Origin of the sequence: Deinococcus detaillensis, assembly GCF_007280555.1 — a bacterium.
GTDB lineage: Bacteria > Deinococcota > Deinococci > Deinococcales > Deinococcaceae > Deinococcus > Deinococcus detaillensis.
In genome coordinates, this window is record NZ_VKDB01000004.1 from 114,194 (window position 1) to 171,864 (window position 57,671).

General features: G+C 59.4%; 50 protein-coding genes and 1 riboswitch (3 of these 51 only partly in view). Of the genes, 13 read left to right on the plus strand and 37 right to left on the minus strand.

Annotation, left to right across the window (positions count from 1 at the left end):
* Positions 1-3: the final stretch of a YciI family protein gene (locus FNU79_RS06105; RefSeq protein WP_143719994.1), read on the plus strand. 282 nt of this gene lie to the left of the window's left edge; the window shows 3 of its 285 coding nt (coding positions 283-285); its start codon lies beyond the left edge, outside the window; it ends in the stop codon at positions 1-3.
* Here FNU79_RS06105 and FNU79_RS06110 read toward each other — a convergent pair.
* The 5 genes from FNU79_RS06110 to ftsH form a co-directional block, all read right to left on the minus strand.
* On the minus strand, positions 1-947 hold the 5' portion of the coding sequence (locus FNU79_RS06110; RefSeq protein WP_143719995.1) for an aldo/keto reductase family protein. The gene continues 1 nt to the left of window position 1, outside the view; 947 of the gene's 948 nt are visible here — the first part of the coding sequence; it begins with the start codon at positions 945-947; its stop codon straddles the left edge of the window (only 2 of its three bases are visible, at positions 1-2). The two genes, FNU79_RS06105 and FNU79_RS06110, sit on opposite strands and share 4 nt — an antisense overlap.
* A 61-nt stretch (positions 948-1,008) precedes the next feature.
* Positions 1,009-1,770, minus strand: a complete 762-nt coding sequence (locus FNU79_RS06115; RefSeq protein ID WP_143719996.1) for a DUF429 domain-containing protein — start codon at positions 1,768-1,770, stop codon at positions 1,009-1,011.
* Positions 1,771-1,940: 170 nt separating this feature from the next.
* Positions 1,941-2,192, minus strand: a complete 252-nt coding sequence (minE, locus tag FNU79_RS06120; protein WP_225429913.1) for a cell division topological specificity factor MinE — start codon at positions 2,190-2,192, stop codon at positions 1,941-1,943.
* Between the two features lies 1 nt (position 2,193).
* Positions 2,194-2,994 carry a septum site-determining protein MinD gene (gene minD / locus FNU79_RS06125; protein WP_143719997.1) on the minus strand — a complete coding sequence of 267 codons (801 nt, stop codon included), beginning with the start codon at positions 2,992-2,994 and terminating at the stop codon, positions 2,194-2,196.
* 152 nt (positions 2,995-3,146) lie between these two features.
* Complete coding sequence (gene ftsH / locus FNU79_RS06130) at positions 3,147-5,015, minus strand: ATP-dependent zinc metalloprotease FtsH (protein WP_143719998.1); 1,869 nt, start codon at positions 5,013-5,015, stop codon at positions 3,147-3,149.
* Positions 5,016-5,295: 280 nt separating this feature from the next.
* Here ftsH and FNU79_RS06135 point away from each other — a divergent pair, with 280 nt between their 5' ends.
* Together FNU79_RS06135 and FNU79_RS06140 are read left to right on the plus strand one after the other, a co-directional pair.
* Positions 5,296-6,699, plus strand: coding sequence for a tetratricopeptide repeat protein (locus FNU79_RS06135; protein ID WP_143719999.1), 1,404 nt, complete (start codon positions 5,296-5,298; stop codon positions 6,697-6,699).
* Between the two features lie 101 nt (positions 6,700-6,800).
* Positions 6,801-7,007 (plus strand): hypothetical protein, encoded by a 207-nt coding sequence (locus tag FNU79_RS06140; protein WP_143720000.1) that lies wholly within the window; start codon positions 6,801-6,803, stop codon positions 7,005-7,007.
* Here the strand turns inward: FNU79_RS06140 and FNU79_RS06145 are convergent.
* From FNU79_RS06145 to groES, 5 genes are all read right to left on the minus strand, one after another.
* Positions 7,000-7,533 (minus strand): DinB family protein, encoded by a 534-nt coding sequence (locus FNU79_RS06145; RefSeq protein ID WP_143720001.1) that lies wholly within the window; start codon positions 7,531-7,533, stop codon positions 7,000-7,002. The two genes, FNU79_RS06140 and FNU79_RS06145, sit on opposite strands and share 8 nt — an antisense overlap.
* 4 nt (positions 7,534-7,537) lie before the next feature.
* Positions 7,538-8,524: a carbon-nitrogen hydrolase family protein gene (locus tag FNU79_RS06150; protein WP_225429914.1), complete on the minus strand. Its 987-nt coding sequence runs from the start codon at positions 8,522-8,524 to the stop codon at positions 7,538-7,540.
* A 342-nt stretch (positions 8,525-8,866) separates the two neighbouring features.
* Positions 8,867-9,877: a potassium channel beta subunit family protein gene (locus FNU79_RS06155; protein WP_143720003.1), complete on the minus strand. Its 1,011-nt coding sequence runs from the start codon at positions 9,875-9,877 to the stop codon at positions 8,867-8,869.
* Between the two features lie 230 nt (positions 9,878-10,107).
* Positions 10,108-11,754: a chaperonin GroEL gene (gene groL, locus FNU79_RS06160; protein WP_143720004.1), complete on the minus strand. Its 1,647-nt coding sequence runs from the start codon at positions 11,752-11,754 to the stop codon at positions 10,108-10,110.
* A gap of 77 nt (positions 11,755-11,831) precedes the next feature.
* On the minus strand, positions 11,832-12,119 hold the full coding sequence (gene groES, locus FNU79_RS06165; protein WP_124867274.1) for a co-chaperone GroES: 288 nt from the start codon (positions 12,117-12,119) through the stop codon (positions 11,832-11,834).
* A 329-nt stretch (positions 12,120-12,448) separates the two neighbouring features.
* Between groES and FNU79_RS06170 the strand changes: the two genes are divergently transcribed.
* Genes FNU79_RS06170 through FNU79_RS06185 form a run of 4 tightly spaced genes read left to right on the plus strand, consistent with a single transcriptional unit; the run spans position 12,449 to position 14,905 of the window.
* Positions 12,449-13,054 carry a GGDEF domain-containing protein gene (locus FNU79_RS06170; RefSeq protein ID WP_143720005.1) on the plus strand — a complete coding sequence of 202 codons (606 nt, stop codon included), beginning with the start codon at positions 12,449-12,451 and terminating at the stop codon, positions 13,052-13,054.
* Positions 13,051-13,671 carry a nucleoside deaminase gene (locus FNU79_RS06175; protein WP_143720006.1) on the plus strand — a complete coding sequence of 207 codons (621 nt, stop codon included), beginning with the start codon at positions 13,051-13,053 and terminating at the stop codon, positions 13,669-13,671. Before FNU79_RS06170 ends, FNU79_RS06175 begins: the two co-directional genes overlap by 4 nt.
* Positions 13,668-14,297 carry a deaminase gene (locus tag FNU79_RS06180; protein ID WP_185974624.1) on the plus strand — a complete coding sequence of 210 codons (630 nt, stop codon included), beginning with the start codon at positions 13,668-13,670 and terminating at the stop codon, positions 14,295-14,297. Before FNU79_RS06175 ends, FNU79_RS06180 begins: the two co-directional genes overlap by 4 nt.
* On the plus strand, positions 14,294-14,905 hold the full coding sequence (locus FNU79_RS06185) for a histidine phosphatase family protein (protein WP_143720008.1): 612 nt from the start codon (positions 14,294-14,296) through the stop codon (positions 14,903-14,905). Before FNU79_RS06180 ends, FNU79_RS06185 begins: the two co-directional genes overlap by 4 nt.
* Here the strand turns inward: FNU79_RS06185 and FNU79_RS06190 are convergent.
* Together FNU79_RS06190 and FNU79_RS06195 are read right to left on the minus strand one after the other, a co-directional pair.
* The gene (locus FNU79_RS06190; protein WP_143720009.1) at positions 14,902-15,369 is read right to left on the minus strand and encodes a nuclear transport factor 2 family protein; all 468 of its coding nucleotides are present in this window, start codon (positions 15,367-15,369) and stop codon (positions 14,902-14,904) included. The genes FNU79_RS06185 and FNU79_RS06190 overlap by 4 nt on opposite strands.
* Before the next feature lie 53 nt (positions 15,370-15,422).
* Positions 15,423-15,857 carry a hypothetical protein gene (locus FNU79_RS06195; protein WP_143720010.1) on the minus strand — a complete coding sequence of 145 codons (435 nt, stop codon included), beginning with the start codon at positions 15,855-15,857 and terminating at the stop codon, positions 15,423-15,425.
* 78 nt (positions 15,858-15,935) lie between these two features.
* On the opposite strand from FNU79_RS06195, the gene FNU79_RS06200 reads away from it, so the two are divergent.
* On the plus strand, positions 15,936-17,270 hold the full coding sequence (locus FNU79_RS06200) for a deoxyribodipyrimidine photo-lyase (RefSeq protein WP_143720011.1): 1,335 nt from the start codon (positions 15,936-15,938) through the stop codon (positions 17,268-17,270).
* A gap of 145 nt (positions 17,271-17,415) precedes the next feature.
* On the opposite strand, the gene FNU79_RS06205 is transcribed toward FNU79_RS06200, so the two are convergent.
* From FNU79_RS06205 to FNU79_RS06220, 4 genes are all read right to left on the minus strand, one after another.
* On the minus strand, positions 17,416-19,845 hold the full coding sequence (locus tag FNU79_RS06205; protein WP_143720012.1) for a cbb3-type cytochrome c oxidase subunit I: 2,430 nt from the start codon (positions 19,843-19,845) through the stop codon (positions 17,416-17,418).
* A 2-nt stretch (positions 19,846-19,847) separates the two neighbouring features.
* Positions 19,848-21,095 (minus strand): cytochrome c oxidase subunit II, encoded by a 1,248-nt coding sequence (coxB, locus tag FNU79_RS06210; protein ID WP_143720013.1) that lies wholly within the window; start codon positions 21,093-21,095, stop codon positions 19,848-19,850.
* Positions 21,096-21,281: 186 nt separating this feature from the next.
* Positions 21,282-22,187, minus strand: coding sequence for a heme o synthase (locus tag FNU79_RS06215; RefSeq protein WP_143720105.1), 906 nt, complete (start codon positions 22,185-22,187; stop codon positions 21,282-21,284).
* Entirely contained in the window at positions 22,184-23,167 is a 984-nt protein-coding gene (locus FNU79_RS06220) for a COX15/CtaA family protein (protein ID WP_143720014.1), read from the minus strand. The genes FNU79_RS06215 and FNU79_RS06220 overlap by 4 nt, the downstream gene beginning before the upstream one ends.
* A 319-nt stretch (positions 23,168-23,486) precedes the next feature.
* Here FNU79_RS06220 and FNU79_RS06225 point away from each other — a divergent pair, with 319 nt between their 5' ends.
* The gene (locus FNU79_RS06225; protein ID WP_124867262.1) at positions 23,487-23,969 is read left to right on the plus strand and encodes a DUF420 domain-containing protein; all 483 of its coding nucleotides are present in this window, start codon (positions 23,487-23,489) and stop codon (positions 23,967-23,969) included.
* Positions 23,970-24,013: 44 nt separating this feature from the next.
* On the plus strand, positions 24,014-24,829 hold the full coding sequence (gene panB, locus FNU79_RS06230) for a 3-methyl-2-oxobutanoate hydroxymethyltransferase (RefSeq protein ID WP_143720015.1): 816 nt from the start codon (positions 24,014-24,016) through the stop codon (positions 24,827-24,829).
* 66 nt (positions 24,830-24,895) lie between these two features.
* Here panB and FNU79_RS06235 read toward each other — a convergent pair whose 3' ends face one another.
* The 15 genes from FNU79_RS06235 to FNU79_RS06305 form a co-directional block, all read right to left on the minus strand.
* Positions 24,896-28,888, minus strand: coding sequence for an SdrD B-like domain-containing protein (locus tag FNU79_RS06235; protein ID WP_143720016.1), 3,993 nt, complete (start codon positions 28,886-28,888; stop codon positions 24,896-24,898).
* Positions 28,885-33,792, minus strand: coding sequence for a TonB-dependent receptor (locus FNU79_RS06240; protein WP_143720017.1), 4,908 nt, complete (start codon positions 33,790-33,792; stop codon positions 28,885-28,887). The genes FNU79_RS06235 and FNU79_RS06240 overlap by 4 nt, the downstream gene beginning before the upstream one ends.
* The gene (locus FNU79_RS06245; RefSeq protein WP_143720018.1) at positions 33,793-36,585 is read right to left on the minus strand and encodes an isopeptide-forming domain-containing fimbrial protein; all 2,793 of its coding nucleotides are present in this window, start codon (positions 36,583-36,585) and stop codon (positions 33,793-33,795) included. It lies immediately after the preceding gene.
* A gap of 247 nt (positions 36,586-36,832) precedes the next feature.
* Entirely contained in the window at positions 36,833-38,812 is a 1,980-nt protein-coding gene (locus FNU79_RS06250) for a DUF11 domain-containing protein (protein WP_143720019.1), read from the minus strand.
* An 86-nt stretch (positions 38,813-38,898) separates the two neighbouring features.
* A complete protein-coding gene (locus FNU79_RS06255; RefSeq protein ID WP_143720020.1) occupies positions 38,899-39,402 on the minus strand; it encodes a hypothetical protein in 504 nt (167 codons plus the stop codon).
* Between the two features lie 50 nt (positions 39,403-39,452).
* A riboswitch (cyclic di-GMP riboswitch) is annotated at positions 39,453-39,537 on the minus strand.
* A gap of 432 nt (positions 39,538-39,969) precedes the next feature.
* Positions 39,970-41,154 (minus strand): glutamine-hydrolyzing carbamoyl-phosphate synthase small subunit, encoded by a 1,185-nt coding sequence (gene carA / locus FNU79_RS06260; protein ID WP_143720021.1) that lies wholly within the window; start codon positions 41,152-41,154, stop codon positions 39,970-39,972.
* A gap of 272 nt (positions 41,155-41,426) precedes the next feature.
* Positions 41,427-43,097 (minus strand): hypothetical protein, encoded by a 1,671-nt coding sequence (locus tag FNU79_RS06265; protein ID WP_143720022.1) that lies wholly within the window; start codon positions 43,095-43,097, stop codon positions 41,427-41,429.
* An 84-nt stretch (positions 43,098-43,181) separates the two neighbouring features.
* The gene (locus FNU79_RS06270) at positions 43,182-43,709 is read right to left on the minus strand and encodes an N-acetyltransferase (RefSeq protein WP_143720023.1); all 528 of its coding nucleotides are present in this window, start codon (positions 43,707-43,709) and stop codon (positions 43,182-43,184) included.
* Between the two features lie 34 nt (positions 43,710-43,743).
* Positions 43,744-44,220, minus strand: a complete 477-nt coding sequence (locus tag FNU79_RS06275) for a GNAT family N-acetyltransferase (protein ID WP_124867252.1) — start codon at positions 44,218-44,220, stop codon at positions 43,744-43,746.
* A 156-nt stretch (positions 44,221-44,376) separates the two neighbouring features.
* Positions 44,377-44,871, minus strand: coding sequence for a GNAT family N-acetyltransferase (locus tag FNU79_RS06280; RefSeq protein ID WP_143720024.1), 495 nt, complete (start codon positions 44,869-44,871; stop codon positions 44,377-44,379).
* A gap of 45 nt (positions 44,872-44,916) precedes the next feature.
* Positions 44,917-45,387, minus strand: coding sequence for an HIT family protein (locus FNU79_RS06285; RefSeq protein WP_185974625.1), 471 nt, complete (start codon positions 45,385-45,387; stop codon positions 44,917-44,919).
* A complete protein-coding gene (gene argH / locus FNU79_RS06290; protein ID WP_185974626.1) occupies positions 45,384-46,787 on the minus strand; it encodes an argininosuccinate lyase in 1,404 nt (467 codons plus the stop codon). Before argH ends, FNU79_RS06285 begins: the two co-directional genes overlap by 4 nt.
* A gap of 2 nt (positions 46,788-46,789) precedes the next feature.
* Positions 46,790-47,065, minus strand: a complete 276-nt coding sequence (locus FNU79_RS06295) for a hypothetical protein (protein ID WP_143720026.1) — start codon at positions 47,063-47,065, stop codon at positions 46,790-46,792.
* Between the two features lie 75 nt (positions 47,066-47,140).
* The gene (locus FNU79_RS06300) at positions 47,141-47,617 is read right to left on the minus strand and encodes a GNAT family N-acetyltransferase (protein WP_143720027.1); all 477 of its coding nucleotides are present in this window, start codon (positions 47,615-47,617) and stop codon (positions 47,141-47,143) included.
* Complete coding sequence (locus FNU79_RS06305) at positions 47,618-48,883, minus strand: argininosuccinate synthase (RefSeq protein ID WP_143720028.1); 1,266 nt, start codon at positions 48,881-48,883, stop codon at positions 47,618-47,620.
* 233 nt (positions 48,884-49,116) lie between these two features.
* Between FNU79_RS06305 and FNU79_RS06310 the strand changes: the two genes are divergently transcribed.
* Positions 49,117-49,734, plus strand: a complete 618-nt coding sequence (locus FNU79_RS06310) for a hypothetical protein (protein WP_143720029.1) — start codon at positions 49,117-49,119, stop codon at positions 49,732-49,734.
* A 66-nt stretch (positions 49,735-49,800) separates the two neighbouring features.
* The gene (locus FNU79_RS06315; RefSeq protein ID WP_143720030.1) at positions 49,801-50,421 is read left to right on the plus strand and encodes a DUF4097 family beta strand repeat-containing protein; all 621 of its coding nucleotides are present in this window, start codon (positions 49,801-49,803) and stop codon (positions 50,419-50,421) included.
* Positions 50,422-50,437: 16 nt separating this feature from the next.
* On the opposite strand, the gene FNU79_RS06320 is transcribed toward FNU79_RS06315, so the two are convergent.
* The 3 genes from FNU79_RS06320 to FNU79_RS06330 form a co-directional block, all read right to left on the minus strand.
* Positions 50,438-51,556 (minus strand): pyridoxal phosphate-dependent aminotransferase, encoded by a 1,119-nt coding sequence (locus FNU79_RS06320; protein ID WP_143720031.1) that lies wholly within the window; start codon positions 51,554-51,556, stop codon positions 50,438-50,440.
* 117 nt (positions 51,557-51,673) lie between these two features.
* On the minus strand, positions 51,674-52,171 hold the full coding sequence (locus FNU79_RS06325) for a hypothetical protein (RefSeq protein ID WP_143720032.1): 498 nt from the start codon (positions 52,169-52,171) through the stop codon (positions 51,674-51,676).
* A 94-nt stretch (positions 52,172-52,265) separates the two neighbouring features.
* Complete coding sequence (locus FNU79_RS06330; RefSeq protein WP_143720033.1) at positions 52,266-52,661, minus strand: HAD-IA family hydrolase; 396 nt, start codon at positions 52,659-52,661, stop codon at positions 52,266-52,268.
* Between the two features lie 283 nt (positions 52,662-52,944).
* On the opposite strand from FNU79_RS06330, the gene FNU79_RS06335 reads away from it, so the two are divergent.
* Positions 52,945-54,561 (plus strand): carboxylesterase/lipase family protein, encoded by a 1,617-nt coding sequence (locus FNU79_RS06335; RefSeq protein ID WP_185974627.1) that lies wholly within the window; start codon positions 52,945-52,947, stop codon positions 54,559-54,561.
* 76 nt (positions 54,562-54,637) lie between these two features.
* Here the strand turns inward: FNU79_RS06335 and FNU79_RS06340 are convergent, their stop codons facing one another.
* The 3 genes from FNU79_RS06340 to nuoL all read right to left on the minus strand — a co-directional run.
* Positions 54,638-56,050 (minus strand): NADH-quinone oxidoreductase subunit N, encoded by a 1,413-nt coding sequence (locus tag FNU79_RS06340; protein ID WP_143720107.1) that lies wholly within the window; start codon positions 56,048-56,050, stop codon positions 54,638-54,640.
* A 38-nt stretch (positions 56,051-56,088) separates the two neighbouring features.
* The gene (locus tag FNU79_RS06345; RefSeq protein WP_143720035.1) at positions 56,089-57,516 is read right to left on the minus strand and encodes an NADH-quinone oxidoreductase subunit M; all 1,428 of its coding nucleotides are present in this window, start codon (positions 57,514-57,516) and stop codon (positions 56,089-56,091) included.
* 91 nt (positions 57,517-57,607) lie between these two features.
* A protein-coding gene (nuoL, locus tag FNU79_RS06350) for an NADH-quinone oxidoreductase subunit L (RefSeq protein ID WP_143720036.1) crosses the window boundary here: on the minus strand, positions 57,608-57,671 show its 3' portion. The gene runs 1,850 nt beyond the window's last position; the window shows 64 of its 1,914 coding nt (coding positions 1,851-1,914); its start codon lies off the right edge, out of view; it ends in the stop codon at positions 57,608-57,610.

A 57,671-nucleotide genomic window follows, 5' to 3' on the forward strand; every position in this document is an offset into this window, starting at 1 on the left:
TAGCGCGGCGACAAGATGTCTTCAATCTGGCTGACCACTTCTTCGCTGAGGTTGACGCCCGCCGCCTTAACGGTGTCTTCAATCTGGCTGACTTTGGTGGCTCCGGTAATGACGCTGCTGACGCCCTTCTGGCGCAAAATCCAAGCCAGCGCCAGTTGGGCGCGGGTCAGGCCCAGCTCATCAGCGATAGGCTTGAGATCGCGGACTTTTTGCACGTTCTCGTCGGTCAGGATCGACTTGCCCCAGTTCTCTTTCTCGGTGAGGCGTGCCCCGGCCGGTTTGCCGTCGTCGTATTTGCCGGTCAGCAGACCCATCGCCAAAGGACTCCAGACGACCAAGCCCACGCCCGCCGACTCGGTGTAGGGCAAGATCTCGCCTTCTACCCGCTCGCGGCGAATCATGCTGTACTCGGGCTGCTCCACCACTGGCGCGTGCAGGCCGTTGGCTTTGGCAAACTCGACGGCCTGAGCGATGCGGGCAGCGGGCCACATGCTGGTGCCCCAGTACAGGGCCTGACCATTGCGAATCACCTGGTCAAAGGACATCACAATTTCTTCCATCGGCACTTCGGGGTCGTAGCGGTGGGCGAAGTAGATGTCGAGGTAATCTGTGCCGAGGCGCTTTAAGGTGCCGCGAATGCTTTCCATGACGTGCTTGCGCGACAGACCCCTGTCGTTGACGTTATCGCTCATCGGCCAAAAGACTTTGGAAGCGATTACCAAGTTTTGGCGCGGCAACTCGTTGAGTACCTTGCCCATCATTTCTTCAGACTTGCCACGGGCGTAGATGTCGGCTTCATCAAAATAATTGACGCCTTCTTCGTAGGCCTTCATGACAATGTCGCGCACCATCTGGTTTTCATTGACATTGACGCCGTAGGTTTCCCAACCACCCAACGCCACTTCGGAGACTTTCAAGCCGCTTTTCCCTAAATTGCGATATTCCATATCTTCTACTTTAACTCTTAAAGCACTGGGCAGGTTTGAGGGAATAAGACAAGGTTAAGGCTCAGGCTAGTTTCCAGCGCTCTGGGAGCGTCGGCGTCAGGATGTAGCCCTCGGCGACGCTGCCAAAAACCTCGCACCGTCCTGGAAAGCGGTGAGCGTAGAGGGCAATGTAAGCGCACATCACCGCGTCGGCTTCGTCCTCATGGTTTTTGAGCGCCGCACCTTTAAGGCCGCCTGGACTGACGGCCAGCAATGTATCTAGGCCCGTCAGCGGCGGCTTGGCCCCAGTCAGGGCACTCAGGTGGCGGTGATACTCGTCCCAGGCGTCCAGCATCACTTCCCGGCCCTGTTTCTTGCGCTTGTACTTGAGGGTACGCTCCAACCTGAACAGCGCCACCATCGCCGCGTGCGGATAAACTTCTAAACAGACCCGAGCCTGTGGGTCGGCCACATCCGCTGGCTCATCCCGAATGCCCCGCTCGGCCAGGGCGTCCCGCAGCCACTCGCCGCGCAACACCCCACCGTTGTAGCGGCCCAGCAAAGTGCGGTTGGCCGGGTGTGCGCCCGCTTGATACTTGCCAAACACGGCGGCCAGTTGCGCCTCGGCAAGGCGCTGACCCGTCAGGTTGGGCACGCTCAGCGGCGCGTCGACGGCAATCAAACAGGGGCCGGAGGCGTGGGCATCCAGAAAAGCCAGAACCTCCGCGTCGTCGCCCAGTACACCGGAAGCCGTCAACGCCGCGCCGTTTTCGCTTCCCTCCAGCACCGCCGCGCCGCTGGGGTTGCGGGCTGACCACGCCAAATCTAGGCCGATGAACTTCACGCCCTGAGTTTCCACCAGTCGGCTGATAAACGCTGAAGCCGCTCGTACTGTCTCTCTCAGTGCGGCTGCCTGCTATCCACGCTTTTATCGGCAGCCACGCCCCGCCCACCGAAAGCAAAAAGCCGCCCCCGAAGAAGCGGCCTCATGATGGTGAGGAAGGTCAGCCGATTTTAGCGAGGTTCTTTTTCCAGCGGGATGCTGGCCACCAGCATGATGCTGTCACCGCGCTGCTCGACTTCAATGTTGCTGCCCTCAGTCGGAAAGTATTTTTTGACGACTGCCAGCAAATCTTCACGCAGGGCGTCTACCTTGCCCGGCGCAATTTTGGCGCGGTCGTAGGCCAGCACCAACTCTAGGCGGTTCTTGAGTGTTTCTTTGGATTTTTTACGGCCAAAGCCCATACGTTCAAAAAAGGACTCCATATCACTTCACTCCAAATAAGCGGCGCAACGCGGCCATGAATCCCCGGTCTTCCTCCAGTTTGGGGAAAGGCAGGTCTTCGCCGCGCAGCCGCCGGGCAGTGGCCATAAAAGCCAGGCCCGCCTGAGTCGTTCCCAACACCGCCGGTTCCCCAATGTTGGTGGACACCAAAATGCCTTCGTCTTCGGGAATGATGCCAATCGGCTTGACGCCCAAAATCTCCAAGACGTCGGCTTCGCTCAGCATGTTGCCGCTGGCGACCATTTTGGGGCGCAGGCGGTTGATGACCAAGTTGATCTCGGTGATCTGCTGGGCTTCGAGAAGACCGATGATGCGGTCAGCGTCGCGCACGCTGGAGACTTCAGGATTGACGACCACCAAAGCGCCCTGCGCCGGAGCTGCCGCCGTTTTGAAACCGGATTCGATGCCGGCAGGCGAGTCGATGATCACCCGGTCAAACTGCTCTTCTTCAATCAGTTGCTTGACAGCAGCCTTAAAGATTTCAGGATCGAGCGAGTCTTTGTCACGGGTTTGCGAGGCGGGCAGCAAATACAAATTCTCCACCCGCTTGTCGCGGATCAGGGCCTGCTGAAGGCGGCACTTGCCCTCGATCACGTCAATCAAGTCAAAGACCACCCGGCTCTCTAGGCCCATGACCACGTCGAGGTTTCTCAGGCCCACGTCCACGTCAATGACAACCACTTTTTCGCCGAGCTTGGCCAGCCCGACACCGACATTTGCAGTGGTGGTCGTTTTTCCGACTCCACCTTTTCCACTTGTGACTACGATGACCTTAGCATTCATTGCCGCACAGTCTAACGCCTGAGGGCCCTCCGCGTAACCAATCAAACAAAATGACGGCCCAGTTCCCTCTGGAAAGCAAAAAGGCTGGCTCCTCACGTGGAGAAGCCGGCCTTGACAACGCTTTAAATTATTTGGACTTTAGAGGGTTCGGCTTAGTTTTTGCCGAGCGAGACGGGCGAACGCAGATCGGGGTTGACGCGGGCCACCGCTTCGCGCACCACGTCGCCGGTGATCAGTTCTTTGCTGAGCAGTTCGCTGGCTACATCGTGCATCGCCTGAGCGTACTCGCTAACCAGCTGGCGGCTGCGCTCGTAGGCGGCCTGCAAGATGCGCTTGATGTCCTCGTCAACGAGCTGCGAGGTGTGCTCGGAGAAGGCCTTGGGCTTGGCCATATCCTCGCCCAGAAACACCGGGCCGGAATCGGTGATGAGCGCCATGTTCTTAAAGTTCTCGCCCATGCCCCATTCCAGCACCATCCGGCGGGCGATATTGGTGCTCTTGCGGAAGTCGTCAGCGGCTCCCGAAGTCACGCTGCCCATAAAGACTTCCTCGGCGGCGCGGCCACCCAGCGCCACGACCAGTTGGTTTTCGAGTCGCTCCTTGCTCATCAGCACCTGCTCTTCCGGCAGATAAAACGCTGCGCCGAGTGCGCGTCCACGCGGAATGATGCTGACTTTCTGGAGCTTGTCGCTGCCGGGAATGACGGCGGCGGTCACGGCGTGGCCCGCTTCGTGGTAAGCAATCGCCTTTTTCTCGGCGTCGCTGATGGTGAGGGAGGAGTTCTCCAAGCCCAGTGTGATCTTGTCGAGCGCCCGGTAAAAGTCGCTCATGTCGATCTGGGTTTTGGCGATGCGGGCGGCCTCCAAAGCGGCTTCGTTGACCACGTTCTTGAGGTCTGCGCCCGAGAAGTACGGGGTGCTCTTGGCAATTTCTTGCACGTCCACGCCGCTGGTGAGGGGCTTGTTGCGCATATGGACTTTGAGGATCGCCTCGCGCTCTTTGAGGTTAGGCAGATCGATGGTGACTTGGCGGTCAAAGCGGCCCGGACGCAGCAAGGCCGAGTCGAGGACGTCAGGGCGGTTGGTGGCGGCCAGCACGATCACCGAGGCGTTCTTCTCGAAGCCGTCCATCTCGGAGAGAATCTGGTTGAGGGTCTGCTCGCGCTCATCGTGGCCGCCGCCGATACCTGCACCGCGCTTGCGGCCAATCGAGTCGATTTCGTCGATGAAGATGATGGCGGGCGCACTCTTGCGGGCGTCCTCGAACAGCGTCCGCACGCGGCTCGCGCCGACGCCGACGAACATTTCCATGAACTCGGAGGCGCTCACCGAGAAAAACGGTACATCGGCTTCGCCGGACACAGCGCGGGCCATCAGGGTTTTGCCGGTTCCGGGAGGGCCGACCAACAGCACGCCTTTGGGGATTTCTGCGCCGATCTGGTGGTACTTGGCGGGGTTCTTGAGGAAGTCGACCACTTCGATTAGCTCACGCTTGGCTTCTTCGTGCCCAGCCACGTCAGTGAACTTGGTGCTGACCTTGTTTTCTTTGCCGTAGCGCTTGGCCTTGGACTGCCCAAACTGCATCACGCCGTTTTGGCCACCCTGAGCACGCATGAAGAAGAAATACATCATGCCGAATAGCAGCAAGATCGGCAGGAACGTCGCCAGCAAGCTCAACCACTGGCTCGGCGCGGCGTAGCTGTAGCTCACGCCCTGCTGCTGAAGCTGGGCCGTCAGGTTGCTGTCGGGGGTTGCCGAGCTGTTGGGCAAGCGGACTTGGAATTCTTTGAGGGGCTTGTTCTGGGTGGTGTTGCCGGCATTGACCGCCACCGGCATTTCGGTTTTGAGGGTCACGTTGGCCACGTCGCCTGTCGAAACGACTTGGGCGACTTGGCCCTGACTCAACAGGGTCTTAAAGGTGCTGTAATCAACGGTGGAACGCCCACCGATCGGGGCGTTGGTGAACATCAGATACAGGGCCACAACGAACAATAAAATCAGCCACGGATTCAAACGCTTCAAGGGACTTCCTCCAGAAAAGGCAAAACAGGAAAGGGGTGTGTGGGACGACGAAATTTGGGTGAAATGTTTGCAGCATCTACGAGAGAGACACCCAGTGAATCTGAGTGTATCAGACTCAAGGTAAGGGTGTGTACGACATGTCCCGCTTGGCGCTCAGCCCTTCTTTAGCTGCGCCGAAAAAACCTCACATGCTTTGGATTTGCAGCCGGAACGAACCTCGCCGGAGCACTGAACATTCGTTTCTGCACGCCTGGCCCGCCAAGCCTCTATGCTGAGGGCAATGATTGATCCCGCCTTCACTTGGCAGCAAGCCTGCGAAGCCCTGTCACAAGACGACTACGACGCGGCCTACCAGATTCTCGAAGCGGCCTACGCCGAGGCGGCCCGTCCCGAACGCGCCCGGGTGGCGCTGTATTTGGTGAGCCTGAGCAGCTTATACGGCGACTCCGGCAGCGAGGACATGCGGCGCGGCCTCTCGGAAGCCCGCACCCTCGCGCCCGCCCTGCGCGAAGACCCGCTGTATCTGGCCCTGAGCGCCGAACTCGACGCCCGCACGCGCGGCCCCGACGCCCAGCCGCCCAAGGTGGAAGCCCGGCACGCGCTCGACGCCCTGCCCCGTTTTCACGCGGCCTGCGCCCTGAGTTTGATGGAGCGGCCTGAAGAAGCGCTTGAAGTCTCGCCGCCCGCGCCCGAATTGCCCATTCACCTACGCTGGCGGCTCAGGAGCTGGCAAGCCGACGCCGAGGAGCAACTCGGCCACACCGACGACGCCACCGCGCTTTACGGCGAGGCGGCGCACTTGGCCCTCGGCATCAACAAAGCAGTGATGTGGCAAGAGCAGGCCGCGCTGCTGCTCCAGCAGGGTCTCAACGCCGAAGCAGGCGCGGCGCTCTCGCAGGCCCGGCCGCTTTACCGCACGCCGCTGCCGGAAGAAGAAAACTTGCACCTTGCCAGTTGGCATTACTTGCAGGCCCAAGTCGAGATGCAGGCCGGCGACCTCGACGACGCGCTGAGCAGCATTCAGAAAGCCGCCGAACTCGAAGCGCAGCAGAGCACACCCAGTTACGGCGTGGCGCTGGTGTGGGGGCAAATTCTGACCAGTCACGGCCAGCCCGAAGAAGCCCTGCCGCTGTTTGAGCAGGCCTTCACACTGGCCGAGGACGACGAAAAGCCGTATGCCCTGCACGAACTCGGCGTGGCCCTGCTGGATTTAGACCGCCCGGTGGACGCCCGCGAAAAGCTGGAACAGGTGCTGAGCGTGCCGGACTACCCCTTTCTGGCCGAGGTGCTGGCCGACGTGGCCGAGTGCGATTACCGCCTTGGCCGCCTCAGCGCTGCCCAGCAGGAAGCCGAGCAGGCCTTGGCGCAGGGCGCGACCATTCCGGCGAGCTTGGTGCTGGGCAGCGTGGCGCTGGATTATTACCACCTCGACGACGCCTTGGAGCACTACCAGCGCGTGACCCGCGAGGCCGCTCCAGCCAGCCGCGACTGGATTTTGGGGCACCAGATGGCCGCCGACGTGATGGCCCAGCAAGGCTTCCCCGATCCGGCGGCGGCCTACGCCCACGCTCAGCAGGCCTTGGAGCACACCGAGGTCAGCGACGATTGGCACGGCACCTTGCAAGACCACTTGGCTAAGGCGGAGGCGTTGATGAGTGCGGGGAAAGGGCGCACCCTGAACTAGGAAAGTGGGGTGTGGTGAGTAGAGGCAAGCTCAGAACGCTCATCGTGTGCCCAGCGCCGTTCCCATACTCCACACCCCAAAAGCGATTCTCAGTGATGAGCGTGAGACAGCAACTCAAAAAACTGCAAAGCCAGCAAGAACACGCCGCCGATGAAAAACACCCAGTTTCTGAAATGTTGAAGCCCTGCCTTTCGCTGTTGTTTGGCCGTGAAGGGCGGCTTGGCCGAAAAGCGGGACAGTACGCGCAGGCCCAAGCCTATAAACAGCAGGGGCGCTATCCAATGCCAAATCAAATACCCATTAAGTGAGGGCCAGCCGCGCCTGTGCCAAGTGGTGCCGCAGATGCCAGTCGTGTTTATTCACGAGTTGCCATAAATCTTGCAGCCCTTCTTGAGGATGCACAATTGAGCGGGCAAACTCGGTGCTCGACACACCGCGCAAGAGGGCAACCCAGCGCAGATTGACCGCTTCCAGCAGTTCCAGCGCCGCGCTGACTGGTAGATCGGCGTCCGGCAGCGTCAGCGCGGCGTTTTGGTCAAAGGGGACGATCACGTAATTTTCTTGGGTCAGGCCCGACTTCAAGCGGCTCAGGCCGTGCAGGTGCGCTTCAGCCACGTGGTGGGCAAGCTGGCGGACATTCCAGCTGTCTTCGCGGTAAGTGCGGGCCAGGTCAGTGGCGTTGCGTGCGCCGACGAGGCCGCGCCACTGGGCCACACTGCTCTCCAGCGAGGCGGCGAAACGCTCCAAGCTGGCGGGCACGCGCTCCAAATCAGGAAGCTGGGGCAAAGGGCCAACCGGATAACGGGAAGCGTCAGGCTGAGGGGGCAGAGTCATACCTTTAGTGTATGGGGTCTTCGTCAAACTGGACGGTGGCCTGACGGACGCGGTTGACCCGCAAGTGGGTGATATCGGGGCGGCCATAATGTCCGGCCACATCAAAATTCTGGCGCTCCTCGCGCACGTGGGTATGATCAAGAGTCACCACGAACAAGCCTTCTCGCTCAGCCACCGGCTCCAGCAGCCAAGAGCCGTCCGGCGCAGCGACGGCGCTGCCGCCATTGCCGAAGAAGGGACGCTGTGTGGCCAGCAGTTCTTCCCGAAACGGCGTACCCGCTGGAATGTCTTCGGGGCGCAGCAAGCCGCTGACCGACACCACATACGAGCGGCTCTCTAAGGCAATAAAGCGGGTGATGTCGGGCGTGTTGTGCATTCCGCCGGGCCAGACCGCCACGTGCAGATCAGACCCCTGAGCGTAAAGCGCGGTTCGCAGCAGCGGCACCCAATTTTCGTAGCAGTTGAGACCGCCCACTTGAAAGGCTCCCAGCGGATGCACCCGCAGGCCGTGACCGTCGCCCGCTGCCCACACTAAGCGTTCTTCATACGTCGGCTGGGTTTTGCGGTGAACCGAAGAGACCTCGCCGCGCTCATTGATGTAAACTAGCGAGCAATACAGGCTGTGGCCTCCCCTATCGGGCGCACGCTCCATGACGCCCAGATACACGGCGATTCGGTGCTGAGCGGCCAACTGGCACACCCCGGCGAGGTCGCCGCGTTCTACCACCACACCTTGACTCAGGTAATGGGCATACATCTGCTTCTGAGCCGGATCGTTGAACTTCGCGCCGCCTGTAAGTTCCACCCAAAATGGATAACCCGGCACCAGCGCTTCTCCGAACACCACCAACTGACAGCCGCTCAAAGCCGCCTCAGTAATGAAGCCTTCCACCTTTCGCAACGTGGCTTCGCGGTCAAGCCAGACGGGAGCCATTTGCACCAAGCCGACGGTGAGTTGATCGGGCGATTGGAGAAGGTTTGGGAAAGTCATTGGCTCCATTTTAGCGGACGGCGGCTTGGCGTGAGAAATGAAACGAAGCCTTAACTCGCCCGCCCAGCAGATCGCTTTTCTTGAGCGCTAACGATAAGCACACCCATCGAAAAACCTCAGCCGAGCGCTTGGGCACTTGCTGAGGCCTAAATAAATCGTATCTGATGAGCGGAGTGTCTTGGATCAACAGCGCAGTGACATCAGCATGTCAACAGGATCCTGACCACGTAGGCAGGCGATTTCCACAGTCGACTTGATGCGCATGTACACGGCGGCTCTCCCCTTCAACGCGAAGCCAGAAGCCTCTTACTCCCGACACAACGGCGCTCATCGGATACGGTTTTACTCGCTCGAGCCGTACAAACGGGTTTCCTTGTTGCCTAGCGACGTATCGATGGCCGCCATCACCTCGTCGGTGAGCTGGGGGAGCAACTCAAGCGCGGAAAAATTCTCCACCACTTGCGTGACTTTGGAAGCGCCGGTAATCACTGAGCTTACATTCGGATTCTTGAGGCACCAGGCCAGGGCGAGCTTCGGCAAGGTCGTGCCCAGGTCGTCGGCAATCTTGGCCAGGCCCCGGACTTTGACCAACTTGGCTTGGCCTTCTTCACTCTCGATACTGGCTTTCAACCATTCGTAACCGGGCAGGTTGACACGGGTGTCATTCGGAACCACATCGTTGTACTTGCCGGTCAGAAGACCGCTCGCCAGCGGCGACCAGACCGTGGTGCCCAACCCGAGCGTGTCCGGGCGGTACAAGCGGTTGTATTCGACCTCGACCCGGTAGCGGGTGAGCATGTTGTATTGCGGCTGCTCCATGGTCGGGGGAATCAGGTTGTACTGGCGGGCGACGGCGTAAGCTTCCATCAATTCCTGCGCCGACCACTCACTCGTTCCCCAGTACAACACGTCACCGCGCTGGATCAATTCGGTCATGGCCCGCACGGTTTCTTCGATGGGGGCGCTCCGGTCTGGACGGTGACAATAGTACAAATCCAGGTACTCGCACTGCAGGCGTTCGATGGCCTGGTAGCACGCCTCGTAAATGTGCTTGCGTGAAAGTCCCCGCTGAGTCGGAGCTGGGTTTTCAACCGCGCCGCCGAACACTTTGCTTGAAACGATGTAGCTGTCGCGTCGCCAGCCTGCCTTAGCTAGGGCCTGACCCATAATGGTTTCAGCTCGGCCCCGGGCGTACACCTCGGCGTTGTCAAAGAAGTTACACCCGCGCTCATAGGCGGCGGACATCAGTTCCAAAGCGCCGTTCGCATCTAACTGCGTGCCAAACGTTACCCAAGCACCAAAGGAAAGTTCACTGACCTGCAAACCAGACTGGCCCAATCGACGATATTCCATAGTTGCACCTCGTTTTACACCCTAAGCCAAAACAGCACATCTGTTCTTAAGCTCAGGTTTAATATTCCCCCGCGCTTCAGGCCCGCTCGGAGCGCTCCGCCACGCCCTTATGCCACCGAGCAGCTGACCGGTCTACCCTCCCTCGGGGGCGCTCATCACCTGCTTTCACACAAGGCGCATATGAAAAAGCCGGAGCATCACGCCCCGGCTTCCTCTTGAACGTACTGGGTTTAGAAGTCCATGCCGCCCATGCCGCCCATGTCGCCGCCGCCGCCCTGGCCCTGAGCTTGAGGCTTCTCGGGTTTGTCGGAAACGATGGCTTCGGTGGTCAGAATCAGTGCGCCGATCGAAGCAGCGTTCTGAAGCGCGGTGCGGGTGACTTTGGCCGGGTCGACGATGCCGGCGGCCACCATATCGTCCACGTACTCGCCCGTCGCGGCGTTGAAGCCGAAGCGGGGCTTGTCGCTGTTGATGACGGCGTTGACGATAACGCTGCCTTCTTCGCCGGCGTTGATGGCGATCTGGCGGGCGGGTTCTTCCAGGGCGCGGATCAAGATGCGAGCGCCGGTGGCTTCGTCGCCGATCAAGCTCTCGGCGGCCTTGCGAACCGCAGGAATGACGCGCAGCAAGGTGGTGCCGCCGCCGGCCACGATGCCTTCTTCCACAGCCGAGCGGGCAGTGGAGAGGGCGTCTTCGTAGCGGTGCTTCTTTTCCTTGAGTTCGGTTTCGGTGGCTGCACCGACGCGGATAACGGCCACGCCGCCGGCCAGCTTGGCGAGGCGCTCTTGCAGCTTCTCGCGGGCATAATCGCTGTCGGTGTTGTCGAGCTCACCCTTGATGGCGTTGACGCGGGCTTCGATTTCGCTCTGGTCGCCTGCACCGTCAATGATGGTGGTTTCGTCTTTGGTGATGCGGACGCGCTTGGCGCTGCCCAGCATTTCCAAAGTGGTGTTCTCCAACTTGTAGCCGAGGTCTTCGGTCACGAGCTGGCCGCCGGTCACGGCAGCGATGTCGCGCAGCATTTCTTTGCGGCGGTCACCAAAGCCTGGGGCCTTGACGGCGGCGATGTTCAGGGTGCCGCGCAGTTTGTTGACCACCAAAGTGGCCAGCGCTTCGCCTTCCACGTCTTCAGCGATGATGAGCAGCGGGCGGCCACTTTGCACCACTTTTTCCAAGATCGGCAGCAGGTCTTTGAGGTTGCTGATCTTCTTTTCGTTGATCAGGATGTAAGGGTCTTCCAAGACCGCTTCCATCTTCTCGGCGTTGGTGACGAAGTAGGGGTTGATGAAGCCCTTATCGAACTGCATGCCTTCCACGACGTCCACTTCGGTGTCAAAGCCCTTGGACTCTTCGATGGTGATGACGCCTTCTTTGCCCACTTTATCCATCGCGTTGGCAATTTCTTGGCCAACGGTTTCGTCGTTGGCGCTGATGCCCGCGACTTTCTTGATGGCGTCGGAATCTTCGACTGGCACGGCCAGCTTCTTGATTTCTTCGATGGCGACCGCGACAGCTTTGTCGATGCCGCGCTTGAGGGCCAGCGGGTTTGCGCCGGCGGCCACGTTACGCAGGCCTTCTTTGACAATGGCCTGACCCAGCACGGTGGCGGTGGTGGTGCCGTCGCCGGTGATGTCGTTGGTCTTGCTGGCGACTTCTTTCAGAAGCTGAGCGCCGATGTTCTCCAGCTTGTCTTCCAGCTCGATTTCCTTGGCAACGGTCACGCCGTCTTTGGTAATCGTCGGGCTACCGAACTTCTTTTCGATGACGACGTTACGGCCACGGGGCCCGAGCGTGACTTTGACGGCGTTGGCGACAGCGTTGACGCCACGTTCAAGGGCACGGCGGGCGGATTCATCAAATACGAGTTGTTTAGCCATGGGATTGCTCCTTCAAAAAGCGGTAGAGAGATTTACGGAGTTGAGATTGGCAGTGGTAATTGGGCAGGAGAAGCTGCTCAGCCTTCGATGGCGAGCAAATCGCGCTCACTGAAAAGGCTGTACTCTTTGCCGTCCAGCGTCACTTCGGTGCCGCCGTACTTGGCAAAGTGGACGGTGTCGCCCACGGAGACTTCCACGGCAACTTTGGTGCCGTTGTCGAGCGTTTTACCGCTGCCGACGGCGATGACTTTGCCGCGCTGGCTCTTTTGCTTGGCGGTATCCGGCACGAACAGCCCACCGGCAGTCTTTTGCTCAGTTTCTTCAATAACTTCCACGAGAACACGGTCACCTAAAGGTTTCAACATAGAGTTCCTCCAAAAATTGATGTGATGTGCAGCGCCGAAACTTGGGCGCAAAGTTGCTCTCCGCTCAAAAGCTGACCAAGCGGCTTTTATGAAGCACTCTTCACCAAAATTTTAAGTGGGATACACGACTTTTGCCGTCCCAGCGCTCATCCGACGTAAGTGACGTTACCACCAGACTCAGCCAAGTGTCAACCTCGGCAGTGCGGGAATCTGAGTGAGAAACGCTCAAGTTGCGGCTGGCGGGCCTTAAAAGCTCTGTACATAGGTGATTGACAACAACGTTAAACATATATATGTTATAGAGACATATGTAAAACGGAGGTACCTTTATGGCCCGCCCACCGATCCTCAACCGCAGCGAATTTGAAAAGACCATGCAGCAGCTTTCCGGCGTACCGCTGACGCTCGGCCTACTCGACATCGACCACTTCAAACAACTCAACGATTCGCTGGGTCATGCTGAAGGCGACAGGGTGCTGCGGCAAGTCGAGCGCTTGCTGTCGGGCAGCATTCCGGCAGGCAGTTCGGTGGCGCGGCTGGGCGGCGACGAGTACGCCATCATCTTGCCGGAAAGCGCCAGTGAAACCGCCCTGATTTTATTTGACGAGATCATCAAGCACTTTCAGATCAACCGCGAAAGCGAGTGGCCGCGCAGTCTCAGCTTGTCCGTCGGCATTGCTTCGCGCCCGGCGCACGCCGAGAGCAGCTCCGACTTGCAGCGGGCCGCCGACGAAGCGCTGCTGCGGGCCAAGCGCGAGGGGCGCGGGCGGGCCTGCATTTACGTGGACTCCAAGATGGTTCTCAAAAGCAACTACTATCCCAAAAGCCAACTGGAACGCCTCGCCAAGCTGGCGTCCGCCCACAGCCGCACCGAGGCGAGCTTGCTGCGTGAAGCGCTCGATGATTTGATCGAGAAGAACCGGGGAGCGCTGTGACGCTGCGGGCGCAACACTGGCAAACCGTTATGCAGGAAGCCTGGGAGGCTTATCTGCACGGCTCGTACCCGATTGGCGCGTGTGTAGTGGACGAAAACGGCACGGTGATAGCACGCGGACGCAACCGCTTGGGCGAAGAATGGCGGGTGGACGGCCTCATTTCCGGGCATCGCCTCGCCCACGCCGAGATCAACGCGCTGCTCAGTCTACCGGAGATGAGCAGCCAAGCCTCGCGCCGCCTGATGCTCATTTCCAGCGTGGAGCCTTGCCCGATGTGCTTGGGGGCCATGCGAATGCAGCGCATCAACACACTGGCTTACGCCGCTGCCGACGCCTACGCCGGACACACCGACGCACTGAGCAGCACCTTTTATTTCAGCCAAAAGGCCACCGAAGTTCACCGCGCTCCGCCTGAAGTCGAACAGTTCTGCGCCGTGCTGCTGCTGACTTTCTTTTTGGAGGGCGAGATGCCCAGAGAGCACGGTTTCTTCAAAGTCAACCAAGAAAAACAGCCGGAGCATTTTGGACGGGCGCTGAAGCTGCATCAGGACGGCACGTTAGAGCGGTTATGGCAACAGCAATCCGACTTGGCAACAGCTCTGGAAGCGCTGGCGTGAGCGCTTACAGCGATTTGTCCCCCGGCTGGCAAGCGGCTTGGACGCAGGGCTGGGAAGCCTACCAAACCGGCAACAAGGCCATCGGTGCGGCCATTATCAACTCGGCGGGCGAGGTGCTGGCGGTGGGCCGCAACCGCACACGGGCAGCGCGGCAGGTCAACGGCTTGATTTCAGGCTTTGATCTGGCCCACGCCGAGGTCAACGCCCTGCTCAGTCTGCCCAAAGTCAGCCGCGAGGAAGGCCTCACCCTGACGCTGCTGACCACCATAGAGCCTTGCCCGCAGTGCGCCGGAACACTCGTGATGAGCCAGGTCAGGCGGCTGAGTTACGCGGCGGCTGATCCTTGGGCGGGCTGCGTTTCGCTGTTGAGCGAGAATACCTATATGGCCAGCAAGCGCGTCGCCGTGTCGCGTGGGCCGAGCGACCTTACGCGGGCAGCACAGGTTCTCAATGTGCTGGAAGAACTGGCCGCCGGAACCTTCAGCGGCCCTTTTCGGGAGCGTTTTGAATTGGCGGTGCCGGACGCGGTGCGGGTGGCCGAGCGACTTCATACGGCGGAAACCGTTTCAAAACTGTGGAGTCCCGAAACGGCTTACCTTCAACTTTTGCAGGGGCTTCAACCATGACCAGCCACCTTCAGTTGACCCTCCTGCGACATGGCCGCAGCCGCGCAGACGACGAAAATGTACATGAAGGCCGCTACGACTCACCACTGATCGGAGCGGGGCGGGCGCAGGCGCACAAGCTGGCCGCCTACTGGCAAGCCAACCCGCCGCAGTTTGAAGCAGCAGTCTGTTCCAGCCTCAGCCGCGCCCATGAAACGGCTCAGATCGTGTGCGGGCCGCTGGGTCTGACGCCGCGAGTCAGTGACCTCTGGCGCGAATGGGACAACGGGCCACTGGCCGGAATGAAGCATGAGGAAGCCGAGCAACGCTATCCCGTTCCCGCTTTTCGTCACGACCTCTTCCCTTTTACCGCTGACGGCGGTGAGTCGCAGGCCCAAATCCGGGCAAGGGCGCTGACGGCGCTGCATGAGCTGTGGGCCATGCCATTGTCAAACATATTGATCGTCTCGCATGGCGGCTTTCTCAATTCGGTGCTGCGCGAGCTGGTTGGCTCAAATCACGCTTGGTTCGAGTTTGGCGACACCGGATTTTCCCGCCTGCGCCTCTCGCGGGAAAGCCACACGGTGAGAGTGCTGAGTGTCAACGAACAGCCGCACATCGCACATTAGCGGCGGTTGAGCTGACTCTTTGCCCGTTGCCGCTGCAAGGCGTTGACCAGACGGGTGATGACCAGCACTGCGCCCGCTATGCCGTGTGGCCCGTACGGTTCATAAGCTTGCAGGCGGGTGATTTTGCCGGCGTGCGTCTCCACCGCGAACATTTGCGGAAAGCGCAGGTGCATCCCCACTTTTAAAATATGGTGGGTGGCGACCTCCACGGCGGCGCTGTGGCCGTCTTGGGCGAAGTAGATCTGCTCAATAGGAAAGCCAAATTGCCGCATACTCCCGAACCCCCAGCGCAGCCCCGCTTCGATTTCGGCTTTGCCGCGCATGGTTGGGTTGGGATAGTGCGGATCGGCCATCACAGCGTCATCTGCAAACATTGTTAAGATCGCTTGCAAGTCTTTACGCTCAACTGCACCAAACATCTGCCGAATTGAGCGCTCTAGCTCAGGAGAGCTGGAAAGAGTCATTCTTAATTCTACAGCTGAAAATGCTACGGCCCATCCCTGCTGTTAAGAGCCGCTCAGCTCAAGCGGCAAGTCATCAGCACTTCGTAGTTGTTCACGCCCGCCTTCTGCCGCCCCACGAACTGCTGACCACTCAATACGCCCGATAAAGTGCTTTGCGAGTTGGAGAAATAGCCCAGCCGCGCTTTCTTAAAAATCAAATCCACGCCCCCATAACTCTCGGTGTGGTCGCTGACATTTAGAATCAGGTTGAAGTTGGGGCCGTCCGCGATCCGCCGCCCGTAGACCCAGAACGATTTATCACCCGCTTCCGTCAGCACGCCCGCGATTTCGCTCGTTTGCGGATCAACATTGGCCGAAAATTTGAACGTCACCTGAGTCAGAGTGCCGGAGCGCATGCCAATGCAGTTGATGGCCGCCGGGCCGCTGCTCAGGCGAGGAGCGCAGGACGCGAGGGTGAGGATCAGAGCCACCGAGAGCAACCGTTTCATTGAACGGATTCTAAATCAGAACCTGAGATCAGAGCGCTGGCCTACGTTTGCCGCCTGAGCGGCCCGCTAGAAAGAAGCATGATTCATCAGCAGCGCCTTCAAACCCTCAAAGCAGGTGCGCCCGGCGGCGGCCAGTATGTTCTGTACTGGATGCAGGCCTCGGTGCGGACGACGTTTAATCACGCACTGGAATACGCCATCGAGCAGGCCAACGAACTGGAGCAGCCGCTGATCGTGGCTTTCGGTCTGACGCCCAGTTATCCGGAAGCCAACCAGCGCAGCTATTTGTTCTTGCTGGAAGGACTGCGCGACGTGCAGCGCAACTTGGAGCAGCGCAAAATCGGCTTTGTGATGAAATTCGGCCATCCGCCCGAAGAGATACTCAAGCTGGCTCAGCAGGCCAGTTTGGTCATTACCGACCGGGCGTACCTGCGCCCCTCCCGCGACTGGCGCACCTGGCTGGCTGATCAATTGAAAGTGCCGCTGATTCAGGTAGAGAGCGACGCGGTGGTGCCGATTGAAACCACCTCTGGCAAGCAGGAATGGGCCGCCCGCACCATCCGCCCCAAGCTCCACAAATTGATGGACAATTTTCTGGTGCCGCTGGAACCGCGCACCATCAAAGTGCCGTCGCTGGGCCTGCTCAGCAGTGTGGACGTGAGCGACCCGCAACAGGTTTTGGCTGGGCTGAACATTGACCGCAGCGTGCTGCCCGGCGAGGAAAGCGGCGGTGAGGACGCGGCCCAAGCGCGGCTGACACAGTTCATCACAGGCGGCTTGCAACACTACGACGAGCGCCGCAACAACCCCTTGGTAGACGGCGCGTCCAGACTCTCGGCTTACTTGCACTTCGGCCACCTCTCCCCCATCGACGCGGTGCTGCGGGCCCGTGAGCAGGGTGGCGCGGGCTTGGACGCCTTCGTGGAGGAGTTGGTGGTGAGGCGCGAGCTGAGTTTCAATCTGTGCTTTTACAACCCGCAGTATGACCAGTACGCCGGATTGCCCGATTGGTGCCGCAAAACGCTGGCCGAACAAGAAGGCGACGAGCGCGAGTACCTTTACACCCGCGACGAGCTGGAGACCGCCGAAACCCACGACCCGTATTGGAACGCCGCACAGCATCAGATGGTGCGCACGGGCCGGATGCACAACTACCTGCGGATGTACTGGGGCAAGAAGGTGCTGGAGTGGTCAGAGACGCCGCAACAAGCCTATGAAGTGCTGGTCTACCTCAACAACAAATACGAAACCGATGGCCGCAACGCCAACAGCTACGCAGGAATCAACTGGGTTTTCGGCACCCATGACCGCCCCTGGGCACGCCGCCCCATTTTTGGCACGGTGCGCTATATGGCCGCCAGCGGCCTCAAGCGCAAATTCGACGCCGACGCTTATGCGAAGAAGTGGGCGTGAATGGCAGCAAACTTAGATCTTGGGTAATCTAACCATTTTTGGCTTATTTCTAAGCGTCTGTCGTGGTGAAATGAGCAAATCTATTTCAGCCTATCCAACAAAAAAGCGGCCCACTCAGGAGCCGCTTCTTTTTGTTTCGTTTTCTCTACCAAGCGTAGAAGATCGCCATGATGAACAGCCAGACCACGTCCACCAAGTGCCAGTACATGCTGGCGGGCACGAGGGAGCCGTGATTGGTTTTGTCAATCTTGCCGGTCATGTATTGGTAGTACGGCAGGGCCACGCCCACGCCGCCGATGATGATGTGAAGGCCGTGCAACCCGACGATGATAAAGAAGCAGGTCTGCCAGAGGTTTTGCATCCAGTTGCTCTCTGAGCCGAACAGCGAGAACTCGTAGACTTGGAAAATCATAAAGAACGCGCCCAGAATCAGGGTAATCAGCAGACCCAGGCGGCCCCGGCTGACGCGGTGGTGGTGCAGGTCTTGCTCGGCTTTGTGAATCACGAACGAGCTGCTCACCAAAATTAAGGTGTTGAGCGCCGCCAGCCAGATGCTCGGACGGGTTATGGGCGGTACCGCGTTGCCCACGACGCGCAAGTACACGTAGCCAGCGATCAGTACGCCGAACAAGCCGACTTCCGAGATGATGAACCAAGCCATACCCATAAAGCCGTTGCTGTACTTGGTCAGGGTGTGGTGCTCCACCGGCACGTCGTATTCGGGCGTCCCAGCCCACTTGAACAGCGAGTAGAGGAAGAAAGGAATGCTCAGGTACAAGATGATGCTGGCGAGTTGGTTGGGCGTTTGCGCCGGCGAAGGACTCCAGCTGGTAAACCACCCGAACGAGAGGCCGTAGCCCATCAGCGCAAAGGCGAGGGCAGTCATAAACGGCCAAACGGTGCTCTGCGGCAAGTGAATGCTGCTCGGATCAACCGGAATCAGCTTGTCGCCGTTCTTTTCCCAGTCGTAGAGCGGGCGCTCGGTGGGAAAAGTGGTGGGGAAGTCGTGGGCGAAATCGTAGGACTTGGGCGGGCTGTCTGCCGTCCATTCCAAGGTGAAACCGCCCCAGGGGTTGGCCGAAGCCGTCGCCGGACGACGCCAGCTCTGGTACATGTTCCAGACCCACACAACGCCGCCGATCAGCAACACCAGTGCGCCGAGCGTCGAGATGAAGTTGAGTTCATTCCAAGCAAAGTTGCCTGCCGGATACGTGTAATACCGGCGGGGCATGCCGAGCAGTCCCAAGATGTACTGCGGCATAAAGGTCATCCACGAGCCGACCATAAAGAGCCAGAAGTGCCACATCCCCAACTTCTCGTCAAGGAAGCGCCCGGTCATTTTGGGCCACCAGTAATACAGGCCGCCCATCGCCAGGAAAGCCGTGCCGAACATCATCACGTTGTGGAAGTGGGCCACCACGTAATAACTCATGGTGACTTGATAATCGAACGGAATCAGGCCCAGTGAAACGCCCGTGATGCCGCCGATCAGGAAGTTAAAGATGAAGCCGATCAACCAGTAGGTGGGCGTCTTCATAATGATTCGCCCGCCCCAGAGGGTGCCGATCAAGTTAAAGAGTTTGACGCCAGTAGGCACAGCGACCACCATCGTCGCCACCATAAAGGCAATCTGCCACGTTTCGGGAACACCGATGGCGAACATGTGGTGCAGCCACACCAGCAGCGACACCATGGTGATGCCCAGCAGCGAGTACACCATCACGCGGTAACCGAACATCGGCTTGCGGGCCATCGTCGAGGCAATTTCCGCGCCGATCCCGAGGTAAGGCAGCAGCATCACGTACACGGCGGGGTGAGAGTAGAACCAGAAAAACTGCTGCATCAGCACCGGCACGCCGTTGATGCCGGGGTTAAACATGCTCAGACCGACCTTGAGGTCAAGGTAAGTTACCAGCGCGGCAGCCGTCAGGCCGCCCAATGAAACGAGCTGCAAAATTGAAGTGGAAAAGATGGACCACACGAAAATCGGCATTTTCCACAGGCTCATGCCAGGAGCACGCATGTTGACGATGGTGGCCGCAAAGTTGGCCGATCCGAGGAGCGAGGCGATGCCGTTCAGGATCAGGGCGACCATCAGCACGGTCACGCCGGTTTGGTTGGCGTCTACCGACAGCGGGTAATAAAATGTCCAGCCGACGCCGGGAACGCCGCCGTGAAACAGGCCGGTCAGAATCAGGATCATGCTGAACATGAACAGCCACACTGCAAAGTTGTTGAGCCTCGGCAGCGCCACGTCGCGCACGCCGAGTTGCAGCGGCACGAACCAGTTGCCGAATCCGAACAGCCCAATCGGAATCAGAAAGAAAAAGATCATGATGGCCGCGTGGGTGGTCAGGACTTGGTTATAGACGTTACCGACCAGCAGTGTGTTGTTGGGCACCGCCAGTTGCAAGCGGATCAGCACCGCCAAGATGCCCGCAACGGCGAAACCGATGATGGACGTGCCGATATACAGCGTGCCGATTTTTTTGTGGTCGGTGGTGGTCATGTAATCCCAGATGACCGCGCCGATGCCGGGTTTCTCTGCCGAATGAGCGGGCGCTTGAACTGCCATGCTTATTTGCCTCCATTCATGGCCGTGCTGGCCGAAGTGATCGCGTTCACGCTGGACGGAGTGGGATTTTGCGCGGCGGGAACTGGTGCATCCGGCACCAGCGCCGAAATTTTCATCCAGTAATTGCCTTCAGCCGGAAGCTGCAAGGTCTTGAGATACGCTTCCAAGTCGGTCAACTCCTGATCGGTGAGGGTGGGGTAGCCTTGGGTCGAGCCGTCGTAATGCGGCATGACGCTGCCGGGTTTGATGCTGCTTGACGCCTTGATCCACTGGTGAAGGTGGGTATCCACGTCCGCGCCTTCCCAAACGCCCGCGCCGAGGGTGCGCCGCGAACCGAAAAAGCTCAAGTCGGGGCCGGACTGCCCGGCGGCGGCGGTGCCCTGAACACGGTGGCAGGCCGCGCACGCGCCGGCACCTTCTTTGCCCTGCATAAAGATGGTGTAGCCTGCTGCCGCCGACGTGCCTGCCGCCGCCACTGGGGCCTTGTAAGCCTGAGCGGCGCTGACAAACTGCTGATACTCGGCTTCCGGCAAAGCGATCACTTTAAAGCGCATGTTGGCGTGTGAAGCGCCGCACAACACGGTGCAGTTGCCCTGATAAACACCAGCTTTGTCATTGTCGATTTGCCAGGTTTTCTTGACGCTGGGAATGGCGTCGCGCTGACCGCCGAGGTTGGGAACCCAGAAACCGTGAATCACGTCGCGTGAAGTGGCGGTCACAGCGATTTTGGTTTTGGACGGCACGATCAGTTCGTTGCCGTTGGTGACCAAGCCCGTGCCCGCCGCCGCGTCGACTTTGACGTTGGGGTACTCAAAATTCCAGTAAAACTGCGCCGCCACTGCCGTGACCGGATAAGCGCCGGCGGGCGTGGGATTGAGCCGTGCCATCGCTCGCACCGTGAGCAGCGCCAGCACAATCACGATCACCACAGGAACGGCCACCAGCGTCACTTCGAGGCGGTTGTTGCCGTGAAACTGCGCGGGGGCCGCGTCGTTTTTGTCTTCGCGGAACTTTTGGACGGTGTAAAACAGTGCCCACGACACGCCGACGAAAATAATAACCGAAATGACGATGGCCCAAAGAGCCAGCCAGAACATCTCGCGGTTGTAGCCCGAGGACAAATCGCCAATCGAGAGCGATTGGTTAACCTGCTGCCCCAAGGCCGAGCTGGAAAGCAGGGCCAAACCAAGAGCAGTCTTGGCTGCGCGGCTGGGCCGCCAAGCGGCACGGCAAAATAAGCTATTCAACATCACTCCTTGTCATAGATGCAGTTTAGGGGGTTTTGAACGTGAGCGGTAAGCCTTGGCCCGTGAGCCGGGGGCGAAGTGGGGTAAAGCCTGCCGAACCTGAACTGCCGAACTCAAAGCTGCTTCCGGCTTCCAGCATAAAACTTTTTGGGGCAGTGCCCACGGGAATGTTTTGCAAAAGGCGTTGCCTCACACAAAGATCACCCGGTCCAGAGCGGCGGCCAAAAACAGCAGCGCCAAATACAGCATCGAGAACAAGTAGAGCGGCAAGGTGTTTTTGCGCTCGATCTTGTTGCCCTTGACCACATGAATGCGCAGCTTCCACGCCAGCCAGAGTTGCCAGCTGCCCAGCAGCAGCGCCGAAATCCCGTAAATCCACGACACTTCCCGCAGCAAGATCGGCATTAGTGACAAAACCAAGGTGTAAATGGCGTACAAAAAAGTCTGTTCGACGGTCAGGCGGTCGCCGTGAACCACCGGCAACATCGGAATGCCCACCGCTCGGTACTCATCTTTGATCATCAGCGCCAGCGCCCAGAAGTGAACCGGCGTCCAGAAGAAGATGATGGCAAACAAAAACCACGCGAACAAGTTGAGATCGCCCGTGACGGCGGCCCAGCCGACCAGCGGCGGAAACGCGCCAGCCGCGCCGCCCAGCACGATGTTGTGCCAAGTGGTGCGCTTGAGCCACAAAGTGTAGACAAACACGTAAGTCGAGAATCCGGCCAGACTCATCAGCGCCGCCACCGGGCTGGCCAGCGTCCACAGTGCTGCAAAGGACAGCACTTGCAGCGCCGCGCCGAAGATAAAGGCTTGACGACTGGAGATTAGACCGCTGCTGGTGGGCCGCTTGGCGGTGCGGGCCATTTTGATGTCGATGTCGCGGTCAATGATCATATTGAAGACGCCCGCCGACCCCGCCGACATAAAGCCGCAGACGCCGACCAGCAGCAGCGGCCACAGCCCCGGCCAGCCCCGCGCCGCCATAAACATGGCCGCCAATGTTGTCCACAACAGCAAGCTGATGACTTTGGGTTTGGTCAGCGCCAAATAATCGCGCCAGGTTGCCCGACGCGCCGCACCTAAGGTGGTCACGCGCTCGCCGCCTTCAAAGTCACGCGCCGCATCGGCTGGGTCACCAGGGCCGAGTACACCACCATCACGGTGATCAGCCACATCAAGCAGGCGAACAGCAGGTGAATGATCTGCATGGTGCCGGGCGCTTTGAGAGCGACATTCAGCACGCCGATCAACATTTGCGCTCCGATCACGCCGTAAAGCGCGTAGCTCCAGCGCTGGGTCATGGGACTCAGGCGCTCGCGCAGCACCCGCCCCGCGAACCAAACCAAGTAAGCGCAGACCACCAGCGCCAGCGCCGGATGAATCACCCGCAGGTTTTCGATGATGGAAGCGGTGGCCCCGAAGTCGCGCTTGACCGTGTCGATCGGGGTGCCGGGGGCCGGAACGAACAACTTGTCGCCCAGCGCCGTGACCGCGCCCGCCATGCCCAGCAGCAGCATCAGTACGGTGGCCAGCGGACTGCCCCAGCTCAACCAGCCTTGACTACGCAGGGTAAAGCGCGGCGCACCGCCCGCCCACAGCGCGGTAAGCAGCAGCGCCCCCAGCAGCAAAAAGGTATTGGCAAGGTGCAGACCCTGCACGAAGCCGCGTGCAGGATCGGTGCTGCCCGCCGTCAGTCCCAGCAGGACTTGCACGCCGCCGATGACGCCTTCAAACAAAATCAGGCCCAGCGACCAGACCGCGCCGAGCCGGGCCGGATGGCCGCGCTTAGTGGCAAAAAACGCCAGCGCCACCACCGCGATGGCCAGCAAGCCGCTCAGCGAGCTACTGCCCCTGTGGCTAAATTCCACGACGCGCTCCAAAGTAAACGAACGCGGAATCACCTGACCGTCGCACAGCGGCCAGTGGGCTCCGCAGCCCGCCCCGGAACCGCTGATCCTCACATAAGCGCCCCATAAAATCACCAGTACATTGTAGGCCAGCGCGGCCCAGCTCAGGCCCACCAGCGCTTTAACAGCCTGCGCTTTCCCCGCTCCAGCTCTGCCTTGCTCCACAACCCTTCTCAAGCCCTCTCACCTTTCTTCCTTTGCCGCTCAGGCTTCCGCGCTTGCCTCTTGAGTTGACCTTGCGAACTCAGTCGTTGCCTGCTCAATGTGGGCGAGAACGGAAAATGGATTCTCAAACGCTCGTTGACTGTAGTTTAAGAGAAGTGACGGCAGGGCAGTGGGTACAATTGTCCTCAGCAAGATCTCAGAAAAACCGCTCTGGGACGTCAAATTTTGAGTTTGGGATGTTTGCCTGGTTGATGGGCCGAGCACCTGAGTCAGCAAATGACCCTGTGCGGCTCAGACGCGCCTCCCTAGAATGCCACTCATGGCTTCTATTATTAATCAGTGGGCAGTGATCTGCATTGTCCTCAGCGGCGTCGCACTGGTGGTGGGCGTCACCTTTATTCGGCGCGGCAACCGCGAACTGCACATGCGCTTTATGTTGCTGGCCAGCGGACTGGCGACTCTCTTCCTGATTCTTTACCTGACCCGCTTGGGCCTCGGCTACGAAAAGAAATACACCGGTCCGGAAGCTTGGCGCTCGGCTTACTTCGTTCTACTGGTTACCCACATCTTCATGGCCGCGCTCAACGTTCCTCTGGCGCTTGGAGCGCTCTACTGGGCCTACAGGGGTATCAAGTCGGCGGGCAGCCTCAGCCAAGTAGACAGTGTGCCCGCCGCCCGCGCCGCCTTCGACACCCACCGCCGTTGGACGCGCTGGACGGTGCCGGTGTGGCTTTATGTGGCAGTGACCGGCTGGATCATCTATCTGGTGCTCGACCGCTTCGGGCAGCTCAGCTTGAGATAAGCACAGCCCGCTTCAGGCCGCTGCAGACCTGTTAGCCTTCAAGCATGAAACTTACCTTGCCCGAACTGATTCGCGACACGCCGTTGGTGATGGTCACGGCTTACGACTATCCCGGCGCGCAGCAAGCCGAGCGGGCCGGAATGGACTTGATCTTAGTCGGCGACAGCCTCGGTAATGTCGTGCTCGGCTATGACAGCACCGCGCCGGTCACACTCAGCGACATCATCCACCATGCCCGCGCCGTGCGTAGGGGTGCGCCGGAGACCTTTTTGGTGGCCGATTTGCCATTCGGCACCTACCACACCAGTTTGCAAGACACCATGCGGGCGGCCATCAAGGTGATTCAGGAAACCGGAGCCGACGCCATTAAGGTCGAGGGCGCGTCACCGGAGGTGCTGGAGGCCATCACGGTGCTGAGCCGCAACGGTATTCCGGTGATGGGCCACGTGGGCCTCACGCCACAAACCGAAGTCTCCTTGGGCGGGCGCAAAGTGCAGGGCCGAGACGAAGTCGGCGCTCAAAAAATCGTGCAGGCCGCCCTCGCCGTAGAAGCGGCAGGAGCTTTCGCAGTGGTGCTGGAAGTCATTCCGGCGCGGCTGGCCCGCCTCATTACCGAAAAGCTCAGCATTCCCACCATCGGCATTGGCGCGGGGCCGTACTGTAAAGGTCAGGTGCTGGTGTATCACGACGTTCTTGGCGTTTACGACAACGAAAAGAAAATCGCCAAACGCTACGCCGAACTCGGTCAACTGGCCACCGAAGCCCTCAAACAGTACGCCGCCGATGTCCGAGAAAAGAACTTTCCAACCAAAGAAAACAGCTTCATCATCAAAGACGAAGTGTTGGATCACTTGTATTGATGCTCCGAGAAAAGAAAAGCACCTGCCCACTGAACGGCAGGTGCTTTTCTTTGGTGAGTTGTTGGCTTAGTTGATGGTTGCGCGGAAGCAGACGATAAAGCTTTTGCTGGGCGCAAGAGTCAGGGTGGTGTCGTTGACAAAGAGGCGTGGGGTAATACCGTTGGTGTCCTTGCCCAACTGCGCCGCGTCACCGTCAGCCGCGAAGGTCAGGAATTTGGTGCTGCCGTCCGGCAAGGTGTACTTGACGTCTTTACCGGTTCCGTAGCCGCCGACTTGAGCGGTGGTGCTGGCGGGGATGTTGTCGCCGAGGCCCAACTTGGTGACGCTGGTGTTGCCGATGTTTGAAGCGGTAAGGCAATACTCCAACACGTCACCGGGTTTACCGAGACTGTCTCTCGTCACTGGGCCGTTGGCGGTGATGTTCTGGACTGTTTTATCCAGCAGCGCTTTGGGCGGAGCAGGCTGGGTGCAGGCCAGGGCGTTGGCTACGGTAAACCCGTAATCATCGCTGACGCCGCCGCCGGACGCGTTCGAGATGAATTTGACCTGTACGCTGCTGATGCTCTTGACGCTGCTGGGCAACGTCACCCAGATTTTGGAGGAGGTGTAGCGGTTGAGCGTCAGGCTGGCCGCGCCGCCTTCCAAGCTCGCACCGTTGGAAGGAACCACACTGGCCCGGCCACTGTAAGCGTCTTCGGTGAGGAAGCTGGCGTAGACCGTGCCGTTGACAATGAGCTGCAAGGTGCTGGCTTTGCTGACCGGGCCGTAGCCGTTGTTGAAGTAGTAGGTGCCGTCAATCACGAAGCTGCCGGAAGGGCCGGTGCCGGTGCTGTACGCCGCAGCGTCGGTGATCAGCTTGCCGTCGCTTTGGAGGGTGGCATTGTCGTTATCTTGGTAGCCAGTGATGGGCGAGGCCAGCAAGTTGGTCGGGGTCCCGGTGCTGCAAGTTGCAGGTGGGAGGGGCAGTGGGGTGACGGGGGCAATGTCTTGGGCACACCGAGCGCCAACAGTACACGTCGCCGGATCGGGGATGGGATCGGTGTCGCCGCCACCGCCCACACTGGCTTTGTTCACGACGCTGCTGCCGGCTTTGGGCGTCACGTTCACGGGAATGGACAAGTTGACCGAACTGCCACTGGCCAACACGTTGGTGGTGGTGCAGGTCAGGAGCTGCGCTTCGTTGGGATTGGGCGCATACCCGACGCCCTGTTCCGCTTCACCGCTGTAAGTGCAAGTCCAGCCCGCCGCAGGCGAGAAGCCGCTGGGCAGCGCCGCGCCGATGCCGACGGGCAACTGATCCTTGACCGTAATGACGCCGCTGGTGGGAGCAGAACCCGCCGCGTTGGAAACTTTGATGTTGTACAACCCGGCCTGCAAAACTTGGAAGGTAGCCGGGATGTGGGTTTTGGTGATGCTCAGCGCCGCCACTGGCAGCGGGCAGGTCAGCTTAATGTCGTCGAGCTTGAGGACATTGAGGTCGGCGGTGGTGCCGTCTTTGAGGGTGTAGAGGCGAATAATCACTTTATTGCTGGGCGAAACGAAGCTGGGCACGCTTTGTTTGGTGTAGTCGGTGGTGGCCAGCGCTCCGTTGTACGTCTGGAGCAGGGTGTTGGTAACACCATCATAAAAGCGGTACTGGATTTGGGTCGCGGTGTTGGAGTGGCTGCGGACATAGTTTTCGTAGCTGATGGTCGAACCGGCAGGCACCGTAATCTGGCTTTCGTAGAGCAGGCCGGGAATGGTCAGGTTGCCGCCGTTCTTGTTCTCGAAATTGGCGATGTTGTAATACAGGGCACTGCCACCGTTGCCGGTATGGTCAATTTGGTTCCATACGGTGTAGGTGCCGTCGGTGTTGGTCACGGTGTTCGCATCAGACAAGTAGCGGTGATTACGAACTTCCACGAGCGGGCCGCCGCTGTTGAAGGTCTGGAGATACGGCGCTGCGGTTGTGCAGGTTCCGGAATCAGGCACCGGCACCGTCGGGTTGGTGATTTTCACTGTGGCTTGATCGGTGTTGTTAGTGAGATCGGTTTCGGGTGTGGGCGTGGCGACTTTGGCCACGTTGGTCAAGCTCTGTCCAGCGCTGACCACATCTGCCGAAACCGAAACGCTGTAGACCTGCTTGGCATTGGGAGCCAGACTCGCCACAGTGGGCCAAGTCACGGTGCGGCTCGGAGCGTTGTAGGTGCCGCCGTTATCAGCTGAAACAAAATTCAGTCCAGCAGGCAGCGTATCTGTCGTGACCACGTTGAGCGCCGTACCTTGGCTGACGTTGCTGCTGGTCACGGTGAAGCTAAAGACCTCGCCCACATTGGCCGTCGCGGGGCCGGTTTTCTCCACTTTGAGATCAAGGGTCGCCGGAACTGGGCAGGTCACTTTGATGTCATCAAGCTTCACGACGTTGGCGTCAGCACTGGTGCCATCTTTGAGTGTGTAGATTCGGAGAACGACTTTATCGCTGGGCGAAACGAATCCGTCGACAATCTGTCTGGTGTAATCGGTGGTGACCACCGCGCCGTTTACACTCTTGAGCAGCGAGCCGCTGACCCCGTCATAGAAGCGGTACTGCAACTGCGTGGCGCTGTTCGAATGGCTGCGGACATAATTCTCGTAACCAATCGTTGAACCCGCCGGAACAGTGATTCGGCTCTCATAGATCAGACCGGGAGTGCTGAGGTTGCCGCCGTTTTTGTTCTCAAAATTGGCGACGTTGTAGTACAGACCGTAGCCATTGTTTCCGCTATGGTCGATCTGGTTCCACAGGGTGTACGTTCCGGTGGTGCTCGTCACCGTATCGGCATTGCTCAGGTAATCATGGTTCCGAGCTTCAGCCAGCGGGCCAGACCTGTTAAAGCTCTGGATATAGGGCGTGCTCACCGTGCAGGTGCCGGAATCGGGAATGGTCGGCGTGGGCGGCTTGTAGCCGAAATTGCCTCCAGGCACCGTGATATTGGCCTGCGGGCTGACGCCGGATGTGGAGGTTGGCGTGGTGGCTGTCAATCCGGAGAGCGGAGCCGAGGCGGCGACCACTTCGATCTTGTAAGGCTTGTTGCCGAGCGACAGATTGGGAAACGAGTAACTGCCGTCGCTGCCAGTGGTCACGGTGGCCACAGAGCCGTTCTTATCGGTAGCTTTGACCGCCACGTTCTGGATGCCCGGTTCGCCGCCATCCTGAGACGCGTTGCCGTTGTTATCCCGGTAGACCTTACCGCTGATGGTTCCGGAAGACACCACGCACTTTTGCAAGAACAGATCATCGACATAGAAGTCGTTGCCTTCCGCAACCGTGGAAATATTTTTAAACGAGACCGGAACGCTGGTCTGGTTCCCAGAATTGAAGATGATCGAGCCGCGTTCCCAATCGTCGCCCCGCACCAGATTGTTGGTGACGCCGTTGGCTAAGCCTCCAGCAGAAATGGACAGTTTGGCGGCTTGGTCACTTCCACCGTAAGCCGAACTGGCCGCATGAGGCGAGCGGCCCCACAAACCGATCTCGTAGTTGGTGTTGCGCTCGACAGCAATAGTCTGGTTCAGGAAAGTGGCCTGCGAGACTGCGCCGTTGACCGCCAGGTAAGCGTCGGTGCCGCCACCGTTGGTGTGACCTGTATACGCTTGCCACGGCCCGTAGACATCAAGCAGATTGCCACTGCCATACGAGGAGGTCACGGCGTAGGTTCCCTCCGGGCGAATCCGGCCCGTGCCGTCGGTGTTGTTGGTATAGCTGTAAGGCGAACCGGGCCGGTCTGCCGATTCCAGATCCCGGTAGGTCGGCGGAGAAGTTCGGGCGATGCTGCCGAAGGTGCCGCCACTTTCCGCCGTGATCAGGTTGGGCGAAAGCGTTCCGCCCTGTTCCTGACACAGGCTTCCGAAAGTGGTCGAGGCGCTGGCCACTCCTCCCGACAAAGCGGCGCAGGTCAGCGCCAGACGCAGCAACCACGGCTGTGTCGCTGGAATGGAAACGGGAGCTGCCACTTCAGGGCTGCTGGGCCTGTCGCCAAGTAAGCCAATCAGCACCGCCGGGGCGCTCGAGCGCGGCTGGATGAGGCGAGGCAATCTCATTTTTTATCTCCCTGGGAAAGGCTCAAACTGTTGTCGCGTTGGCCGTCGTCGAGCATCAAATCGAGGCGCACATAAAGGCCCCTACGGGTGTACAGGTTGCTGGCTACGCCGTCAAAGCCCACCGGGTTATAGCCGAGCGTCGCCCAAGTGCCGGGCAACACCCTCGCACTGGCTTCGAGACCAAGGCTGTACGCGCTGTAATTGGTGCCGGGTTGGAAAAGGCCGCGTGCCGCCGCGCCAATACCGAAGGTGTCATTCAGGTAATAGGTCCCGCTGACCGAAAGCTGAAGCGTCAAGCTGCCGCTGTCACCCGCCAGCATCCGTCCGGCCAGTCCCGCCCGCACCGAGTAGTCGGCGCGGTGGTATTCGGCGTTGGCTTCGCCGATGAACTGCGGATTTTTGCCGCCGAGTGCGCCGTCCGAGTAGCGCAGGTAGCTCAGGCCCTGCCAAGCGCCGTTTCTGAGCGCCGCCGAGACCGCGAACTGGTTGCCCTCTTCACTTTTCACACCGGAGAAGACTTTGGTGCCGTCGAGGCTGAGGCTGAACTGATCGGTGACGTTGTAACTCACGCCGCCTTTGACCACCGTTCTGAGGTGATCGGTTTGGGCGAGGTCAACGCCAGTGGTGGCCACCAGATTGTCGGCGGTGTATTTGAGGCTAGGCCCCACGTTCCACTCGCTTTTTCCGGTGCCGACGCTGTAGGCGTAACTGCCCGACACGCCTAAGCCCAAGTGCTCGCCGAGCGGCAAGCTGGTGTCGACCCCGAAGCGGGCGCGGTTGCCACTGCCGCCGTTGCCGGGCAGATCGTACGAAACGCTCAGGTTGGTGCCGCCCAAGGTGGTCTGGAGACCCACGGTGGCCGCATTGTCGCCGCCCCACTCGTAGTCGTCGCTGACATTGAGGGTGACATTTCTGGCTATGCCGACTTTGCCGCGCAGAGTGGTATGCGGCTTGAGACCGCCGCTGATCGGCTGGCTGTGCTGGAGATCGACGCTGTTTTCGCCCTGAACATACCCGACGCTGGCCACGCCTGCCAAGCCGGAAGTGTCGCCGAAGCCGTACTCCACACCCAAACCGACTTTCACCGGATTGAGGAGGTAGGTGGCCAGCAAACTGACGTGCCCTTGGGTGTTGGTTTTGCTGGCCGTGCCCGCCGCGTTGGAGACCGAAGAACTGTAATCGCCGCCAATCCGCACACCGAACTTGTCGGTGAGGGCCACGTCCGCTTGACCGACGGCGGCGGTGCCGACCGGGGTGCTGTTGAGGCCCACATATTTGCCGTCTTGGTAGCGGAATGACGCGCCGTACTGCACCGAGCCCGTTTTGCCCGAGACGCCGCCGTCGGCGTGAATACCGCCCGAATAGGCCGCCAGCAAACTGCCGCTGGAGTTGCCGCTGCTAAAGCTCACTCTCGCACCAGTGGTGGTAACGCCGTTCATGTTGACCACTGCCGCCGCCAGATTGACTGGGCCGAGATCTTGCTGAATCTGTGCGCCCCACGCCACTGAGCGGTTTTGGTTACCGTTGACGAGGGTGTAATTGACCCGCACGATTTGGCGCGAGCCGGTTTCGTCTACCAAATTGACGGGGCTGCTGAAGTACAAGACGCCGGCCACCGAATCGAGGGTGTAATCCACGTAACGCTTGAGCGTTTTGATGGTCTCGATTTGGGTCAGCGGGCTGACCGAAACGAGCTGCACGGTTTCGCTGTCGTGGGTGACATCGGTGCGCGAGAGATTGAGGACGCGGGTGCCGTTGGCGATCAGGTCTTCGTTGACTTGATCGTTAGAGAGGTAAGCCGCAAAACCCGAAACGCCGGGGTTGGTGCGGGTAAAGCCCGAAAGCGCGGTGGGCGTGGCGTTGATCGAGAAGACGCTGATCGGCAAGCTGGACTGCCGGTACTGGATGTTGAAGTTGGGATGCTCGTAGCGGAAGGCCACCGGATCGATGCCTTGCAGCGCCAAGTCTTCGGTGCTGCTGTCGCCGTAAGTCGAGTAGCGCTCCAGTGGATTGGTGGTTTTGGCCAGGCCTTGTTTGGCGTCCAAGCTAAAGCCGTTGCCTTGTCCGCCTTCACCGGCTGCCGCGCCCGCGACGTAGAGCTTGCCGCCGGCCAGAGGCGTTTCGTAGTAGGCTGCGCCGCGCACGCCGTAGTAGGGCGATTTGTCGGGCCCGGTGATGTCGAGTCCGGCAGTGGCGCTCAAAAAGCCGATTCCGACCCGGTTCTGGCTGGGCTGAGCGTCGAATTTTTGCTCGAAGACCTTGTCGCCGACTTGCACCTTGACGTTGAAGCGGGTGGGCGCGGACAGCGGCTGCAACTCCAGCACGCCTTCACCGTCTTTGAGGGTGATTTGGTAGCTGGCCACCGCCGGTTGCGCGTCTTTGACGGTGGGTTCGAGGCTGCTTTCCACTGTGACGACCGGTGTAAAGGTGCTCACTCCCTGCGCGTCGAGCAGCTTGACATTGACCTGGATCGGATTAATGCCGTCGGCGACGAGTTGACGGGCCGTGATCTCGGCTTTCACCGGCACACCGGCGAGGGAGACTTTGATGCTCTGGCCCCCGAAGGCAATGGTGTTTTCACCGGCCCGCAGCATCACGCCGTAAAACTCGCGGCGCTGCACACCGTTGGCCGCGTCAATGACTTTTTTACCGATCGAGGCCTCAGACACCGCGACGCCGTTGACGGTGGGCAAGCTGTTGTCACTGTCTGAACCCGACACCGCCAGGGTGATGCGGTCACGCTCGCGGAAAATGGCTCCGTCGAGCGGCAACTTGATGGCCCCGGCGTTTTCGGTTTGAGCCTGCATATCGAGGCTCTGGGCCGCGCTGAGATCGCTCAAGTCCACGTCGCCGATCAGCACTTCCTGACGGTCATGGGCGTAGCGGCCCACCAACGCGGGCGAGTTGAGCGCGGGCAAGCTGCCCTCGTGCGCCACTTTATAGGTCAGCACGCCCTGCGGCGCACCGGGAGTCGTCCAGTAAAAGCGCCCGCTCTTGCCAACTTCCGGATCAACGATGGGTTTGCTGTTGAGGGCGCTGCTGCCCATGACATAGGTGCTGCCCTGCGGAGCGCTGTGGGCAATGATGATCTGGTTGGCGCTGCGCGGCGCATCGAAGGGAATTTGCACCACCGATTCGCGCATGATGCTGGGCGCGGCGGCCACCGGCGTGGGAACTGCTACCGGTGCTGGCTCGACCTGCGCTTCGGGCGTGGGCGGCGTGACCACTACAGGCGGCGGTGGGGGCAGCTTGACCACCAAGACGCCGCCGAGTTGCTGCGTGCTTTCGCAATTGCTCTTGAGAACTGCTGTCAGCGGCGCTTGGGCATCACCCTCGGCTTTGACGCGGGCACGGTAGCTCAGGGTCTTCTCTTCGCCGGGAGCGAGCGTGCCGCTGAAGGTCGGCGGGTCGAGCGGTTCGAGCAGTTCACTGCTGCTGTCGGTCAGGGTATACGGAGCCGGAGCAGCGCTGGTGTTCTTGAGGCTGAGCGTGATGGTGGCGATCTCGCCGAGCTGAACCGGAGCCACGTCCGAGCGGCGAAGCTCGATTTGGGTGGCAGTGGGCAGCACCCGCACGCTGGCACTCTGGGTTTTGTTCCAGGGCGTCAGCGAAGCGGTGATGGTGCTGGCTTCCGGCGTAGCGGCGGTGGCAGTGGCTTCAAAGGTAAGGACACCGGGATTCTTGGCGTCTACTTTGCCTGAAAAGCTGGATTCGCCGTTGGCCGTAAAGCCTGCGGGCAAGCTGACCTGCACAGCCGCGTTCAGCGCTTGGCGCTCAAAAGCGGTGGTGGCCTGCGCGGTGAAGGTCACGACGTCGCCGACGCACACTTCCGGCTTATTAGCCGAGAAGCTCAGCGCCACGTCCGGCTTGACCTGCACGGCAACCTTACCGACGCCCTGCTTGGGAACCGTGACGCTGGATTTGTCGATGCTGACTTCCGCGCCAGTAATCGGGGCCACGCTGACCGGATAATCGCCGGACGGCACCCGCAAGCTGAATTCGCCGTTGACCGCGAGTGTTTTGTCGCCCGCTTCCACGGTGGCCTGGGTCGGCTCGTTGCCGTAAGGCAAAATCAATTCGGCAGTGACTTGCAGTTGACCAGTGGTATCGGCCTGCACCACGGTGATCGGGCCAGCCGGTTCGTTGGCGCGGCGCAGATCAAAGCCGACGGTGTTGGAAAACTGTTTTTCCTGGCCGGGCTGCTTGAGGTAGAGGGTGTAATTGCCCGCCGCTTCAGGAATGGCGATGTCTTCCCATTCGAGCTGATCGGAGACTTTGACTGGGTAGGCGTTGCCCGATGCGTCGCGCAGTTCGGCCTGCAGTTCGCTGGGACCGTCGCCGTCGTACATCCGAATATCGAGCGGGCCGCCTTTGTTGTAGACGTTGAGCGCCGGAACCCACTCGTGCGAGTGAATGTTGACGTTGAGGCGGTCAGACTGAATCGCCGCGCTGATCGACTTGAGCCGCAGTGCAAAGGTATTTTTGCCGTTGCCTTCGGTCTGTACACGCAAGGTGTACTCACCAGCAGGCAAATCCTGATTGATAAAAGTCTGCCAGTCTTGCTGCCCGCGTCCGAAATCTTTGGTCAGCAGCACGTCTTCTTGGTCGGCTTGCCCCGCCACTTTGGTGAGCTTGATCAGCGAGAAGGTGCTGTGAACGCTGGGATCGGCGTAGGACTCATCGCCGTAATACGTGGCTGAGCGGTAATCCTTGGGATCGAACTGAGCGCTGTAGAGGTCGAGTTGCACTCGGCTGGCTACACCCACGACCAGCTTGAGGTCTTGGTCGCCGACGGTCCAGAGCAGCTTGTTGCCGACACTGGTCAGCGGTAAAGAGGTGGCGATGTCCTGAGCGGCGGCGCTGGCGATCAGCGCGGCGGTCAGGGTGGTAATGGCGCGTTTCACTCAGTACCTCCACTCGGCTGTCGGATCAGTGACAGCGGCTTTCTGGTCGCCGCCGAAACGGAAACGGTAGGTTACGGCGCGGCTTCCGGCGGGCAGCGGATCAAACGTCAGTGCGTTCTGGCCGTCGAGCAGGGTTGCGCCTGTTGGCAGCGGATCTTGCAGGGTAAAGCCGCCGAGCGCCGCAGGGGTACTGAGGGTCAGCTGCACCAAGTAAGTGTTGGCTTCAGGGGTGGTAAAGACCTGCTTGTGGACAGTGAAACTGCCCATCTTGAGGGTGGTGTCGCGGATCACGCCGATGTCACCGGCCACCGAGGCCAGCGGGAAGTCCACGCTGGTGAGCTGACGGCACATCACGCCCCGGCTGCCCGGCAGTCCGCCGTCTTGCGGCAAGCTGAGATTTTGGGCGTAGACGCTGCTGGGGTCGAGGCGCAGTGCCCAGAAGCCTTCTTTGAGGGTGGCGAAGTGATAGCGGCCTTGCGTGTCGGTCAGCGAGGTGCGCCCATTGGCCAGAATCACGCGGGCACTCACCATCGGGATATCGAGGCCCTTGTCGTAAGTGCCGTTGCGGTTGACGTCGATGAAGACCGAGCCGACGAGGTCGCACAGCGGCTCGAAGATCAGCGCCCGAATGCGGTTGGTGGTTTGCGAGCCGACATTTTGCGAAGCGTTTTCGCTGCTGATGGCGTTGGCGATGGCGGTGTTAGTGACGCTGGTGCCGACTTTCGGCGAAACCAAAGCCTCAAACGTGACGGCGGCGGTTTGGCCGGGGCCGAGGTTGCTGACGATCCAGGTGTAGTTCTGGCCGTCGACTGCCGGATCACCAATCGGGGTGCCGTCGAGGCGACTGGAACCCGGCACGTATTGGATGCCGATGGGCATAGTATCCACGATTTCCACGCGCTTGAAAGTGGCATTTTTGGAGGGATTGGTGACGGTGAAGGTATAGGTGATGGTGTCGCCGATTGATGCTTCGGCGGGAGAAGAAGTCTTGTTGAAGATCAGGGCGCTGCCGAACACGGTGGTGGAGACTTCGTTGGAGGTCAGCGGCTCGTTAAACTCACTGCTCACCATCGTGAAGCTGTTCTTGATGATGGTGTCATCGGGCGTAGCCGCCTTAACTTGCGTCACCAGCGTCAGGTTGACGGTCGCTTTGGGAGCGATACTGCTGATCTTCCAAATCACTGCACCGTTAACGAGCGCACCGCCGCTGTCCGCCGAGACGAAGTCAAGGTTGGGATCGAGTTGATCGGTGACGACCACGTTGGTGAGAGGAACGCTCAAAGGGTTGACGATTTTGAGGGTGTAGGTGAGCTGCACTCCTTGCTTGACCACGCCGCCGGGCGAAACGCTCTTGACGAGCTGCGGCACTTCATCGGTGACGCTCGTGACCACGTCAACGGTCTGGTTTTGGGCTGCGCCCTGAGCGCTGGTGGCCGTCAGAAGCACCCGCAGGGCCTCACTTCCGTCGGTGGGAGGGACGCTGCTGGTCGGGGTATAGCAAGCTGCGAACGACTTACTCGCGCCGGGCGTCAGCGCCACGGACTGCTGGAAGGCTGAGCCGTCGAGCTCGGCCAAGCGGATGGTGGCGCTGCCCTTGACCACTTGGCCGCTGATACTGATGGTGTCGTTGACATCGCCGAGGTTTTTGACGGTGTGCTGGAAGCAGATCTCGCGGTTCAGGAAAGCGAGCGGCTTGGTTTGAAGATCGTCACTGCTCAGCTCGCCGCCGGGCAGGGCTTCGGGGTTGTTGACTGGTCCTAACGCGATTTTGGGGGTGTAGCGTACTTCCACAGTGGCGCGAGCTTCGAGGTTGAAGCCGAGGCTTTGAAGGGTGGCAATGTTGGTGCGGCTACCGGAGACTTGGCTCGGTGCAACGAGTCGAAAATTCAGGCTCAAGATTCCACCGGGCAGGAGCGAACCGATTCGCACCCGCACGCCGCGCACGCTGCCGGGTTCGGCAGTGGCCCAGGTGTTCCCGTCGGCGGTGTACTCGATGGTTCCGGCGCTGGTGGAAGCAGAACCGCTCACAAAGCGGAAGTCAATCATGTCGGGCGTATCGAGCCGATCCGTTACGATTACTTCACGCGAAGTGCCTAGCCCAGTGTTGGCGGCGTTGATCGACACGCTGACTTCTTGGCTAGGCCGTACGACAGATTGACCGAAAGCTTTGGTCAGGCTCAATACCGGCGGTTCCTCGGCCTGCACCTTGCCTATGTTGTTGTTGTCAACTGCGCCGCCCTCATTGGCCGGGCAAGCTGCCACCAGATTCAGGTAAGCCGCGCCGCGTGCTGCCGCAGCAGACTTGAAGCTGACCAGCATCGGCACCACTTGATCGGCCTTGAGCTGCACACTGGTGAGTGGGCCTTCGCCGCTGTCGATTTGGCCGCTACCGTTGTAATCGGCGTAAATATTGACATCGCTTAGCGGGAAAGCCGAGGCAGGATCTTGCGGGGCGCTCAGCGTAAAGATACTGTCGGTGTTGCCTGAGTTGGCCAGGGTGTAGCGCAGCAAACCGCTTTCGCCCGGCAAGAGGCTGACAACCTGACCGGGGTTGCTCACCGTGCCATCCGGCAAAACGCTGGGCCGGCACTGCGCGGTAATCACCGTTTTGACGGGCGGCGTGATTACTGTTCTTGGCGGGAGCGTCAGGTCTTCAGGTTGGTAGTCGAGCGTGGCCCGGTTTTCGATAACCGTGCCAGCAGGCGTTTGGCTCGGCCCGCCGACGGCCAAACCTGCACCGCTCAGCGCGAGGATCAGCGCCGCGAGTGGTTTACGCATCAAGGTATTTCGCACAGTGCCTCCAGAAAAGAGTGGTGGGGCCAAAACAGAGTCTTGGTGTGGCTGCCGGGTGTTCTTCAGCACATTAAAAAGCGTATGGATTGAGGGCTGCCGAACAATAAAACGAAGTTTCTAATGTTGGGAATGACAAAAAGGGAAATCACACAGCAAAAGCAGGCCAAAAATCACCAAAAACGCGGGCACAGGTTTGAGAAGGGGGCGCACTCCACTCCGAAAAGTAGAGTGCGCCGCCTCAGAACAATTACTTAACCGTCACCTTGAAGGTGGCGCTGATGCTCTCACCGGGCTTGAGGATGTCGGCATTGGTAATGTTGCCGTCATTGTTGGTGTCTACGCCGGTGTAGATGGTGCTGCCATCAGGCTGGGGCGCAGCCGGAGCATTGGCGCTCCACGTGGTGCCGTTGGTGCTGTAGAGCACCTTGCCGGTGGAGGTGGAGGTGGCCGCAAAGCTGACGTAGTTGGTATTGGCCGGAACAGTGTCCTTCAAGATCGCCTTGACGATGTTGGCGTTGGCCTTGTTGGTTCCGGAGATGGTATAGGTCAGCAAATCGCCGGGCTGGGCCTTGTCCTTGTCTACAGTCTTGGTGACGACGGGCGGGGTGCCGTTGCCGCCGACCTTGACGGTGTCGTTAGTGTCAGGGATGGTGCCTGAGATGGGCGAGACAGCTTTCTGATTGATGGTATAGGTGCCCTGAGCCGAGGCGCACGGCACGGGGATAACCGCCACCAGCTTGAGGGTCGCGCCAGGAGCGATAGGGCCGGTGTCTTGGCCGCCAGCCACGGTGGGCAGGGCAACTTCGCCCGCGTCCAACATGCCGTTGGCATTGGTATCGGTGTAGTAGGTCACGTTGACGGTCTGGTCGGCACCGCTGGTCAGCTTAACGACGGTGCTGCCGGAGATCACGAAGCGGTCAGGTGCGCCGCCCGTGTTCTTGACGCCCATCGGCAAGAAGGCGTTGGTGGTGTTGGTGCAGACCTTGGGATCCACGTTGACCGCTGTGGGGTCCTTGGGATCGGGGCTGGCCGGGGTGGCCGGAACGGCGGGGATGGGGGTGGGATCGGTGCCGGGATTCTTGGGATCCACGTCACCGAACTTGGCTCCCGGCAGGTTGACGATGTCCTTGGTGGTGTCGGTCTTGGTAGGATCGTTGCCGCTGATGACCGTCAGGGTCACAGTGGGCTGCTTGGTCGCGTCGGCAGAGGTCGAGCCAGCAAGCAGCGTCACTTTCACGAGGATATCGGTGGTGCCACCGGGGTTCACGCTGGGCGTCTGGGTAAACGGCGTGCCGTCAGGGTTGAGCAGCACGGTGGTGGAGCCAGCCGGGAAATCGGCGGGGTTGGTCGTCACCGTGAAGATGTCGGGACGGTTGCCGTTGTTCTTGATGGTGTTGGTGAAGGTAATGGTGGTGGTGGTGGTGGTGGCGTTGGCCGTCTGGGTGTCTTTGCCGTTCTGGTCAGGGGTGATCGGCACGCCTTCAGGCGAGGTGTAGACCGGGGTGCCGCCAACCGCCGTGGGATCGTTCTTCGGCCCGATGACGCCGCCGTCCTGACGGGCGATGGTGGTGGTGTTGGAGTTGTTGGCATCAATGGGCAAGTTGATGACGAGGCCCTGATCCTTGGCAGCGTTGGGGTTGCGGGTGCCGGTCGGGTCTGCGCCGTATTTTTCGGTGTTCAGGGCCGTGGTGGGGACGGTATAGACCTGGTAGAACTTGACGGTCTGATCCTGATTGACACCGCTGATGGTCGTGATCGGCGTTCCCGCTGCTGTAAGTTCGGCAGGGCTAACAAGGCCGTCGTTGTTGGTGTCGGGATTGGTGAGGTAATAAAGCACATTGGTGCCGGGCTTGACCACGCCGGTGGGATCAGGCAGGTTGCCCAAGGTGTACGACTCGCCCGGTACGTTGCCGGTGTTGGTGATCTGGTAAGGAAACACGACCACGTCGCCGGGCTTGCCGTTGTTGTTGGTCTGACCAGGCTTGGTGTAGTCCGGCTTGGTCACGTCTGCACTGCCGTCGTTGGGGGTCAGCACAAAGCTCGGCACCGGAGTAACTGTCGTCTTGACGGGCGGTGAGTCCACCGGGGGCTGCTCAGTGCCGCCAAAATCCGAAAAGTTCAGGGTGGCGGTGTTGGTGATGACAGTTCCAGCAGGAGTGGCTGTCGCGCCTGCCGCGCTTACTGCCATTGCCGCCATCAAAGAAACAATTGACCAGTACTTTTTCATATCTTCTCCTCCGCACTCAAAATGCGGCTACTGCTAAAAATCTGCCGGGTTGGCAATACTTGTTGGCGCTGCTTCAAAGAACCCGCTCAATTGACTTTCACGCGAAAGCTGAGCTTTAACGTTTCGTCCGGCTTTAAGGTGTCGAGCAGCCAGCGCACATTGGTGTATTCGCTGGATTTGATCTCGCGCGTGACCGATTTACCTTCGACGGTTTCGGTGCACTTCAGAGGAGCTTCGGCGTAAGCCAGCGCTTTTCCGGCACAAGCAGCCGTGAACTGGGTCGTCCAGCGGTCATTGCTCGGGGTGACCGAGCCGAGAAATTGAGTACCTTGCGGAATGGGAACGCCGACTCTGATCTTGTTGAGCACTTTGCCCGAAACATTTTGGGCCGTGACTTCTTCGATCAGCACTGCGCCGGGCAACACTGAAGACGGCGCAGAAACGCGCTCCTCAGCGGCTTTACCATCTTTTTGCACAGTGCGGATCAGGTCTTGGTCGAGGGTAAGTTTGACAGGCGACGCACTTTGTGCAGCGGCCGCCCCCCAGAGTCCAATACTCAAACCGGCGAGAAGGAAAAGTTGACATTTCATCAAGTGCCTCCAAAACCAAAAAAAATCGACAGCCGAGTAAGCTTTCGCTCTACTCATTCTGTCGGTCGCGCCACTCGCTCCGCATCTGGTAAGGCGCCCGAATAGGCCAGATGTTTCATCGCTCCTGAACAAGCTGATAGTAGCTCAATCTCAGGGTCCTCATGCAACCCCCTCCTATGAGAAGTTTTTCATAGTCAGGGGGGGTTGACACCGGAAATTGTAACAGGTTCTCTTAAGCGGGAGTGAAGTTTTCTGCAAAAAGCCGTCTAGGGCGAGATTTTTTTCATGGCACTCTCTCGCCTAGGCACGTACACATTGAGCCAAAAATGGGTGGACAACCCCCATTTACCCCCAGCAACCAGCCCTTAATGAGAGCGTGAGAAGGCCATTTACCCTTCATTTGCGGCTACATCCCCCCCATCTTTTTTGGATTAAAGACAGATGCACCGGCTGATTAGGTGATTCTTAGTGAAATTTATTGGCCGCTTGAAGCAGTATCAACGGCCAATTCGGTGACACCGCACCTACCGGGCTGCCCACTTCAGCTCAAGACAAGCGCTGCTGTCCTTAAACGCCGTAGCGCCCCGACAGGGCCTTCTCGACTGGTGTGCCTGTCGCGCCGTCAAAGGCGTCAATCTCTTCGATGAAGCGGTCAAACAGGTAACGGCTGTCGTGCGGCCCCGGCGAGGCTTCAGGGTGGTACTGGACACTGAACACCGGGTAGCGGCTGTGGGCCATGCCCTCTAGGGTCTGGTCGTTGAGATTGAGGTGGGTCGCCACGAATTCGCCGTTGGGGATGCTGGCCAAGTCCACTGCGTAGCCGTGATTTTGGGCAGTAATTTCGACGTTGCTGGTCAGCAAGTTCTTGACCGGTTGGTTGCCGCCCCGGTGTCCGAATTTCATTTTGAAGGTCTGACCGCCCGCCGCCAAGCCCAAAATCTGGTGGCCGAGGCAAATCCCGAAGGTGGGCAGCAGGCCCATCAGTTCCCAAGCGGTGCGGTGGGCGTAAGTCGGCGCGGACGGATCGCCTGGGCCATTGGACAAAAACAAACCGTGTGGCTGGAGCGCCATCACCTGCGCGGCGGTGGTCTGGGCCGGAACCACAATCGGCTCGATACCGACTTCCGCGAGGCGCTCGATAATGGTGTGCTTGATGCCGAAATCCATCAAGACCACCCGCTTGCCGTGCTTGAGCGTCGGGAAAGCGTAGGGCAAGGCGGTGGTGACTTCTTGGGTCATGTCACGCCCGTCGATGTCTTCATGCTGAAGCGCCCGCTGCACCAGCGCCATTTCTTCTTCCACGCTGAATTCGCCGTAGGAATCTTCGGGATGGGTAAAACTGCGGTGCGCTACCACACCTTTGACCACGCCGCCTTCACGCAAGCGCCTCACCAGAGCGCGGGTGTCGATGCCCTGAATACTGACGACACCGTGACTCTGCATAAACGATTCCAGCGACTCTTGGGCGCGGTAATTGGAAAAGCCGTCGCTGAACTCGCGCCCGATGAATCCGCGTACGAACGGCTTGTTGCTCTCCATATCGTAGATTGCCACGCCGTAGTTGCCGATATGCGGATACGTCATGGCGACGATTTGGCCGTTGTAGCTGGGGTCAGTCATGATCTCTTGGTAGCCGGTCATGGAGGTGTTGAAGACCACTTCGCCTACTGTTTCGCCCCGGTGCCCGAAAGCGTAGCCCCGGTACACGGTGCCGTCTTCCAGCGCCAGCACTGCACGTTCTTTACGAATCATTTTCCTCTCCTCCATTTGCGCCTCTCGGGACGCCTTTGATGGTGCCGTCAGCATAGTAGCGGGCCGTCGCCAGCGCTACCGTCTGCGGCGCACATCTTTTCTGTATGCAAGCAGTATGCAGCCCTAAAAAAGCTGCCCGACTGATTCTACAGCGGCAGGCAGCTTTTTTGAGGGAAATCGGCCAACACTCAACTTAAGTGGAATGTGGCCAAATTGTATTTTCTTGCAGATTTACTGAATAAAGATTAAAAAAGAGGTTAGCCGCCCAGCTTTTATTTGCCCCAGCGGTAAGCCACTTTGGACTGAGTGACGATGAGATTGTTGCTGACGCTGCTCTGCGAGGACATGCCGCCGTAGCGGTTAATCAGATCGGTGGTCACTGCCGCGACTGGTTTAAGCACACCTTCCATAGCCTTCATATCGGCTTGGCCGGCGCTGGCCGTAAACAGTTTCATCAGCTGGGCGTTGGTGACTTTTTGCGGAGCGCGGGCGTACTGCCACCCGGCAGAGCCGCTGGTCGTCAGGTTCGCCGCCATGAACTTGGGATCGCTCGCCAATTTGGGCGCGTTCTCGGCCAGCGCCGCCGCCAAGGCTTTTTGGCTGAAAGCGGTGACGAGGTAACCGTCTTTGAAGGCGTAGACCATTTTGAGACTGCCCAGCATGGCATTGACCTGCTTGATGCTGCTGGCCGCGCCCGCCAGCGCTCCCAGTTCCATTTCGGAGCTGGCCATTCCCTGAAGGCCGCTGAGGTTGGCTTTGTTCATCATCTTGTCCAGCGTCTTGGCAACGCCCGCGACGGCCATGTTGACCGAGGCGGCGTATTTGGGCATGGCCGCCTGAGCCGCCGCCATGTCGCTGACTTTTTGATAAGTGACTGTGTAATCGAACGACTGCGCGGTATTGGCAGAATTGAAGCTGGCCACCATGCCGCCTGCCAAAGTGACCTGAGCGCACTGATCGCCCAAGTAGCGTGAGGACTCTTCCAAGTAGCTAGACAGCTGGCTGTCGGTCAGGAAGCCGACCGGATCGAACAAATCGATGCGGTTGAGCCAACGGGCCGCGTAGGCGTTACTTTCAGAGGCGCAGGCGCTTGTCACCACCGTTTCGGCACTGGCAGGGATCATGTTTTGAACGTCGAAGTCGGTGGAATGGGTCAGGACGCGGTAAAGCGGCTGATCTTTGCCGTAAGCGTTGGCGGCGTGGGCCGACTGAGCGCTGAACCCCTGCGCGTTGGTGGAAAAGCCTGCCGAGTAGGTGCCCAGGGTGTCCACAGCGTCCACCACCGGCGAGAGCAGGCGCGGCAAGAAAATCTGGGCAAGCTGGTTGCGGGCGACTTTGGCGATGCCGGAAAAGTTGAGAAACAGCGACAGTTCCTGCTGGCCCACCGCTTTGGTCGGCACGCTGTAGCTCACCGAATCGCCGAGGCGTGGGGCCACTTTGCCGCTCAGGCGAGCCAAGTAGCTCATCAGCAAGCTTTTGTCGCTGGAGAGGTAGACCAGTCCTTTGGCCTGACCCACAAACATCCCGTCTTGGCGAACGAAGGGATAAACGCCGACTTTGGCTCCGGGCTTTTGTTCAATCATGCTCCGGAAAAACTCGCTGGAAAATTCGTCCACCCGCGTGACGGCAAGGAGTTGCGGCTCAAACGCCTGAGCGCCGCCGCCGACGCTGAACACGCCCGCCACCGCTTCTTTGCCGATAGAGCTTTTGAGCACTTGCTCAAAGCCCGAAATGCTGCCCATCATGCTCCGGCTCTGTTGATCGCCCATGACATTTTTCATCACGCCGCCAACGAGGCCCGTGAAGCGGTCAAGGGCCGCGCCCGCGTCGTGGGTTTCGAAGGTGAGCAGCGCTCCGGCAGGAAGTTGGTCGGTTAAGGAAGCGGCTTGGGCCGTTGCGCCGAGGGAAGAGACGAGCAGAGTCAGGGTGAGAAGTTTCTTCATACAAGCAGTGTAAGGGAAGAGGGCAAAGTCAGTCGGCTGCTTTGTCCTCTCCCCCTTTGGCTCAACTGAGTTCAAAATTGGGCGTTACGTCAGCGCCCGGAACATGGCGATTTCATTGCAGTTCTCAAAAAAGGCGCAGCGCTGGCACTCGCTCCAGACTTTGGGGTGCAGATTGGTTTTGTCGATGCGCTCAAAACCGCACTTTTCAAAAAAGCCTTGCTGATACGTCCACGCGAACAGCGCAGGCAAAGCGATGTCGCGGGCCTCATCCTCGCAGGCCGCCACCAGCTTTTTGCCGAGGCCGCGCCCCTGCATGACCGGATGAATGGCCAGTCCGCGCACTTCGGCGAGGTCGGGAGCCAGCATATGCAGGCCGCAGACGCCCACCAAGCCTTCTGCTTTGCCCTGATATGCCGCTGCAAAATACAAATGGAAGTCGCGGATATTTTCGGCCAGCAGGACGCGGCTTCTGACCAGCATTTGGCCCTGCGCTGCCCAGTAGCCGATCAGGGCGTGAATGGACTCGATATCGCTGAGACGGGCTTTGCGGGTGCTGAGAGGAGCCTCAGGGTGAACATCAGACAGGATGATCGAATCGAGCGCCAAAGTCATGCCAGCACCGCCAGAATCAGCAAATGGTGAGCGCTTAGCTCAAATCGCGCATCCAAGTGGTGCCGCCGGGACGGGTGCCCGCCGCGCGGTAGTGGGCCACTTGCGGCGCGTCGGGAAGGTCGCCCATCACGACGGCCAGCGGCACCTGCACGAAGTGAAAGCTCTCCCAGTCGCCGCCGGTGGAAAACATGTACAGCACTTTGTCGCCGTGTTGACGGGCATGCTCCACCGCGCTCTGCACCAACTGACGGCCCAAACCCTGCCCACGCGCCGAAGGCACAACCGCTGCGCCGCGCAGGAGTGAAGCGCCCTCGCCGTGTTCCAAGCCGATTGCGCCCACCGGCTGACCATTTTGCTCGAGGAGCCAGTAGGTCGTGCCGACCACCATCACGGCGTCGGGCGAGAGGCCAGCGTCCTGCATCACTTTGACGACGGCGGCGTAATCGTTGGGGGTGGCGAGGCGCAGTTGGCCTTGGGCCGTATCGGACGGAGTGGTAACAGGCTGGGTCATGGAAATTCCTCCTCAGGAAGAGAGTGCTGACGTGTAGGGCACACAATTGAAGGTGGCTGAACCACGGTTTTGAGTAAGCGTAGTTTGCACCCTTAATCGCCTGTTCGTCTAGCACTTGCGTTTTTAGACAAGATGTGGTTACTGGGCAAGGGACAATCACGCGCCCATCACCCGCTTCCAAGCTTGCTCGCGCTCAATCCAACCGCGAGACTGGCCGCTGAGCACTTGCGGGGCGCTCGGCAGGGCGGCTGAGACTTCGGCGCTGCTGACCGGCACGAAGCCGAACGGCTCCCAGAATGGGCCAGCGCCGCTGCTGAACAAATACAGTTGCTTGTCGCCGCGCAGGGTGGCATACGTCAGAGCGCTCATCACCAGCGCCCGCCCCAGCCCCCGCCGCCTTGAGGCGGGTAAGACGCTGGCCGAACGCAGCAAACTGGCCCCCTGTCCAAGCTCTAAGCCGATGCAGCCCGCCGGAATGCCGTTGAGGTCGGCCATCCAGTATGTGCAGCCCTCCAAAGTGGCGGTGATGGCGCTGCGTTCGGTGCTCAGCCCTGCCGCCAAGATGAGGTCGCGGATGGTGTCTAAATCGCTCAGCTTGGCTTGACGAATGGTGATGTGGGGCGTGGTGGACGTATCAGGAGCTAGGATCATGGATTTACCTCTGGGGAAGCGGGAGACGTGAGCCGTAAGCATGGCTTAACGCTGCTGTCGTCGCTCCTGTGCCGCTTTGAGGAAGTACCGCAGGCCCGCCCCCGCCGCTACGTCAGTGTTCCAGCGGGGAATAATGTGCAAGTGAACGTGCGGGATGTGCGCCCCGCCTGCCGGGTAGACATTCCAGCCAATGGTGTAACCGTCCGGCTTAACGCTGGCGTCCAAGTGCACCCGAACTTCGGCCAGCAGCGCGTGGGTGGCGGCGGCTTCCTCTGGCGTGAGGTCAAAGACGGTTTGGCAAGGCCGCTTGGTGACAATAAAACCGGAGTACGGCAAACCGTCTGCGTAGCGCGAGTCTTGCGAGTAGACGCACCACTCATTTTCCAGCAACACCTCACCGCCCGCGAACTCGGCCCGCGTGGAAAGAGGATTTCCGTCGGGGTGGGCCAGATGATGCGCCCACTCAGCCTGACGCTTACCGAGCAGGGTACCGCCCAGCTCCAGCGTGACGTTCACTGTTTCAGCGCCGCCTTGGCTGCTTCCACTGCTTCGCGCACCCGCTGGGGAGCAGTTCCGCCGTAGCTCAGCCGGTTCTTGACGCTTTCTTCCACCGTCAGAGTCTGGGCGATTTCGGCGCTCAGCAGCGGGTGGGCCGACTTCAATTCGTCGTCGGTGAGTTCCCAGAGCTGGCGGCCAGAGCGGGAGGCAACGCCCACCAAGCCGCCCACGACTTCATGCGCCTCGCGGAACGGCACCCCCTGACGCGCCAAAAAGTCGGCGACATCGGTGGCAGTGGAGTAACCCCGCGCAGCAGCGGCTTTAGTGATTTCAGCGTGCCAGACAGTTTTGGGCATCATCTCGGCGTACAGGCGCAGCACGATGCTCAGGGTGTCATAGCTGTCGAACACGCCCTCTTTGTCTTCCTGCAAATCTTTGTTGTAAGCCAGCGGCGTGCCTTTGACCACTGTCAGCAGGCCCATCAAGTTGCCGAACACTCGCCCCGCTTTGCCGCGTGCCAGCTCAGACACGTCGGGATTTTTCTTCTGGGGCATGATGCTGCTGCCAGTGGTGTGCGAATCAGGCAACGTCAAAAAGCCAAATTCAAAGGTGCTGTACAAAATCAGTTCTTCGCTGAGGCGCGACAAATGGGCGCTGAGAATGGCGCAGGCGCTCAGAAACTCTAGGGCGAAGTCGCGGCTGCCCACGCCGTCTAAGCTGTTGGCGGTGGGGCGGGCAAAGCCGAGGGCGGCGGCGGTAGCGTGGCGGTCAATCGGCCAAGGCGTTCCGGCCAGTGCCGAGGAGCCGAGGGGAGACTCGTCCATGCGCGTCGCGGCGTCGCGCAAGCGGCCTTCGTCGCGCTCCAGCATCGCCACATAAGCCATAAACCAGTGGCTGAGCAAGATGGGTTGGGCCACCTGCAAATGGGTGTAGCCGGGCAAAATCACTTCGGCTGACAAGTGCTTCTCGGCTTCTGCGAGCATCACGGCCCGCAGCGCCCGCGTTTTGGCGGCCAAGTCCAGCGCGGCTTCTTTGGTAAATAAGCGGAAATCCACAGCCACCTGATCGTTGCGGCTGCGGGCGGTGTGGAGCTTGCCCGCCACCGGCCCAATCCGGTCACGCAGGGCAGCTTCCACGTTCATATGCACGTCTTCACGGTCCAGTCGCCATTCAAACGTTCCGACGCGGATATCGGTGAGCACGTCATCAAGACCGCTCTGAATCTGCTCAACTTCCTCGGCGCTCAGAATCCCAACTTGGCCCAGCATGGCGACGTGCGCCAGCGAGCCGCGAATGTCTTGCTCGGCCAGGCGCTGGTCAAAGCCCACCGAGGCGTTGAAGAGTTCCACTAGGCCGTCGGTGGCTTCGGCAAAGCGGCCACCCCAGAGTTTCTTATCTTTGATGTTGATATTGGTCACGTTCAGTCTCCCGCTTTAGATTTGGATAATTTAAGTTGATTGTTCAAAACAGCAGTCATCTCCTCATCCGATACGTCTTTACAAGCCCACAATTCAGTTGCGCCTGAAATACCGATTTTGAAAAGTTTAACCACGATGTAGATAAAGAAAGCTGGAGAACGAAGGACCTCAGAATTCAAACTCTTGATGAGTTGTAGTGGCAGAGTTCCCAAACTCTGTGATTTCAGCAAACGCTGCAGCTCCAGTTCTTCCCTCGGCAACTCAGTCTTGCTTGACATACCACCGACCTCGGATTTCCCAAACTGGCAAATGCATACGCCTCCTCACTCTTCACGTACACCAGCTGCCCGGCGTCACGGGGTCTCCATGATCAAACGCAGTTCATTCGTGGAGCCAAATCCCAGCTTCTCGTAGGTGCGCTTCCCGGCATCAGAAGCATGCAGGCTGATATAGCTCACGTTCCGAATCGCGCATTCGGCCAGTAGCGCCTGCATCAAGTGTCGGGCCAGCCCCTGCCCACGCTGTGGCGTGGCCACGTAGACGTTCAGGATATAGGCCCGCGTCGTGACGAGACTACGCGGGCTGGGCGGAAACTCCTGCCAGATCACACCAGCTCCGGCCACCACCCACCCACCGGTTTCAATCAGGACGCCGGAATAAGCTCCGCTTTCCAGCCCACAGCGCAGCCATTTCAGACTATCCGCCGATGCCGCCTGCACCCGCTCCAGCGCACTGCCCATGTCGGTGTACATGGCGTCACGCTGAACCTGAATAATTTCGGCGTCCTGAGCCGTCGCTGTGCGGAGAACGTACTCCTCCGGCAAGTTCATTTACTCTGACTTGGCCTTGGCTTCAACCCGCGCCTGAACCCGCATCCTGAGGGCATTGAGCTTGATGAACGCGCCCGCATCGTGCTGGTTGTAGTCGCCGCCCGCTTCAAAGCTCACCAAGTCTTTGTCATACAAGCTGCGCGGCGCTTTGCGGCCGACCACGTCGCAGTTGCCTTTGTACAGTCTCAGGCGAGCTGTTCCGGTGACGCTCTGGGCCACGTGGTCGATGTAGACCTGCAGCGCTTCACGTTCGGGGGCAAACCAAAAGCCGTTGTAGACCAGTTCGGCATATTTGACGCCCAGCGCGTCGCGTTGGTGCAGCACCTCACGGTCAAGCGTCAGGCTTTCCACTGCGCGGCGGGCGTGATACAGCAGCGTGCCGCCGGGCGTTTCGTAGACGCCGCGCGATTTCATGCCCACGAAGCGGTTTTCCACCAGGTCGATCCGGCCCACACCGTTGCGGCCGCCGATCTGATTGGCTTTGGTCAGCAGTTCGGCAGGGCTCAGTTGCTCGCCGTTAATGCTGACCGGATCGCCGTTCACGAACTCCACTTCCACATATTCAGCTTCGTTGGGCGCGTCTTCGGGGCTGACCGTCATCTTGAACATATGGGCAGGGGCCTCCGTCCAAGGGTCTTCAAGAACGCCGCCTTCGTAAGAAATGTGCAGCATGTTGGCGTCGGTTGACCAAGGGTCTTTTTTTGTGGTCGGCACCGGAATGTCGTTCTCGCGGGCAAACGCTTCCAAGTCGGCGCGGCCCTGAAAAGCCCAGTCGCGCCACGGAGCCACCGTCACGATGTCGGGCTTGAGGGCGTAAGCGGTCATTTCAAAACGGACTTGGTCGTTGCCCTTGCCCGTCGCGCCGTGTGAGACGGCCACCGCGCCTTCTTTTTCGGCTATTTCCACCATCTTTTTGGCAATCAAGGGGCGGGCAATGCTGGTGCCGAGGAGGTAGTAGCCTTCATATAGTGCGCTGCTGCGGAACATTGGGAAGACGTAATCGCGCACGAACTCTTCACGCAGATCGAGGGCATACGCCGCCACCGCGCCGGTTTTGAGGGCCTTGAGGCGGGCTTCTTCCACTTCGTCGCCTTGACCGAGGTCGGCAGTAAAAGCCACCACGTCATAGTTGCGCTCCGTTTGCAGCCACTTGAGAATGATGGAGGTATCTAAGCCGCCAGAATAGGCCAGCACAATTTTTTGCTTGGGAGCAGAGGTGTAGTCAGTGGCGGCGTCATCAGCAGGCTTTTGCTCAATTTGTGTCATTCGGTTATTCTCCCAGAGTCCTTGGCGTCACAGCAAATTACCCCGTACAACGGAGTCGGATTCTCCACCCGAACATCAGGCGAACCCATCTTCAGCGATCGGATGATGGATAATGACATCTTCTATGTATGGTTATACACTTTTAACGCATAGCTATGCAAGTGTCATCTGAATGCGAACCCTAACCAAAGACGAAAACCCAACTGGTCTCCCGTCACCGTAGACTGAGACCAATGCCTCACCGCCGTCATCGTTTTCCATTGATCAGTTTATTGGCTGTTTTTACGCTCTGGACTGGCAGTTTAGCCGGACTTGCCGAAACGTACACCAGCCTTAATCTCACTTTGATTCAACAGAAGGGCAATTTAAGCGTCAGCAAAAAAGTAGACGCGCCGCCAATCAACAAAGTCATTGTTAAAGATAGAGTGGCCTTTGCAACGCTCAACAGCATTTCGCCGAATTGGTCGCTTCAACTGAGCCCCGAGCGGCCAATCAGCTTAACTGTGCAGCACAATCAAGGCAACGCCAGATTAGATCTCCGCTCGCTCAAACTCAAGACTCTCAATGTGACGCAACAAGACGGCGTTTTAGAAATCTGGCTCCCCAAAAACAGTTTGGTTTTGACTCTTGACCAGCAGCAGGTGACCATCCACTTACATTTGCCAAAAAACGTCGGCATTTTGGTCAAGGCCGATCAGTTTAGCCAGGGCGAGTTGATTCTGTTCGGCAAAACAATGGCGACCGGCACAGATTCGGACGACCGCTATCAAAGCCACAACTACACCACTGCTAAAGTAAAAATCGTGGTGCATTTAACAATGATTCAGGGCCGCTTGGCAATTGACGAATGACCTCGGACTCTTCACTTCAGCGGCTGATCTGACGCGAATTTGACTTCATCCTCTATACTCAGGGTCATGTCCTTACATTCTGTTCTTAGCCGTGGGCTGAATTTTTCAGCATTTGCCTTGCTTCTCAGCAGCGCAGCACTGGCTGCCACGCCGTACAACAGCGTCAACCTCACGCTCAAACAGGAGTTGGGAAATTTGTCGCTCAGCGCCAATACTAAGGCTTCACCCATCATGGGTGTCAGCAAACCCACCGTCAAGAACGGCGTGGCTTACATCAGCGCGTCACACTCGATGGGCGACTGGGCCATCGGCCTGAGTCCAAAACTCCCCCTCAGCTTGACCTTAAACCGACAACAAGGCGACGCCGCACTTGATCTACGCTCACTTAAACTTTCGGCGCTCAGCATTACTCAGCAGCTCGGCGACCTTACTTTGAAGCTTCCTACTGCCACTTTGCAGGCGACGCTCACCCAAACGCAAGGCGACACGACCATTACTTTGCCGAGCAATGTAGGTCTGCGCTTGGATGTCAAAAAATTTACCCAAGGCACGCTCGTTATCAGCGGCAAAACTGTAGCAGACGGGTTTAACTTTAGCGGCGTTTATATGACTGCCAACTATGACAGTGCCACCTATAAAGTGGATATGACCATCAACAAAGAACAAGGCAGTTTGACGGTCAAGTAACGGCAGTCTATTAGGCCTAGTACTCCAAAAAAGTTTTGAGCCGCCGCAGCGCTTCCTGAATCTCATCTTCTTTTTTGCAAAAAGCAAACCGCATCATATAGGGCGGTGCAGGATGCTGGCGGTAAAAGGCGCTCATGGGAATCACCGCCACGCCGCCCCCGATCACCAGTTCTTCGGTGTTGACATTCGGCAAGCGGGCGGTCAGAAAGTAAGTGCCCTGCGGCGTGAACACTTCCGCGCCTAGCTGGCGCAACCCCGCCGCCAAACTTTGCATTCGGGCCTCATAACTGGCCCGCAATTGATCGTAAAAGCCGTTTTCCCGCGCCTCTATGAGTGCCGAAGCCACCGCCGCTTGAAGGGGCGCAGGGGCGCAAAACGTTGTCCACTGATGCAGGCCCGCGACTTCGGAAGCAAGGCCCTCGGGCGTAATGATCCAGCCGATGCGCCAGCCAGTCGCTTCTAAGCGCTTGCCCGCGCTGCCCACCGTAAAGGTACGTTCGGGGGCCAGTGTGCGCAGCGATATGGGCCGCTCGGCGTAATACAGTTCGTCATACACTTCGTCGCTGATCAGCCAAAAGTCGTGCTGGCGGGCCAGATCTACCACCGCTTGCAACTCGGCCCGTGTAAAAATGCTGCCGGTGGGGTTAAAGGGGCTGTTAATAATAAGCGCTTTGGTACGCGGGGTGATGGCCTGCCGAAGTGCATCAATATCCAACTCCCAGCCAGCTGCGCCCAGTACCATCGGTACGCCGACGAACTTCGCGCCGACAATTTCGGTTTGCGGCACGTAAATGTCAAAGACGGGTTCAAAGGCGATCACCTCATCGCCCGCGCCGTAGAGCGTTTGTGCCAGCGCCAGCATTGCCTCGGTTGCGCCGCAGGTGATAACCACTTGTTCCGCTTTCACCTTTAGGTCTTGGGCGACTGCCTCTCGCAGGAGGGGCAAGCCAATCGGCGGCGAATACTGATCCACTGTGCCCACCGCTTGTCTAGCGGCTTCCAGCAAAAAAGTGGGCGGCGGGTTGCTGGGAAAGCCCTGTCCCAAATTGATTGCACCGTGCTGGAGGGCGAGGCGGCTCATGCGCGAGAAAATGCTTTCGGCAGAGAGGGACGTGCGGGCGTGCAAGCTGGGCATAAGTCAGTCTGGCGCTTTGGCATAGAGTGCGGGGCGGCGCGTGCAGACAAGCACAAACCCCCACTTTTAGCAGGGGCAAAGCAAAAAGGTATTAACCAACTGGAATGAAACTGGTTCTTAAAATTTGTACATTACGCCAATACGGGCGTTGCTTCCGAATCCAACACCAGTACCAGCATTACTGACCGCAACGTTAATGCCAGCGTCAAGCTCGCCGAAAATACTCAAGGGATCGCTCAGTTGGTATTTGATCCCGCCCAAGACGTGAGGATAAACACTTACTCCAGTCACGCTGCCGACGCCGACACCCGCGCCCAAGCCAAAACCGTAATAAGGGGTCAGGCCACCAAACGTCGTGTTGGGGGTATTAACATTGATATTGGTGTTGTTGAGGTCAGTGAGGTAATCTACAGAGGCACCCACACTCAATTGACCAAAGTTAAAGTTGGTGGCATACAAGTTGAGGCTGTAGCGCACCGCTGAGCCTGAGGACAGATCCGTCTGATAATGAACAGCACCACCACTGCCTACTGAGCCACCAATGTAAGTGGAAGCGGAAGCGGTGGTGGCCGAAGCAAAGGTGAGTGCAGCAAGTCCAACGAGAATCTTATTCATAAGAGGCAGTATGAAACACTGGGCTGGCCCCTGCCCAAACGTCTTCTTAATAATAACGAGAGAAACAGCAGAACTCTGGAGAGAACGGAGCCGCTCAGTCGGCGCTGAACGTAAGGTTTTCCAAAACTTCGAGTAGCAACTCATCATCATAAAACTCACCCGGCACGTTCATGTTGCCTCCACTCCTCCTCAGCAGAACGTAGCGCACGCCCGCCTTCTGAGCCGCCTCGGCGTCGTAGTGGGTATCTCCAACCATCAGCGCAGCGCTGGCAGGTATGCCGAACTTCCTCAGCGCCACCGCCACGATGTCGGCGTCAGGTTTGCTGGCCTCCACTTCGCCTGAAGTCATGGAAATTACCTTTCTAAAAGCCTCGCTCCAGCCTCTGATCAGCGATTTGCCCTGTTTGCTGTCTGCGTCTATGCCGGTCAGCTTAGGAATGATCTTGTCGCCGCCCATGCCCATCAGGGGGCGGACTTGTTCAAAGGGCATCTCGAAGCCGTGCTGCTGAAACGACGTGACTCAAGCGCGGGCACTGGCGTCGTTGCTGTCAATTAAAGTGCCGTCGGGGTCGAGAATGACGGCCTGGAGGACAGCGGTTTGCATAGAGGAAGAGGTCATGCGGCAAGGCTAGCGGCTAAATGAACGGTGCGCGGCTTGGGCTGGCCTTGAGGATTTGCTACAGATGAGCCGAGAACACCAACGACACCCAAATGTCTTCTCTAAACCGAACCCTGTGCTTGAATGGAGAAAGTACAGCACAGGAGGCCACAACATGAAATGGAAAACCGCCATATTCCTCTCGGTGAGCTGGTTATCCACGGCACTGGCGCAGACATCCACCCCAGTGACCGCAGATAAAGTGACCGTGCAGACGACTCAGGGAGCCGTGATCGGAACTCAGGGAACAGTCAATACTTTTTTGGGCCTGCCTTACGCCGCGCCGCCGCTCGGGGATTTGCGCTGGAAGCCGCCGCAGCCGCCCACGAGTTGGATAGCCCCCCGTTCAGCAACCACTTTCAGTTCACAGTGTCCACAGGCCGTCATCGGTTTGTTCGCCCTGCCCGGCGAGACGCCCGGTGAGGTCAGGGGCAATGAGGACTGCTTATATCTGAACGTGTACGCGCCCAAAACGGCCACACCGCAAAGCCACCTGCCAGTCATGTTCTGGATTCACGGCGGCGCTTTTACTGCCGGGTCGGCCAGCACCTATGACGGCAGCATTCTGGCCGAGAAAAATGACATGGTGGTGGTGACGGTCAATTACCGTCTGGGAGCACTGGGCTTCCTCTCGCTGCCTGCGCTAAGTGCCGAAAGCGGTGGCGAATCGGGCAACTACGGCCTGATGGATCAGCAGGCCGCTTTGAAGTGGGTACGGCAAAACATTGCGGCATTCGGCGGCGATCCGCAGCGGGTGACAGTGGCCGGGGAATCCGCCGGGGCCATGAGCATCTGCGCTCAGCTCACTTCACCGCAGGCCGCCGGACTCTTCGAGGGGGCCATTCTTCAAAGTGGGCTGTGTACCAGTCCCGGCAACGCGGTGACGCTCGCAGACGCAGCGCAGCGCAATGTCCGTTACGCCAGCAATCTGGGGTGCCGCGCCGATGACTTGGTTTGTCTGCGAAACGTTGATCCGGCCAAGCTCGCGCTGACCAAGGTGCCGGGGCTCAGGCCCGCCAGCAATCTGGTGTGGTCGCCCGTCTACGCTTCGGGCCTGCTGCCCCTGACCTTGCAAGACGCCTTCGCGCAGGGCAAATTCAGCCGCATTCCCGTGATGAGCGGTACCAACCACGACGAGGGCCGCCTGTTTGTCTCGGTGGCCTCTCCAGAGGGAAAACCGATCAGCCCAGTGCTGTACTGGGGCGCGGCGGGCCTGACAGCGGGAGCAGGCAACGCGGTGAATGTGCTCTCAAAATATCCCTACCGCCGCTACGGCACGCCCGCGCTGGCTTTCGCAACCTTGTTTACCGACGCTGTATTCAGCTGCCCAGCGCTGCGCGTCGATGACGCTTTGTCGCAGTACGTTCCGGTGTACGCTTTTGAGTTCGCTGATCCCCAAGCGGCCACCACCATCAAGTCACCCGCTGACCTGCCAGGAATGGGATCGGCGCATTCCAGCAGTCTGGTCTACGCCTTCCAGACCAGCGTCCCCGGACTGGCCGATTCGGCTCAGCTCAGCCCGGCGCAGCGCTCGCTCTCCGATCTCTTCAGCTCAGCGTGGGCGACTTTTGTCAAGACGGGCAACCCCAATCCAGTGGGCAAGACGGATTGGCGGGCCTATAGCAGTGAGCGGCAAAACGTGCAGGTCTTTACGCCCAGCAGCGTACAGGAAAGCACCGCCTTCGCCGCCGAGCACCAATGCCCTTTTTGGCTGGGACTGAATCTGAAATAAGCAAAATCACGATACAAGAGAAGGCCCCCATCCACATTTCAGATGGAGGCCTTCTCTTTTTTAGCTCAAAACGATTCTACCGCCCCGCCAAAACCGTCCAAATCGCCGGATTGGCAACCAAGCCGTAGGCCAGATTCGGCAGGACGCCCAGCACAGTGACGCCGACCACGCCCAACACCACAGCGGCGGTGGTGGGCGTGCGCTCGCCCGGATACTCGCGGGCAGGGGTACGGTCATGCATGAACATCAGCATGGCGGGACGAAGGTAATAAATCAGCGCCGCCACACTGCCCATCGCCGCGATGAGAGTCAGGCCGACGTAGCCGGCTTGGAAGGCGGCCTGAAACGCCAGATATTTGCCCATGAAGCCCGCGAACGGCGGTAAGCCCGCCAGCGAGGCGAGGCAAACCGCCAGCGCCACCGCGTAAGCCGGATGGCGGTAAAACAGGCCGCGCATGTCGTCGAGCGAAAAGCCTTCCTCGGTGCGCTGGAGGGCTGCCAAGACCGCAAACGCACCCGCCGTCATAAGGGTGTAGACCAGCAGGTAATAGGTCAGGGCCGGGCCGCCCGTCGCCGGATTGGCCAGCAAAGCCAGCGCCAGAAAGCCGGTGTGGGCCACTGCCGAGTAGGCCATCAGGCGCTTGAAATTGGTTTGGAAGAGTGCCCCGAGATTGCCTATCACGATGGTGGCAATAATCAGGATTTGCATCACGCCGGCCCAAGCCGGAACATTTTGCATGGCCCCGCCGAAAACGCGCAGCATTCCGGCAAAAGCGGCCACTTTGACCACCGTGCTCAGAAAGAGGCCGACGACGGTAGGCGCACCCGAATACAGATCCGGAGTCCACTGGTGAAAGGGAGCCAGCGCGACTTTGAAACCGAATCCGCACAGCAGCAGGAGTGCGCCGACCACCAGCAAACTGACGTTTTGAACTTGTAAGCCCGCCGTCGCGTCGCGGATGCCCACGTAGTTGAAGGTGCCGGTTGCGCCGTAGACCAGAGCGATGCCGTAAATCAGCGTGGCGCTGCCGACTGCGCCGAGCAGGAAGTACTTCATGCCCGCTTCCTCGGCGCGGCGGCTGTTTTGCAGGGTGGCGATCACGTAACCCGATAAACTCATAACTTCCAGGCCAATCAGCATGGTGACTAGATCACCGGAAAAAGCGATCAGCAGCGTGCCGGTCACGGCGTAGAGCAGCAACGCGTCAAATTCTGGAAAGGCCAGCTTGGCGCGGGCGGCCGTGTCGAAGCTGACCAGCAGGGTCATCAGCGAGCCGAGCAGAATAATCAGGCCGATAGAAAGCGCCACGTTATCGGCCTGCAAACTGCCGTCAAACGAAGTCAGACCGCCGTTCCAGAGCGTGACCATGCTGACACCCGACAAAACCAGCGTGACCATGCTGATGACCGTGATGGCGCGGCGCGGCAAGAAAAAGCCCAGCAAGGTGGCCGCGATTGCGCCGAGCAAGGTAATCAGAATCGGCAGCATCGGCGCGAGCGCGACGTCGGGAAGAACCAAAGCGGGATTCACAGTCCTCCTCCCAGTCCGGCCATCCAAGTCCTGACGACCGGCTGCACCAACGCCAAAGCCGGGCCGCTGTAGACGCCGAAGAAAATCGACACCGCAATCGGAGCCCCCAATATGAGCCAGTCCAAATCCTTCAGGTCATGTGCCAGCACCGCGCCAGCGGGCCGAACTTGCCAGTAGGTCGTTTGGAAGGCCGTCAGGCCGTAAGCGGCGGCGGCGATGGTGGTCAGGCCGGCGATAAAAGCGAGCCAGGGAGAGACCTGATAAGCGCCTAGCAAAATGCTGAACTCGCCCACGAAGCCGACCAAGCCGGGCACGCCGATGGAAGCGAACCAGAGGGTCATGGTCATACCGCTCAGCGCTCCGGCCTGGGTCATGATCCCGCCTACCTTGGTGCTGAGGCTGCCGACCCGCTCCTGAAGCATTCCGGCGGCCAGGAACAGAGCGCCGGTGTAGATGTTCTGGAAGGCCAGCAAAAAGAGCGCTCCGATCATGGCGGTTTCGTTCATGGAGAAGATACCCAGCCCGACAAAGCCCATGTGACTTAAGCCCGCATAGGCCAAGAGCCGCTTCCAATCGGTTTGGGAGAAGGCGATCCAGGCCGCGTAAAGGGCGGTGAAGGCCGCCAAGCCCATCAGAATCGGGCGGAATTCCAGCATGGCGTCGGGAAACAGCACCACCGCGAAACGGAACAGGCCGTAAGCGCCGACTTTGTAGAGCGTGCCCATCACGTCAGCCACACCGCTGTCGTGGTTTTGGGCGTGGAAATCGGGCAGCCAGGCGTGCATCGGAAAGAGCGGGAGCTTGACGGCCATCGCTGCCAAAAAGCCCAGAAACAGCCACGTTTGCAAAGTGCCGGTGACCGGATGCGCTTGCAAGTCCACGAGCGCAAAGGTAGGGCTGCCACCGTAATACTTGAGGCCAATGATAGAGATCAGCATCAGCAAACTGCCGAACAAGGTGTAGGCCGCGAATTTGACGAGGGCGGCCATTCGGTTGGCTTTGCCGTAAATAGCCAGCATGAGCAGAGCGGGAATCAGCGCGTCCTCGAAGAAAACATAAAACAACACCAAATCGCGGGCAGCATAAATGCCCAACAGTCCGGTTTCCATCATCAGGATCAGCGAGAGCATGGTGCCGGGGTTGGGAATGCGTTTTCCGGCGTAGATGATGGCGATCAGGGTCATGAAGGCGGTGACGATGCCGAGCAGCAAGCTGACACCGTCCATCTGCACGCTGTAAGTAACGCCCAGCGCCGGAATCCACGGAACCGAGTAATACGACAGTCCGCCGACTGACCAAGACCACAGCCCGCCCGCCAAGGTCAGGCCCGCCGCTGCGCCCGCGAACTCCTCACGCCAGCGCACCGGCACCAGGAAGATCAGCAAGCTGGCGAGAACGGGCAAGAAGATGAAGAAGTGGATCATTGAAGGCCCGCCTTAACCGCAAGATGTTGGAAAGAGTAAGAGCTGGGGAGGAGATTGCACTCGACTTTTTTCAACCGAACGAAAAAGTCCCTCATACGCCTCCCCCAATGGCTTTGAGCGCCCAGTAACCCACGATCAGCGCTGTGCCGAGCAGC

What these genes read in the sequence shown, in the direction of transcription:
- minE (WP_225429913.1), bottom strand. Translation starts at nt 2,192, where the DNA reads ATGGAGTCCTTTTTTGAACGTATGGGCTTTGGCCGTAAAAAATCCAAA.
- minD (WP_143719997.1), bottom strand. Translation starts at nt 2,994, where the DNA reads ATGAATGCTAAGGTCATCGTAGTCACAAGTGGAAAAGGTGGAGTCGGA.
- FNU79_RS06135 (WP_143719999.1), top strand. Translation starts at nt 5,296, where the DNA reads ATGATTGATCCCGCCTTCACTTGGCAGCAAGCCTGCGAAGCCCTGTCA.
- FNU79_RS06145 (WP_143720001.1), bottom strand. Translation starts at nt 7,533, where the DNA reads ATGACTCTGCCCCCTCAGCCTGACGCTTCCCGTTATCCGGTTGGCCCT.
- FNU79_RS06150 (WP_225429914.1), bottom strand. Translation starts at nt 8,524, where the DNA reads ATGACTTTCCCAAACCTTCTCCAATCGCCCGATCAACTCACCGTCGGC.
- FNU79_RS06155 (WP_143720003.1), bottom strand. Translation starts at nt 9,877, where the DNA reads ATGGAATATCGTCGATTGGGCCAGTCTGGTTTGCAGGTCAGTGAACTT.
- groL (WP_143720004.1), bottom strand. Translation starts at nt 11,754, where the DNA reads ATGGCTAAACAACTCGTATTTGATGAATCCGCCCGCCGTGCCCTTGAA.
- groES (WP_124867274.1), bottom strand. Translation starts at nt 12,119, where the DNA reads ATGTTGAAACCTTTAGGTGACCGTGTTCTCGTGGAAGTTATTGAAGAA.
- FNU79_RS06170 (WP_143720005.1), top strand. Translation starts at nt 12,449, where the DNA reads ATGGCCCGCCCACCGATCCTCAACCGCAGCGAATTTGAAAAGACCATG.
- FNU79_RS06185 (WP_143720008.1), top strand. Translation starts at nt 14,294, where the DNA reads ATGACCAGCCACCTTCAGTTGACCCTCCTGCGACATGGCCGCAGCCGC.
- FNU79_RS06190 (WP_143720009.1), bottom strand. Translation starts at nt 15,369, where the DNA reads ATGACTCTTTCCAGCTCTCCTGAGCTAGAGCGCTCAATTCGGCAGATG.
- FNU79_RS06195 (WP_143720010.1), bottom strand. Translation starts at nt 15,857, where the DNA reads ATGAAACGGTTGCTCTCGGTGGCTCTGATCCTCACCCTCGCGTCCTGC.
- FNU79_RS06200 (WP_143720011.1), top strand. Translation starts at nt 15,936, where the DNA reads ATGATTCATCAGCAGCGCCTTCAAACCCTCAAAGCAGGTGCGCCCGGC.
- FNU79_RS06205 (WP_143720012.1), bottom strand. Translation starts at nt 19,845, where the DNA reads ATGGCAGTTCAAGCGCCCGCTCATTCGGCAGAGAAACCCGGCATCGGC.
- coxB (WP_143720013.1), bottom strand. Translation starts at nt 21,095, where the DNA reads ATGTTGAATAGCTTATTTTGCCGTGCCGCTTGGCGGCCCAGCCGCGCA.
- FNU79_RS06225 (WP_124867262.1), top strand. Translation starts at nt 23,487, where the DNA reads ATGGCTTCTATTATTAATCAGTGGGCAGTGATCTGCATTGTCCTCAGC.
- panB (WP_143720015.1), top strand. Translation starts at nt 24,014, where the DNA reads ATGAAACTTACCTTGCCCGAACTGATTCGCGACACGCCGTTGGTGATG.
- FNU79_RS06235 (WP_143720016.1), bottom strand. Translation starts at nt 28,888, where the DNA reads ATGAGATTGCCTCGCCTCATCCAGCCGCGCTCGAGCGCCCCGGCGGTG.
- FNU79_RS06250 (WP_143720019.1), bottom strand. Translation starts at nt 38,812, where the DNA reads ATGAAAAAGTACTGGTCAATTGTTTCTTTGATGGCGGCAATGGCAGTA.
- FNU79_RS06255 (WP_143720020.1), bottom strand. Translation starts at nt 39,402, where the DNA reads ATGAAATGTCAACTTTTCCTTCTCGCCGGTTTGAGTATTGGACTCTGG.
- carA (WP_143720021.1), bottom strand. Translation starts at nt 41,154, where the DNA reads ATGATTCGTAAAGAACGTGCAGTGCTGGCGCTGGAAGACGGCACCGTG.
- FNU79_RS06265 (WP_143720022.1), bottom strand. Translation starts at nt 43,097, where the DNA reads ATGAAGAAACTTCTCACCCTGACTCTGCTCGTCTCTTCCCTCGGCGCA.
- FNU79_RS06270 (WP_143720023.1), bottom strand. Translation starts at nt 43,709, where the DNA reads ATGACTTTGGCGCTCGATTCGATCATCCTGTCTGATGTTCACCCTGAG.
- FNU79_RS06275 (WP_124867252.1), bottom strand. Translation starts at nt 44,220, where the DNA reads ATGACCCAGCCTGTTACCACTCCGTCCGATACGGCCCAAGGCCAACTG.
- FNU79_RS06280 (WP_143720024.1), bottom strand. Translation starts at nt 44,871, where the DNA reads ATGATCCTAGCTCCTGATACGTCCACCACGCCCCACATCACCATTCGT.
- FNU79_RS06295 (WP_143720026.1), bottom strand. Translation starts at nt 47,065, where the DNA reads ATGTCAAGCAAGACTGAGTTGCCGAGGGAAGAACTGGAGCTGCAGCGT.
- FNU79_RS06300 (WP_143720027.1), bottom strand. Translation starts at nt 47,617, where the DNA reads ATGAACTTGCCGGAGGAGTACGTTCTCCGCACAGCGACGGCTCAGGAC.
- FNU79_RS06305 (WP_143720028.1), bottom strand. Translation starts at nt 48,883, where the DNA reads ATGACACAAATTGAGCAAAAGCCTGCTGATGACGCCGCCACTGACTAC.
- FNU79_RS06310 (WP_143720029.1), top strand. Translation starts at nt 49,117, where the DNA reads ATGCCTCACCGCCGTCATCGTTTTCCATTGATCAGTTTATTGGCTGTT.
- FNU79_RS06315 (WP_143720030.1), top strand. Translation starts at nt 49,801, where the DNA reads ATGTCCTTACATTCTGTTCTTAGCCGTGGGCTGAATTTTTCAGCATTT.
- FNU79_RS06320 (WP_143720031.1), bottom strand. Translation starts at nt 51,556, where the DNA reads ATGCCCAGCTTGCACGCCCGCACGTCCCTCTCTGCCGAAAGCATTTTC.
- FNU79_RS06325 (WP_143720032.1), bottom strand. Translation starts at nt 52,171, where the DNA reads ATGAATAAGATTCTCGTTGGACTTGCTGCACTCACCTTTGCTTCGGCC.
- FNU79_RS06330 (WP_143720033.1), bottom strand. Translation starts at nt 52,661, where the DNA reads ATGCCCTTTGAACAAGTCCGCCCCCTGATGGGCATGGGCGGCGACAAG.
- FNU79_RS06335 (WP_185974627.1), top strand. Translation starts at nt 52,945, where the DNA reads ATGAAATGGAAAACCGCCATATTCCTCTCGGTGAGCTGGTTATCCACG.
- FNU79_RS06340 (WP_143720107.1), bottom strand. Translation starts at nt 56,050, where the DNA reads ATGCTGCCGATTCTGATTACCTTGCTCGGCGCAATCGCGGCCACCTTG.
- FNU79_RS06345 (WP_143720035.1), bottom strand. Translation starts at nt 57,516, where the DNA reads ATGATCCACTTCTTCATCTTCTTGCCCGTTCTCGCCAGCTTGCTGATC.